Here is a 57671-nt window from a genome sequence, read left to right as displayed (position 1 = left end):
TTCTGCCACTCGCTTACAAGCCGGGGAAGAGTTATCCGAAAGCGATCGCAAAAAAACCAGGATTGTCTCAAAAACTGTGTTGCAGGATGCTCCTCCTAAATGAAAGTTCAATTAATATCGGCACTAAACGATACTAACGTTGACGCGGCTCAATTAAATAACCAACGTCAACTAGCAATTTCCATTTCGTCCGTTGCTGATGAGCTTGATCCCAGTTTACCCCTAAATTTATGCCTGATTCTGGATAAAAGCGGTTCTATGCACGGAGAACCCATGAACATAGTGATTCAGGCAGTCGAACAATTATTGGATCAACTCAAGCCAGGAGACAGGATCTCAATTATTGCTTTTGCGGGTACTGCTGAGGTCATTATCCCCAACCAAATCGTCCAAGACCCGGAAAGCATCAAAACCCAATTGCACAAAAAGCTTAAGGCTGGTGGTGGCACAATCATTGCTGAAGGGTTATCTTTGGGGATTACAGAATTACTCAAAGGAACAAAAGGTGCTGTTTCCCAAGCATTTCTACTGACAGATGGCCATGGTAACGACGGGTTGAAAATTTGGAAGTGGCAAATTGGCCCCAATGACGATAAACGTTGTCTAGAACTGGCACAAAAAGCTACTAGAGTAAATCTGACCCTCAACACTTTCGGTTTTGGCAATGACTGGAATCAGGATTTGCTGGAAAAAATTGCCGATGCTGGTGGTGGTACTCTGGCTTATATTGAACAGCCAAAACAAGCTGTAGAACAATTTAGTCGTTTGTTTAAGCGCATCCAGTCTGTAGGCTTAACCAATGCTCACCTGTTGCTATCTTTAGTTCCTGGTGTGCGGTTAGCAGAACTCAAACCCATTGCCCAAGTAGCCCCAGAAACCATTGAGTTATCGGTGGACACAGAAGCCAGTGGTAGCTTTATTGTCCGGTTGGGAGACTTGATGAAAAATGCAGAACGGGTAGTTTTGGCCAATATTTATCTGGGACAGTTGCCAGAAGGTGAACAAGTCATTGGACATATCCAAATTCGCTATGATGACCCGGCGATTAACCAAGAAGGGTTACTTTCTCCCCTTGTGCCTATTTATGCCAATGTGACTAAAGCTTACCAACCAGCCCTAAACCCACAGGTGATACAGTCAATTTTAGTATTAGCCAAGTATCGCCAAACTCAGGTAGCAGAGGCAAAATTGGAACAGGGCGATCGCACTGGTGCAGTAACTATGCTACAAACTGCTGCCAAAACTGCCTTACAAATTGGTGATACTAATGCAGCAACAGTGCTGCAAACCAATGCTACTCGTCTGCAAGCTGGTGAAGAACTCTCGGAAGCAGACCGCAAAAAAACTAGGATTGTATCAAAGACCATTTTACGAGATTGACCTGTTCCACCAGCAAGCTAACGCGGAAGCAATTATGTTATTAGCCGCCTGATATTTCCTGGAGCGATTAAGTTCAAAGGAAATATTGGGCGATTTTAATATCCAATAATTTTTTGGGAACAATAAATAATATCGTGTCGAGTTTAAAACTGATCATTGAGGCAGCAGGGGGAAATAGAGTAGAAGATTTGTCGCACAGATACGGGAATTATCACTAATTACTCGGACATTATATGACCCATTACCACACCCAATAGATATGATACGTAGAGATATTTTCTATTCACATACTAGAGAACGGGTAAAGCAATGGCTTGGTTTCCTGTTCTGTTTAACTTTCTGTTTGAGTTTAATATTGCATGGTTGCTATGTTATTCCTAACTCCCAACTGCAACCATTAAAAATTGGCATTACCACTTGGCCAGGTTTTGATATTGTTCTTTATGCTCAAGCTACCAACATCTTCAATCGTCGGGGTTTAGATGTAGAGTTGGTTCGGTTTGAAAATCAGCAGGACTCTGCCAGAGCAGTTATGCGGGGTTCACTAGATGCAGCTTTTGTGGCTTTATGGGATGCAGTACAGGTTGATCCAGGAGACGATAAACCTGTGATTGTATTAGTTACCAATATTTCCTCTGGATCTGATGGTATTGTTGCCCAAGCTCCAATTAAAACAGTCAAAGATTTGAAAGGCAAACTAGTGGGAGCGAAATTGGGTACGGTTAACCATTTAATTTTATTGGAAGCTCTAAATCAGCACAAAATATTACCGAGTGATGTACAAATAGAAGATATAGCTAATGAAACAGCAGCTAAATTGATGGTTCAAAAAAAACTTGATGCTGCCGTGATTTGGCAACCACTACTAGGTGAAACCGCTAAGAAAGCACAGGGAAATATTATCTATACAACAAAAGAAGTGGATAGCTTAGTAATTGATACTTTATTAACTAGTAAAAGAAACATCCAATCTAAAAAAGCAGAACTCATCCAGTTTTTATCAGCTTGGTTAGACGTAATGTATGCAGTTGAAACACGACCGACAGAAGTTTATGCCACAGTTGCTCAACAGTTAAATCAATTACCTGAGTCTTTTGCCAGTGATTATAATGGCTTGAAAAAAGGTGACATAGCGATGCAAAAACGGATGTTTCAAGACCAGAGTCGCTTGCAGGAAGCACTTGAGCAAATGAACAAATTACTTCAATCTGATAAAAGAGCAGGACGCTTGCCACGTCAGGATATTGAAATCAATAAAGAATTGATTAATACTGCTATTAAGGAGTGGAAAGCTTGAAGAGTTTTTCCTGGTTACGCAGACGGAGTTTATCGCAGCAACTCCTCCTCAGTTGCGGACTATCTTTAGCTACTGTTGGTTTGGGAACTTTATGGATTAATTATCAACTTATTCGTTCAGACCTAGACAAACAAGTCCGCACTCGCGCCTTATCTATTACCCAATCTATTGAATTTGCTACCGAAGGATTATTAGAAGTAGAACAACGTCACATTTTACGACGAGTTGTCCAGAATTATGCTACCTTACCAACTGTGGTGGAAATTGCGATCGTTAACCCAGATGGAGTTATCTTGGCAGATAGTCATGGTAATAGCTTGAATTTATATAAAGATAAACATCCACAAATGTTACCAGCGATTAAACAAGCGCAAATTACAGGTATTGCTACTGCTCATGAGATGGTATTGTATAACAAACCTGTACTAGTACAAATCCTGCCTTTTAGTAGCGTACTGTTTGGAACTTCAGGAAGAAGGGGTTTAGCGATCGCATTCGTAGACTTGAGACAAATACAGATGGAAGTAGGCAAAACTTTCTTGGCTTCCACTTTGACATTACTGGTGGGAATAGTCATGATTTTGCTGTTGATGGGAATACTAATTCGCAAAAATGTTTTACTGCCTCTAGATAGTTTAAATAGAGCCGTTAGCAATAGTAAAAAAACAGGAAATTTTTCTATGCCAGCAAAAATTCCTGTCAATGAAATTCAATTTTTAGCTACCACATTTCAAACAGTTTTTGAACAACTAGAAGCATATAATCAACTTAAAGCAGAAATTATTCAGCGTCAAAAAGTAGAAGCTACATTGCGAGAAAGTGAAGCCAGAGAACGCAGTAAATCTGAACAACTAGAAAAAACTTTAATAGAATTACAACAAGCACAAATCCAATTAGTGCAAAGTGAAAAGATGTCAAGTTTGGGACAATTAGTGGCTGGGGTTGCCCATGAAATCAACAATCCTGTTAACTTTATTTACGGTAATATTGAACCACTAGAGGAGCATATCCACAATTTGCTGTGGCTAATTTATCTATGTCAAGAACATCTACTCTCTGATGCTGAATTTCAGGCTGGATGTGATGAAATTGATCTCCAATATATTAAAGAAGATTTACCAAAAATCCTCAGTTCTTTAAAAGTTGGTACTCAACGTATCCGTCAGATTGTACTATCATTACGTAATTTCTCACGGATGGATGAAGCCGACTTTAAAACCGTGGATATTCACGAAGGTATGGATAGTACCTTAATGATTTTACAACATCGTCTCAAAGAACAACCTAAACGTCCAGCTATTCAAGTTATTAAAAACTATGGTAAATTACCTTTATTAGAATGCTATGCTGGACAACTCAATCAGGTCTTCATGAATATCCTTAGTAATGCCATTGATGCCTTAGAAGAGAGAATCAGCCAAGAAAACCTCGTTCCGACAATCACTATTAGTACCTCATTTATTAATGAAAAGTGGATAAAAATTGTGATTGCTGACAATGGCTCAGGAATACCCGAGAAAATCCAAAAACAAATTTTTAATCCCTTCTTCACTACTAAACCAGTTGGTAAGGGTTCAGGAATGGGAATGTCAATTAGTTATCAAATTATTAATGAAAAACATGGAGGCAATTTAGAATGTTTTTCTACACAAGGAAAAGGAACTGAGTTTGTGATTAAAGTTCCTCTTCATCAAAATAAATCAAAAGTTAAAAATTGAAAAGTAAATCCTAAAAATATGAAAATATCTGGTGTTCATCATATAGCAATTATTTGCTCTAACTACGAAATTTCTAAAAAATTTTACACAGAAGTTTTAGGTTTTGAGATTATTCACGAAACATTCCGTGCTGCTAGAAATTCTTATAAATTAGATTTACGAGTGGATGCAAATACCCAAATTGAGCTATTTTCTTTTCCGAACCCTCCACAAAGATTTAGTAGTCCTGAAGCTTGTGGTTTAAGACATTTGGCTTTTGCAGTTGAGGATATTGATGAGTGTGTCAGTTATTTACAATCTCATCAAATCGAAGTTGAAAATATTAGAATTGATGAAATTACAGGCAAGAAATTTACCTTTTTTAAAGACCCAGATAATTTACCGTTAGAAATTTACGAAACTTAAAATAGCAGTAATAATTCAGCAGTAATAACCTTTTTCTGCAAGAAGTTGTGATGATAATTTATACTTAAAAACACATGATCAACTGAATAGTGACTACGACGTTTGCTCAATAGATATCTTGTCAGTACTTTACAAAGCTTAATTGTATAAGACTTAAGCAGAAAAACGAAAAATTAAGGGTTTGGACAAAGGGATAAAGTGATATAAAAATCAAGGTCGAGAACAGGAAAACTCCCACACCCTTACACCCTTACACCCTTACACCCAGTCCTGACTAAATACAAAATCGGTGCAGTTTCCTACACCGATTTTCAGGATTAATTCTATTTTCCGCACCATTTCCCTCACGCTAAGGCGGAAGCTTGTGGTTTAGCAAAAATCATTCTACCTGCTGAGGTTTGCAAAGCACTGGTGACAACTACCCGCAGTTCACCACCGACATAGCTGCTTCCTTCCTCAACCACAACCATAGTTCCATCATCAAGATAGCCAACTCCTTGACTTGGTTCTTTACCTTCTTTGAGGATTTTCAAATCTAGATTATCACCAGGTAAATAAGAAGGACGAACTGCATTTACCAAATCATTAACATTCAAAACTGGTACTTTCTGTACACTAGCAACTTTAGATAAATTGTAGTCATTAGTTAACAGAGTAGCGTTGATTTCTTGGGCAAATTTTACCAATTTGGCATCAACTGTAGTCACATCGTCATAATCTACTGGGTTGATCAAAATTCGGTCTGGGTAGGCTTCTCTAATCCGGTTCAGGATTTCTAATCCTCGTCTTCCTCTCACCCGCTTTTGGTCTTTACTGGCATCAGCTACCTGTTGCAGTTCTTGTAAAATAAACTGGGGAACAATAATTACCCCTTCCAAAAACCCAGTTTCTAGTAAAGTTTCAATGCGACCATCAATAATGCAACTAGTATCTAAAACCTTGGTATTGGCTGGTTTAAGAGTTCCTTCCACCACCATTGTTTCTACAGTGTTGGGATTAATTAGGCGTAGCAAACCTCGTCCATGAGTATCTGCTAAATTCATGCCCGTAACAGCAAGTATAATACTACCAACAACTGCCACTAAAGGTTTAATAAATCCAAAATCTGCGGGTATGGGTAGTAAAAATAGCGGGGCTAACATTAAGTTGGCTAGTAACAGCCCAATTACTAAACCAATTGCACGAGTTAAAATAACTTCGAGGGGCATTTCTCGGACTTGTGCTTCTAAGCGACGGTATGTAGTTTGGAAACTTAGCCCAATTGCACCGCCAATGATCGCAGCAAAGACGGCAACGACTAACCGCAATGCGTCTAGGTTTGTTACCCCATCGAGAGTTCCAGGGGGGAGTAGATCGGTGCTGAAGTAACCTATTCCCGATGCTGCCAAAATAAATGAGAGAATGATAATGACATCAAGCATGATAGTGTTGTTTTCCTACAACTGTAGTTACCCGATAGAGTAAGGTATTTTTTATTTCAACGGTTAGATTGATGAAGAAATATGGACTTACGCTAGGGGTTTAGGCAATAAATACAATATATGCAAACATTATAACCAAAGTGTTTTCCCTGCATAATTATTCTTATTTTTGTTATCAAAAGATAAAAACTGGTAAACAAACTACTCATTTTCCTTATTTGTAATTGTCCATTCAATAAATTTAATTCTTAGTCATAATGAGTCCAAAAGATATTGCTACTCCTGTTCCTAGTGCTGCTTACATACATATTCCCTTTTGTCGGCGGCGGTGTTTTTATTGCGATTTTCCAGTTTTTGTGGTGGGCGATCGCTCACGGGGAGAAAACTCTAGTACGATTTCTCAATATGTGGAAGCAATCTGTCACGAAATCAGCATTTCACCAGCCTTTAGTCAACCCCTAGAAACCATTTTCTTTGGTGGTGGTACGCCTTCGCTGTTATCAACAGAACAGTTGCAATGTATATTAACAGCTTTGGAGAACCGTTTTGGCATTGCGGCTGGAGTAGAAATTTCAATGGAAATGGATCCCGGTACTTATGATTCGGCACATATCGCAGGTTATCGCAGTGCAGGTGTGAACCGGGTGAGTTTGGGTGTGCAGACGTTTCAAGCAGAGTTGTTAAAAATTGCTGGGCGATCGCACTCGGTTGAAGATATTTTTGCAGCTATTGATTTAATTCACCAAGTCGAAATACCCGAATTTAGCATAGACCTAATTTCCGGGTTGCCACATCAGTCTTTGGTTCAATGGCAAGATTCCCTAACTAAAGCGGTAGAAATTGCCCCCACGCACATATCTATCTATGATTTAACTATTGAACCAGGGACAGCTTTTAATCGTTATTACAAACCCGGAGATCATCCCCTACCGACAGATGAAACTACTGTTCAAATGTACCAACTAGGGCAAAAAGTCTTAACTGGTGCAGGTTATGAGCATTATGAAATTTCTAACTATGCCAAAAGCGGACATCAATGTAAACATAATCGAGTTTATTGGGAAAATCGCTCTTATTATGGTTTCGGCATGGGTGCGGCCAGTTATGTGCAAGGTAAACGCTTCACCCGTCCCCGCAAAACTCAAGAATATTATCAATGGTTGCAAAATGGCGCAGTAATTGATTGTGAAGTCACACCTTTAGGGGAAGAATTGTTAGAAACTTTAATGTTGGGTTTGCGGTTAGCTGAAGGTTTGAGTTTGAAAGTGTTGGTGGAGAAGTTTGGAACCCAAAAGGTAGAGGAAATTAAACAATATTTGCAACCTTATTTTGCAAAAGGTTGGGTAGAAGTTGTGGAGGAAAGATTGCGTTTAACTGACCCTGATGGGTTTTTGTTTTCTAATGTGGTGTTGGCAGATTTATTTGATAAGTTGGGGGAGTAAATAGCAGTTATTCGGTTATTTTTTTACGTAACTTTTCCGAAAAACTTGCAAGCCGTGATGTAGAAGAAAGAAAACACCGCTTGCCAACAACTATATGCAATTGAGCTTCAAAGCTAAATTATATCAATATAGGAATCATATTTGATTCTTGAAAAACACTCCCTACACTTCCCCTGTTCCCTGTTCCCTGTTCCCTGTTCCCTGTTCCCTGAATCCTTACGTTAATCCTAATCTAATTCATTAGACAAATTAGGAATAGGTATTAAATCTCAGACACTCCATTACAATTATTTCATCAAAACTACAAAAACATCTGCATATAGTTATGGAATTCCTCGCTCTCAAAATAATAAAAGCGTGATTGGAGGAGTTTTCATAGTTCCCGCACAGGAAAAATCCGAAATGACAACTGTAGCGATTGTATGTGAAAGTAATTTATCAGCAAATAAAGAAATAGCTGTACCTATTTATGATCATGAAAATGGTTTAGCTACCTGTGGTGCTGGGACAAAAGAATTGCGTAGATAGCATATTTTAACAAAGGTTGTTTTATGAATTACAAGTTATCCACTAAATGGCTTTCATATTTCTTCAATAACAATGATGATGAAGGAATTACTACTATAGAATGGGTAATTTTTTTAATCATAACAGGAATTTTGGCTGCCTTAGTACTACCATCTTTCCTAGCAGTAGCTCGCAAACCAGACCCATTATCTCAAGTAAAGCAATACACCAGGGCTATCAACCGTCATCAAGAAGCATATTTTTTAGAAAAAAACAAATTTACTAATTCATTAGCAGAATTACAACTTGGTATTGAATCTCAGACTACCAATCACAATTATTCCATCAAAACTAGGCAAACATCTGCATATACCTATGGAATAGCACGTAATCAAAATATTAAAAGTGCAGTTGGTGGAGTTTTCATAATTCCTGCAAAGGAAAAAACTGAAACTACAACCATTAGCATTTTATGTATTAATGATAAACCTGGTATAATTACTCCACCTGAACCCTTGTTTAATAATGGTGTTCCTAGCTGTCCTGTGGGAACTACAACCGTTCAATAAATAAACAAAATTAAGGATTATGCTGCAAAATAATGGCCATAACCTAAATTTTAAACTTATCTCCAGAGTTTTCCTTTGGGGTTTCATCATTAGTGGTATGGTGATGGCTGTGGCGATATATAACCCTGAACTACTTCAGCCATTAATTAAAGCCGGAATACCACTAACTAACTTATCTAGTTTGCCCGTTTTAGGTGATGCAATTCGGGCATCTAATACACCTCAAATTACTGTGCAAGAACTGAAACAATTAATTGACAGACAAGACCCTAAATTTCTATTAATTGATGTGCGTAGTCTTGATGAATATGAAGATGTTCACATTCCAGGAGCAATATTTGTACCACTAACAGATATTGAACAGGGTACGGGAATTAAAAAAATTAAATTGCTTATGCCAGGACATAGATTAATTACATATTGCTCTGTGGGTAAAAGGTCGAATAAAGCTTTGGAATTGCTAAAGGAATCAGGAATTGAAGGTGCAAATGTTCAGGGTGGAATTCATGAATGGAGAGAAAAAATTGATCCAGCAATGTCAGAAGTTTAAGGTTAGATATCAAAATGGAATATAAATCATTATTTATTTTTATCAGCATTGTTTTCTTCGGTGTATTAGAAACTATTTGTCCTTTTTTTCAATATCGTCAAGGTGCAATCAAAATATTTTCTACTAATTTAATCTTAGGGTTAATTAATGCTATAGGAATTAATTTGTTAATAGCATTGATTTTAAAATGGGTATGGAAACAAACTATATGGCTAGGACTGTTTGATGCCATTAATATACCTTGGCTAGAATTTAGTTTATCTTTTTTCTTACTAGATTTATATATGTATGTTTGGCATAGATTGATGCATAGTTCATCTTTAGGATGGAACTTTCATTTAGTCCATCATACAGATAGGTATATAAATATCTCTACTGCTTATCGTTTTCATATAATTGAAGTAATTTTATCTAATTTGCCTAAAATATTTTTAATATATCTATTTGGTATAGAAATAAATAATTTAATTTTTTATGAATCCTTATTTGCAATATCGCTGATTTTTCATCACAGTAATTTAGCTTTAAATTTTCAAATTGATAAATTTGTTAGTTATTTAATAGTGACACCGAATTATCATCGGTTTCATCATTCACAAATGATAGAAGCTACTAATAGTAATTATTCAAGCCTTTTGACTATATGGGATGTAATTTTTCAATCCCGTTATTATCCTCTATTTCCAGAAACTATTAAATTAGGCGTAGCACAAGAAAATAGAGATTTTAATTTCATTCAGTTATTAAAATTGCCATTTATGGCAAGAAACAGGGAATAAAGATTAATTCATTAATGCTGATAGGGGAGCGTGGCGTAAGCCATACTCCTGATAGCGAAGCGTGGCCTAAGCCATACTCCTTGTTTACTAATTAAGGCACAATCAAAACTGGACAAGGAGAAAGGTTAATCACCCGGTTTGTCACACTCTCAGTTAGACCTTCTTCAGTCAGTCCTAACCCGCGACAGCCCATAATAATTAAGTCAGCCCCTATCTCATCAGCAACATCACAGATAGTAAAAGCAGGGTTGCCTTGTTTTTCTATGACTTCAGTGGTAATACCTTGCCCAGAAAATAAGGCTTGGGCATCTTCCAGTAGTTTAGCAACTGCTTCTGGAGACACCATTGGACTGCCAGAGGGCGCGTCTGGGGCTGGTTCTTCTACGACGGAAAGCACTACTAGACGACTGGTACACAGTTGCACAACCTTGGTAACTAGGTCAGCTGCTTCCCGTGCTTCACGACTTTGATCAATTGGAAATAGAACTGTTTTAAACATAATCTCACTGGGACAGCCCGCACTCCGGTAAAATCTTGATGGTCATATTTTGAAAACAATAACAAAAAGGCAATCAGGAGAGTTTGGCTGTGTCTAAAAAAAGTTTAGCAAGTTTATCTGCGGCTGATATATCTGGCAAACGCGCTTTGGTGCGGGTTGATTTTAACGTGCCTGTGGATGATCAAGGCAACATTACCGATGATACCCGGATTCGAGCAGCGTTGCCAACTATCCAAGATTTGACCAAAAAGGGTTCTAAAGTCATTTTAGCAAGTCATTTCGGTCGTCCCAAGGGTGTAGATGAAAAATTACGTCTAACTCCTGTGGCTAAACGTCTTTCTGAGTTGTTAGGACAAGAAGTTGTCAAAACTGATGACTGTATTGGTGATGATGTGGCTGCTAAGGTTGGAGCGTTGCAAAATGGCCAAGTGCTGTTATTAGAAAATGTCCGCTTCTACAAGGAAGAAGAAGGGAACGACCCTGAATTTGCTCAAAAATTGGCTGCCAACGCTGATTTTTATGTAAATGATGCTTTCGGTACTGCACACCGCGCCCATGCTTCTACTGAAGGTGTAACTAAGTATTTAAGTCCTTCCGTAGCTGGTTACTTGGTTGAAAAGGAATTGCAATATTTACAAAGTGCAATTGAACAACCTAAGCGTCCTTTAGCAGCCATTATCGGCGGTTCTAAGGTTTCTAGCAAAATTGGTGTGATTGAAACTCTCTTAGAAAAGTGCGATAAGTTGATCATTGGCGGTGGAATGATCTTTACATTTTACAAAGCCCGTGGTTTGAATGTTGGTAAGTCTTTGGTAGAAGAAGACAAGATGGAATTAGCGCAGACTTTGGAAGCGAAGGCTAAGGAAAAGGGTGTGGCTTTATTGCTACCTACTGATATTGTTGCGGCTGATAAGTTTGCGCCTGATGCTAATGCTACCACTGTGAGCATTGAAAATATCCCTGCTGATGGTATGGGTTTAGATATTGGTCCTGACTCTGTGAAGGTTTTCCAAGAAGCTTTGGCTGATTGTAAGACTGTAATCTGGAATGGTCCTATGGGTGTGTTCGAGTTTGATAAATTTGCTGTGGGTACTGAGGCGATCGCTCGTACTTTAGCAGAAATCGGCAAAACCGGCACAACTACCATTATCGGTGGTGGTGACTCTGTAGCCGCTGTGGAAAAGGTTGGTTTAGCTGATCAAATGAGCCACATTTCTACCGGTGGTGGTGCTAGTTTGGAGTTGTTGGAAGGTAAAGTATTACCTGGTATTGCAGCTTTGGATGAAGCGTAAGTTAGTAAGTTCTGTTAACTAATAACAAATTGAGTAGGGGAGGTAATTTTGCATTCCCTTACTCTTTTTGTTAGCATTCATCTACTAGCATTAGAAAGTTATTCAAAGGTAAAATTATGGAAACTCAAGAATTAAAAGCCTTGATTAAGGAGATGATTAGAGAAGTCTTGAGAGAAGAGAAACTAACACTTTATAACCCCCTGTTATCAGATATAACTAATACAGAAAATGAAGAATGGAAGCAATTTTCACTTGAACAGGCCATGAGGGGTTTAGAAAATGATTATCTCCCAGAATACACAGAAGCGGATCTTATAGAAAAATGGCAATAGCAGGTCAAATTGTATTATTCAAATTTCCCCAAACAGACCTAACAATTGGAAAATTACGCCCAGCACTTCTAATTAAGCCATTAAGGTAAGGGTAAGCATTCAGCCGTTAGCAACAGCCGGAAAACCATCAAGATTAGCCTGTAAATTGCTTTCATTAACATTTTTGGAATTTGACAACACTCTGCACCTCAAGTTCCTCTGTTCCCCATCTATCTACTGTGGTGTCTCTGTTCCAGTCGGTGTAGGTGTGGGTTCTTGTGTCGGTTCTGGAGTTGGTGTTTCCGTAGGTTCTGGTTCTGGGGGATTTTCTACTGTGACTGTAAGCTGATATTGTCCAGGTTTTGATGCTGTGGAAACTATTACAAATTCATAAAATCCTGTTTCTGGTAAAGTTTTGGTAACTGTGCGCTGTTGAGAATCTTCTAAAAATGTGACTGTTCCAGAAGGAGAATAAATTGATAGTAAAATTTGCGAACTTGCTTCTATTTGCACTTCCATATTTTGCTCTTTAGCAAGTCCAGCTATGAATACTTTACCTTCTCCTGGTTGCAGTGTACCACTAACTGTTTTCCCTGTCTCACCTTCAGGAAATACTATTTTTTCAAAGGCGCTATTTGATAGGATAGCGTTGAGTTTATCATTGACAAATCCATGCCAAACTTGTCCAATTGGTTGACTAAGAAAGTCTTTACCTTTTTGTTCAGGAAATTGATGTAAGAAAGCCGCATCACCTAAATCATATAAGGAACGACTACCAACGTTTTTGCGGTTAACTTCTACTTTCCAGCGATCGCGTTCTGCTGAAGTATATGTTCCCAATTGACGACGAGAGTTAGAACTTAGTGCTGATAATTTGTCTAAAACTTTGGCTGCGGTTTGATCCCATTCTGTTCGCAAGCTTGCATCTTCTGTACTATCGCTGAGGGTGCGTCCTTTTAAACTGGGGTTTTGTTCCCAAAAGATTTGATTGACTAAACTCACATAATAGTTATAATCTATACCTAATTGCTGACGGCGATCGCTCAATCTTTGTTTGCGTTCTCTTTCCTCTGGTGAATAATTATTGGCAATTTCTGGGGACTCACTGACGCTAGGAGTAGGACTAGATGTAATTTCTGGATCACTTCCTCCTAGATCCTGTTTCGGGTGATTGAATCCCCACCACAGTAATACCCCACTGGTAATTAAGGCTAAGGTAACAATAAAGATGTTTGTTCCTGTCCAAATACTTGCAGCTTGGGGATTAGGAGTAATTGCAGGTTGAGGTGCTGGGTGTTGGGGGGGAGAAACAGCAACGGTTTCCGACGTGGGAATTTGTGGTGTAGGTGGTTGGGTGGGAGGATAATTAATTGGTTGGGGGTTGAGTGCTGCTAGAACGTGACTAGCTGATTGATAGCGATCGCCAGCCCTTGCAGATAGCATTCTATCTAATATTTGCCCTAATTCGGGACTAACGTTTACTTCCCGTCGCCATTGCCAAGTCAGATTATGAGTATCAATTAATTCTTGGGGCTGTTTACCTGTCAGTAAAACTAACACTGTCACAGCTAAAGCATATAAATCACTATGGGGAAAAACTGCACCTGTCTGCATTTGTTCAGGTGGTGCAAATCCCACTTTTCCTAACAGAGTTCCATTGGTGGGAGATGAACTCATACCAGTTTGATAATATTGAGAAGCGACTGTTGCCGCAACTTGTTTGACACCACCAAAATCAATTAAAACTGGTAATTGATCAGCAGTGCGAAGCATTAAATTATCAGGAGAAATATCACGATGAATTACACCAACAGAGTGAATATATTCCAGCACTGGTAAAATTTGCTTTAATAATTGGTTTACTGCTATTTCTGTAAATTTTAAACCTTGTTGTTTGCGACTATTTAATAAAGAATTATAAGTTTGTCCTTCTATATAATCTTGTACTAAAAACAGAGATTCCTTAGCTTCCAAATTAATGCGTAATAATTCCCGAAACCGAGGAATTTGGGGATGTTGCAACTTATAGAGAACACTGGCTTCTCGTTGAAATAGTTCTTCAGCTTTTTGGACAACGTAAGGAGTTTGTACTTGAGGAGAAAATTCCTTTAACACACAAGCTTCGCGGAAGCGGTTAATATCTTCAGCTAAATAAGTCCGCCCAAAACCTCCTTGTCCGAGTTGACGTACAATTACATAGCGATCGCCTAAAGTTTGACCTGTTTGGATACCATTACTTACAGGCTTTTCTAATATCTTTTCACCACACTGTAGACAAAACTTACTACCAGATGGATTTTGATGTCCTTTAGAACAATAAAGATTAGTCATTAGTGATTAGTCGTTAGTTATTAGTTATTAGCCATTAGTCAAGGACTAGGGAGTTCTTTATTTTGGATTTTGGACTTTGGATTGTTTTGAGCCACTTCAATCTAAAATTTTCTTCCCTGTCACCTCTTATCTATTTCCTACTTGGTCAGATGCGATCGCATACCAAATTTGCAGGAAAGTCTGCTGATTTAGTTTGCCATGTTCTTGACCAGGAAACAATGGGTCAAATTTTTGATATGTGTCTGTTCGCAAATCCTGAAAAGACCTATATTTACCTAATCTCCCTGCTTTAGCTAGTCGATCCCACCTTTGGGAGTCTTGTTGACTATAGGTACCTATCTTTCTGCGTGCTGTTGCACTCAAGTTAGCCTGTTCAATTTTTTTTAACAACTCATCAGCAATATTATTCCATTGTTCACGCAAAGACCTATCTTCTGGGTTATCCGTTAACTCCCTTCCCCGCAAATCTGGCTTTTGAGTATAAAATATTTCATTAACTGTTCTAGTAAAAAATACAGAAGAAATTTCTAGTTCTTGCAAGCGGCTAAATACTTCTTGAATACTGCGTTTACTACTTGTAACACCTCCTGGATTATTAATAGTTGGAACTGGTGGAATTTCAACTTTCGGTAAAGTAATTGATGATATGCTTTTAACCATAAAATTTCCTAGTGTCCACAAACCCGCACCAGTTAAAGTTACACCAGTAGTCAAGATAAAGCTAACAGCAAAAGGGCGCAACCATGCTGGCATCGGTATCTGTTGCACCACAGATTTAGTCTTATTATGAAATCCAGTACCAAGATTGCGGGCGTGTTTTATGCCCGGTGCTGCTACCATTGTTTTTAACTTAGTCAGATAAGAATTAGACTTATTGCTAGTAGGTTGCATAGTATTTACAGTCAAAATAGTATTATCTGTAGAGACAGAAGATGGTGCGGGTAAATCTTTAATAACTTGTTCTGCTGTTTGATAGCGATCGCTTGGTTTATATGCCAACATCTTTTTTAAAACTACCTCCAACTGAGAACTAATCTTAATTTCTTTACCCCAATACCAAGCCCCGTTATAACTATCATAAAGTGTTTGCGGTTCTTTCCCAGTCACTAATACCAAAACCGTCACAGCCAAAGAATATAAATCACTATTTTTATATACTTTTCCTTGAATTAATTGTTCTTCAGGTGCATATCCTTTTTTACCCAATAAAGTACCATTACCAGCTAACTGAGTTTGCCAAAAACCCTGAGAGGCTGGTAACTGTTTCACCCCACCAAAATCAATCAATACTGGCAAATTATCACCATGTCTTAAAATTAAATTATCCGGTGAAATATCCCGATGAATAATATTTAGTTTGTGAATATAACTCAAAACTGGCAGCAGATGATGCAACAGATTCACTACTTCCTGTTCACTAAAAGATTTTCCTTGACTCCGACGCTGTGCTAACAACTCATAATAATTTTCACCGGGAATATAATCTTGTACCAAAAAGAAAAAATCCCTAGTACCTATTTTGGCTTGAATGGAAGCATGAAAACGCGGAATTTGAGGATGTAGAATTTTTTTTAGTACACTTGCTTCTCGTTCAAATAATTCTTTAGCTTTTTGTAAATCTTCCCCTTTCACAACCTGGGGCGCAAATTCCTTTAAAACGCACTTTTCACGCGCTTTTTGTCTGTCAACCGCTAAATAACTACGTCCAAAGCCACCTTGCCCTAATATACGCCCAATTTCATAACGATTATCAATAACTTGCCCAACAGTCAACAGCAAATCCTCACCGCAAAGAGTACAAAAACGATTATTTTTAGTATTAGCGTGCTTTTGACTACAATATATCTGCATAATCACAAAAGATAAATTAGGGCTAATCAAGTTATACAACACAGAAAAGATGATTTACTGATAACTCAGAAAATAACCCTTTAAGTCAGGTTGGTAATTGGAAAAAGCGATTTTCTGTCACCAGTAACCTAGTCTATCTAAGCATTGGCCTAACTAAAGCTAAAGCTTGTTTTAGCAACTCTAAATTTAAAGGTTTACTTAAAAAATCATCCATACCGGCATTTAAACAAATTTGTCTGTCTCTTGTCATGGCATTTGCCGTCATAGCAATAATGCGCGGTTTTTGACTGCCTGATAAATTTTCACAAATCCAACGAGTTGTTTCTAATCCATCCATTTCTGGCATTTGTACATCCATCAAAATCACATCATAATTTTGACGTTGTAAAGCGGCAATTACTTCTAAACCATTAGCTGCTATATCGGCTTGATGTCCTAATTTTTTCAAAATCAACAAAGCAACTTTCTGATTAACAATATTATCTTCAGCCAAAAGAATCCGCAAACTAGGGTGTAAAGAAGTAACAGTATTAACAGTTGTATTAGTCATTACTTGTGAATCTTGATCATCTGCTTCAGCAAAAATTTCCTTTAACATCAAATACAACTGAGATTGTTTAATTGGATTATTTAAAATAGATATTTGCGGATAATGAGTTTTTAGTTTTGCTGTGACATTAGCAAAGTCAGTTAAAATGATTAAAGGCAATTTCTGTAAAGTCAAATTACTAAGATCATTTGTTAAATTCATACCATTCACAGTAAAAATATGCCAATCAATAATAATCAAATTATAATCATCTTTAGATAACATCCTCACAAAACTTTCTGCTCGATCAGTAGTATTAACAATCATTTGATATGCTTGTAATTGTTGCTTTATAATTTTCAAATTAGTATTATTTTTAGCAACTAATAACACTTTTTTTCCAATTAATGACTGGAAATTAATACCCACATCATCACCACCAGACTTTATTTGCGTAACAATAGTAAAGTAAAAAGTTGAACCTCGATGCAAATCGCTTTCTAGCCAGATTCTTCCCCCCATAATTTCTACCAACTGTTTGCAAATAGCCAGACCTAAACCTGTTCCACCATATTTACGAGTAGTAGAAGCATCAACTTGACTAAAAGCGTGAAACAGATAATTTTGCTGTGCTATATCAATACCAATCCCTGTGTCCTGAACAGCAAATTCAATTTCATATTGATTATTTGTGACATTAGCAAGTTTAGCATTAACAGAAACAATAATTTCTCCCTGTTGGGTAAATTTAATTGCATTTCCAATCAAATTAACTAAAACTTGGCGAACTCTGGTGACATCGCCCTGAATATTAATGGGTGTTGCTGGATGCCAAAAATATGCTAAATTTAAATTTTTATCAACTGCTTGATGAGCGAATAAATCAATAGCAGTTTCTAAACATTCCTGTAAATTAAATATTTGATATTCTAAATCTAATTTTCCAGATTCAATTTTAGAAAAATCAAGAATATCATTAATAATTGTCAGTAAAGATTCGCCACTGTTACGAATAGTTTCTACAAAATCAAGTTGTTGGGATGTAAGATCAGTATCAATTAACAAACTAGTCATCCCAATCACACCATTCATGGGAGTACGAATTTCATGACTCATGATTGCCAAAAATTCACTTTTAGCTCGATTAGCTGCATCAGCTTCTTGTCTGGCTTGTTGTAATTCAGCGTTTTTTCGTGCTAGTTTCTCTAAATTTTGTTTTTCCTGTTTTAATAAATTTGCTTGAGCAATAGCTATACCTAATTGAACTGCAACTGCTTCCAATAATTCAATTTCATCCTCAGTCCAATGATGATAATGTTCACAGTGATATAATCCAATTGCTCCATTAATTTCACTTTGATAAAATGTACCAGCTCCTAACAAAGATTTCAGTTGCCTCATCTTTAATCTAGGTTTTAGATCAGCTAAGATAGGGTGAATAGAAACATCATCAACGGGGATAGCTTTTTCTTGACTTATTATAGCCGCCATATAAGTATTACCCATAATAGGAATTTCAGTCCCTAAGAAAGAGGAATAGTTTCCGACAATATATTCAGCAGTACAAATCACTTTAATGCGATTTTCTTCTTCATTCTCGCTGGGATAACAATTGAAAATCAAGGCTTGGTTAATATTAAAAGCTTTGCCAATTTCAATAGCAGCAATTTGAAAAATTTGCTCAGGTTCTAAACTTTGGCGAATTTGATCAGAAATCTTTCTTAAAAGAATTATTTTATTAAATTGATTTTGTAAAATTACTTCTGATTCTTTTCTGGTTGTAATATCTCTGAGAATAACAGTAAGAATAATTTGATTATCAATATTCAACTTAGAAATAGAAGCTTCAGCCGGAAATTCTGTCCCATCTCGACGACGCGCAAATAAAGTCCGGTTTCTATCTCCCATTGGCCGCGCAATATCCCCAGAAATTCTAAATTTTTGAACATGGTGATGGTGTGATTGGACAAATCTTGCTGGTAAAAGAAAATCTAATGTTTGTCCAATTACTTCTTCAGAAGAATAACCAAATGCCTTAACTGCACCTTGGTTAAACATAATGATTCGTTGTTCACCATCAATGGAAATAATTGCATCCTCAGCAACCTGAAGAATTCCTGATAGTTTACTTTGTGTGTTCTGTAATTCTAATTGGATTTGTTGAGAATGCAGCAATTCCTGTTGTAGTTCAGCAGTACGTTGTGCAACTTTAGTTTCTAATTGTTGTTTAGATTCTTGTAATTCTTGAATTAATAAAGCTTGTTGTATAGCAATAGAAAGTTGCACTGATAATTGTTCTAAAAATTCAATTTCTTGATTTTGCCAAAATCGAGGAGAAGTACAATCATGAGCAATTAACAACCCCCAAGGTTGATTATTTACTGTAATTGGTATAGTTAAATAAGCTTTTACTCCATACTGTGCTAAAAAATTATGGCAACATTCCCACAAATTAGCCTGATGAATATCAGCAATAGCTTGACTATGCGGATTAAGAGCACAAGCAAAACAACTTGCTGCTAAACATTCATTAGCAATAATGTGATGAATAATTGATAATTGAGGATGACTCACTGATTCTACAAGACCTTTTTTACTTCCCTCTTCCAACCGATAAATAATTACTCTATCCGTTGCTAATAATTGATGCACTTCCTCAACTGCTGTTTTTAAGATAGTTGGTAATTCTAGAGAAGAACGAATCCGTAAAGCCATATCAGCAAGTAATTTTTCTCTCTTTTCTTGGATTGTTAAAAAGGAGTTTTGTTGTTCAGATTGTGGTTTTAGATTCTGAGTAATTTGCTTTAATAATTGACTTTTTTCTGCTTGTAAAGTAGTCACCTGATGCTGTAAAACAGCAATCAAACTATATAATTCTCTAGGGTCAATAGCTAGTAAAATACTACTTTGGGTCAAAATACCTGCTAATTCTCCCTGATTATTTACTACTACCAAGCGGCGAATGTTATGCTCTTGCATTTTTTGATGTACATTCCACAAACAGTCATCTGTGTGACAGAGAACTAGAGGGGTCGTCATGACTGTTTCTGTGATTAATTTTGATAAATTTAGTCTTAAAGCTTGAAATTTAACAATATCTTTTTCTGTAACAATACCAATGGGAGCAATTACTCCTGTTAGTGTTTTTTTCGTAATTACAACACAACTAACTCGATGATTAATCATCAGTTCTACTAAGTCTAATATTGAGTTTTCAGCCTGACTACAAATCACTTTATTATTCATCACTTCATCAACATAGCGATGTTTTAATAAATCCACAGGTTGCAATATTGAACGCAGCATTTCTGGAGTTATCACACCCACATATTTTTGCTGGGAATTTAAAACAGGTATATGTCTGATGCAATGCTTCTGCATCAAATTAATTAGTTCGATAAAATTGTGAATTTGTGTATCTTGACAGGTGATTAAATTCCGAGTCATTACATCAGCAACAATCACATTTTCTAAAGCTACTTCTTTTGCTGCTAACTTGACTAAATCCCGTTCTGTGATTAAACCAACTAAATGCTCATTTTCTATAACTATAGCGCAACTAACTTTTTGTAATGCTTTTGTTTGAGCTTCTACATTTTTATTAGAAATTACATCACTTGAGTATGCATCCATCATTTTATGAATAACTTCTAAAACAGAATTTGTTGGTGCAACTATGATAGAAGTTGTTTCCATCTGTTGTTTAGCAAATAATTGATAAATATCTTGATTTAGCATCTTATTGATCCATACCCGCACTCAGGTGTTAGTATTTTCACAGTCTTTCTAAGTAGATTTTATATATTACACCTGCTCGTGAATCAATAATTTATATATAGAACTCCTATTTGATTATTGATAGCTTGCGTCGCGTAGCCATACAAAACTCCTTACATCCAACTCCTCTACGAAAAATATGGCTTACGCCACGCTACGCGAACATAAATCAAATCGTATCGCTATATTGATTGTCAAGGGTTTAGGTTGCTGATGTATGACTCTTGTTGATACACATTATTTTACATCAGTTTTTCACTACTTAATTGCTAAGTATTAAATGCTACTAAAATATCAAATCTGCAAGTTGTCAGTTATATCATGTCCAGCTAATTATTGAGAAGAACTGTTTTTCTCTTCCCTATTCCCTGACTCAACAGATATGATAAATAATCAAATTGACATCATATAACTTTATGAAACCTCAATCACAGACCCAAACAGCAATTCAAGAACTTAAAGATTTTGTATCTATACCGATTGCACAAAAACTCACAAAACATCTTCAGACAGACACTACAACAATAGCTATTTCTTTATTTCAAGATATTGTTGCTACTGTACCTGCTTATCAAGATTTTTTAAAACAACAGAAAATCAATCCCCAGGCTATTCAAACTCTAGAACAATTCCAAGCATTACCCACAATTAACAAAGAAAATTATATCTCTCGTTATTCTTTAGCTCAATTGTGTATACACGGTAAATTAGAAAATTGTGATATGATAGCTGCCTCCTCTGGTTCTACAGGTAAACCCACATTTTGGCCGCGCTTTCTCACCGATGAAATGCAAATAGCGACCCGCTTTGAACAAATTTTTCATGATAGTTTTCATGCAGATAGTAAACGCACATTAGCGGTCGTTTGTTTCACCTTAGGAACTTGGGTAGGAGGAATGTTTACTACTAATTGCTGTCGTCATTTAGCCCTGAAAGGATATCCAATTACAGTCATTACACCAGGTAATAACAAAACAGAAATATTGCGAATTGTTCAAGAGATAGGTGATAATTTTGAGCAAATTGTCTTGTTAGGATATCCACCATTTTTGAAAGATGTAATTGACACAGGTATTGCCGATGGTATGCAGTGGAGTCAATATCAAATTAAATTAGTGATGGCAGGAGAAGTATTTAGTGAAGAATGGCGAAATTTAGTAGCTGAACGAATAGGTTCTCAAAACCCCTGTTATGATTTTGCTTCTATGTATGGCACAGCGGACGCAGGAGTTTTAGGGAATGAAACACCTTTGAGTATCTGTATTCGTCGTTTTTTATCTGCAAATCCTACAGCAGCAAAAGCATTATTTGGTGAATCTAGATTACCTACCTTAGTACAGTATGATCCCTGTAGCCGCTTTTTTGAAGAACAGGGCGGAAATTTACTATTTTCTGGTAAAAATGGCATTCCTTTAATTCGTTATAACATCTTAGATCATGGCGGTTTAATTAGCTATGAACAAATGCTAAAATTTTTAGACTCATGGGGTTTTAATCCTCTAACAGAATTACAGTCAAATACAGAAGTTTATCAACTACCATTTGTTTATATTTTCGGACGTTCTAACTTTACAGTTTCCTATTTCGGTGCGAATATTTACCCAGAAAATATCTCAGTTGGCTTAGAACAACCAACAATTAGAGAATGGGTGACAGGTAAATTTGTTTTACAAGTAAAAGAAGATTACGACAAAAACCGTTTTTTATCTGTAGTTGTAGAATTAGCACCGGGAGTAGACAGTAGTGAAGAGAAACAAGCAGAAATAACTGCCTCTATACTTTCTCAATTGTTGCGTCTTAACAGCGAGTTTGCTAATTATGTTCCCTTAGAATATCAAAGTCCACAACTAGAATTAAAACCTACTGGTGATATTGAATATTTCCCTGTGGGTGTGAAACATAGATATACCAGAAAGTAGATTTACCAGAGAATAGGGAATAGGGAATAGGGAATAGGGAATAGGGAATAGGGAATAGTTTTAGTGTAAGCATTCAGCAGTCAGCTAATGCCTAACGGCACGCTACGCTAACAGCATTCAGCTATGTACCTGAAATATGGAAATACAAACAGTGAAAATAAACAGATGCAGATAACATTCCTGAAATTACAATTTCTGAATCTTTGTTATTGCTGCAAAAAGCTGATTACTGATTACTGATAGCTGAATACCAGAAATGTTGAATTTGTATTAGGTGGGCATTGCCCACCATACTATTGGAAAATAGTAATCGAATTAATGGTGTCGTCTATTGCTTCTGTAGTATCGACATCTATAGTATCTACCATGATAGTATCTGTAACGATTCCTACCAGTACAAGTCCGATAACGTCTGACATGAGTAGTCGTATGACGACGATAATGACGACTTGCATCAGCATTTTCAGCAATACCCAACACAGACATAGACGCTATCACTGTAGCGAGGATAACAGAAGTAATTCGTTTCATGAGGATAATTTGAAGAGTTTAGTAATTATTTCTAGAAGCGTAGGAAGTTTACGAAGCGGAGATTCCATCAGACTTTAAATATATTTTATCACTAAAATTTCCAAAGGTCTTCAATATTAAGGTAAGCATTCAGCCGTTTGCAAAAAGTCTAAAGATATGACTTCTTCGCTTTTTTTATACGAGTTTTAATCAAGAGATAGCTATAAGTTAGCTATATCATAGTCATATCTTAACCTCAAAGTGAAATTCTATTGTCTGTGATCTCTGATAGTCAGTAACCCTAAGTTTTCCCAGAGCTATTAAACAAAAAGGGTTAACCAGACCTGATACTAAAATTTTTTAGCTTTTTTCATTACTACTTTGGAACTGATTTATCAGCAAACATGACAATATGAATTGAGGAATTTTATGACTAATACACCATTCAACACAACTGAACCTGCTCAAGTGATGGGTCTAGATGGTTATACAGTTACTCCTATCTATACAGTTGGTGAAACCATTGATGGCTATACTCCTCCAGGCATTCTTGATGGTACAGGTGCGTTTGCACTGAATGACACTACCGTTCGCATCCTCGTCAACCACGAACTAAGTAGCGACTTGGGTTATGAATATACCCTGGAAAGTGGTGCTTCATTGCCTGGTGCAAGAATCAGCTATTTTGATATTGATAAATCCACTCTGCAAATAGTTGATTCAGGTTTAGCTTATGACACCATTTATAACCGTGCTGGTGAAATTGTAGACGAAGCGTCTGACTTAGAATTTGAAGGTATTGACCGCTTTTGCTCCGCTAACTTGATGGAGGCCAACCAGTTTGGCTCCGATATGGGTTTTGCGGATACTATCTACTTTGCTGGTGAAGAAACCGATGGCGGTTCACTATTTGCCTTAGACACCGCTACTAATGAATTGTGGGCTTTACCCTGGTTAGGTCGCGCTGCTTGGGAAAGTGTTACCGAATTAGATACAGGAAATACAGATCAAATAGCTTTATTGATAGGTGACGACCGCGAAGCGGCTCCATTACTTCTTTATGTTGGTGAAAAAAATGCTAATGGTGATGGTAGTTTCTTAGATCGTAATGGACTAGCTGAAGGCAAATTGTATGTCTGGGTTGCCGATGATGCGGCAGATGCGTCAGATGCAATTGAAGCCGATCCTAGAGATTTTAATGGCAGTGGTAGCAGCACAAATGGTAAATTTGTGGAACTTGACTACTACCGCCCCGACTTAGCTGGTACTGAAGGCTACGATGATCAAGGTTTTGCTACCCAAGAGAAACAAGATGCTCTTGCAGAAGCTGCTGGCGCTTTTAAGTTCTCTCGTCCTGAAGACGTAGCCACCAACCCCTTTGATGGAACTGAAGCTGTTTTAGCTTCCACAGGTCGTACTGGTGTCTTCGACGATGCTGATACCTGGGGTACAACTTATAAAGTTGATGTTGACTTTGGCGAAACTGAAATTACAGCTAACCTCAACATCCTCTACGATGGTAACGATGAAGGTAATCAAGACTTCGGTCTGCGTAGTCCTGATAACTTAGATTGGGCAGATGATGGTTTAATCTACATTCAAGAAGACCGCGCCATAGGTGCTGACCTCTTTGGTGCAGAATCTGGAGAAGAAGCTTCTATCTGGACTATTGACCCTTCCGACGCTGATCCCGCTGCTACTGCAACCCGTGTAGCGCAAATGGATCGCTCTGCTGTCCCTTCCGGTCAGACTGATTCTAGCCCCACAGACATTGGTAACTGGGAATCTTCTGGTATCCTCGATGTATCCACACTGTTTGGCAACGATCCTGGCGAACTACTGATTTTTGATGTCCAAGCTCACAGCCTTCGTGATGGCAACATTATCAATGTTCCCGGTGTTGATACCGATGGAGATGGCACAGTTGAAGCTAACGATAACTTGGTGCAAGGTGGTCAGTTGGCATTCCTGATCACTCCCGACGCTACTTTAGTACAAGAGTCTAACTTGGTATTTGGTGACGCTGACGCAGATTTATTAATCGCAGGTGTTGACTTTGATGGTGTCAACGATATAGTTTTCAGCGGTGCTGGTAACGATGAAGTAGATGTTTCCTTAGCTGGTAGCCTAGCTGGTAACAACCGCATCTTTACTGGTGGTGGTGCTGATGTAACCTATGTAGTTGATGGCGATCGCTCATTCGGTGGTAGTGGAGATGATGAACTAGATGCTACAGATGCTACTGACTACCGTCTTGCCGGTGGTGTTGGTAATGATATTTTCTACCTAGGTGCAGATGGTCGTGCTTTAGGTGGTGACGGTGACGATCAATTATTTGTCCAAGAAGGTGGTGGTAACTTACTCTCTGGTGGTATAGGTGCTGACCAATTCTGGATACTCAACGGTGATCTATCTAGTGAGGCTAACACCATCACTGACTTGGAAATTGGTACTGATGTGTTAGGTATTGGTGGTCAAGGTGCAGATTTTGGCTTTGATGACCTGACCTTAAGCGGCAACAGTATTATGGTAGGTACTACAACCATTGCTATTTTGAATGGTATTGATGCCACCAGCTTGACTGCTGATAATTTTGCTTTTGTCTAAATCAGGATGTCTAGGTTTTATATAGCAAAAACAGGATGAGGTACTCATTACGGTCTGTTCTCATCCAACTGACAACAGATATTTAGGAAAAATGGGAGATGAAGGCTTTCCTTATCTCTCCCATTTTTTATTAGTTATTCAGTTATCAGTTCTTTATTTATATCATGTACTATGCAAAATTGGCAAAAATTTGGCAATACAGCAAAAGTCAGGAGTCAGGAGTCAGGAGTCAGGAGTCAGGAGTCAGGAGTCAGGAGTCAGGAGTCAGGAGTCAGGAGTCAGGAGAAAAACTGGCTTGTTGTCCAGCTGGGAATTTAGATTCTGTACCTCATTGATTTGCATTGATCTGCAATCTGCTGTAAGAAACATTCTCTTCAAAGATGATCTTAACCTGCTATTTTACCCAACTTACTTTTATCTTAATCTTTTCATGAAATTATAGTGGCGCTACTTGGATTTTCTCATATCAATTTTGACAGATGTGACTCAAAAATTTTTGGTTTCTAGGCTAAAATCCCAAATCTAAAATTAGCATAGTCACAAAAAATGATTTCTGATTGTCGCCATGATTTCAAAAGAAGTTCAGTAGTAAGTAACAAGCTAAAATCAACAACAGAAATACTAAATATATGGTTTCCCAAGTTAAGTTAATAGGTTTTGCTTCTCTTTTTGCTGACACCTTTGCTGAAGGTCCTGATTCTGGTAATGGTATTTCTGGAAATGGTAGAACTGGTCCGTTTCCAGGACAGCCAATCCAAGGTTTTAGTGGTGTACAATTTGCCGACAGCGATAGTTTATATTTTCTGTCAGATAATGGTTATGGTGCAAAGAATAATAGTGCAGATTATTTACTACGTATCCATCGTGTAGACCCTGATTTTAAGGGAATAGAGAACGGAGATGGTAGTGTTAATACTTTAGATTTCATTCAACTCTCTGATCCTGAACACAAAATTCCTTTCCAAATTATCAATGAAGCAACCAGCGACAGATTATTAACTGGTGCAGATTTTGATATTGAATCTTTTGTAATTGCTAAGGATGGTTCAATCTGGGTTGGTGATGAATTTGGCCCTTATCTTTTACATTTTGATGCCAGTGGAAAACTGTTAGATGCACCCATTCCTACACCTAATACAATCACCCTGAATACATTAACTGGTGAAGCACCAATTGTGATTGGACATCGGGGTGCTAGTGGTGAACTACCGGAACATACTCTGGGTGCATACAAATTAGCAATTGAACGAGGTGCAGATTTCATTGAACCAGACCTAGTTTCTACTAAGGATGGTGTGCTAATTGCCCGTCACGAACCAATGCTAGATAACACTACCAACGTAGCAGAAGTTTTTGGTGAAGATCGCAAATCTACTAAGATGCTGGATGGTGAAGAAGTTACTGCATATTTCGCTTCTGATTTTACTTTGGCAGAAATCAAAACACTAAAGGCAAAAATGCCTCAAAGTTTCCGTCCTCAAGTATTTAATGATTTGTATGAAATTCCTACTTTTGCGGAAATCATCGAATTAGTAAAACAGGTGGAAGCAGATACAGGTCGAAAAATTGGCATCTATCCAGAAACCAAACATCCAACTTTTCACGATGATTTAGGATTGTCTTTAGAAGAACCGCTGTTAGCAACTCTGGAAGCAGCAGAATTCACTGATCCCAGTCGGATCTTTATCCAATCTTTTGAAACTGCTAACCTCAAAGAACTCAATGAAATAACTGATATCCCTCTAGTTCAGTTGTTGGATGCTTATGATGTGGCCCTGGATGGTTCTCTGATTTATGAATCTGTGAATGCCCGACCCTACGATTTTACAGTTAACGGTGACACACGCACCTATGGCGACCTGCAAACATCAGCCGGTTTAGCAGAAATTGCTACCTATGCGGATGGTATTGGCCCCTGGAAACGGATGATTGTTTCTGTTGAGGGTGTGGATGCAAATGGTGATGGTGTAGCAGATGATGTCAATGATGATGGTGTAGTTAACGATGCTGATAAAACTCTGACTACTCCTACTACTTTAATCAAAGATGCCCATGATGCAGGTTTGTTTGTTCATGCCTATACCTTCCGTGACGAAGATCGTTATTTAGCTTCAGATTATAATGGCGACCCAGGAGCAGAATTTAAACAATTCATTAATTTAGGCGTTGATGGATATTTTACTGATTTTCCAGGTACAGGTGATGTAGTCCGTGACCAAATGACCGCAGAGTTTGTGCGATCGCCCCAACACCCTGATGTTCTGGCAGAAACTGAGTTTAATACTCTAGATGGGAATGCACCTTTAGTTATTGGTCATAGAGGTGCAAGTGGTTCACGTCCAGAACATACCTTAGAAAGTTACAAATTAGCGATCGCTGATGGTGCTGATTTTATTGAACCTGATTTGGTAGCCACCAAAGATGGTATTTTAATTGCCCGTCACGAAAACGCCTTAGCAATACTCAATGATGATGGTTCCGTTAACCGCACAGACACCAGCACAGATATTGCAGACCGTCCAGAATTTGCAGACCGTAAAACCACCAAAGTTGTTGATGGTCGCACCATTACAGGTTGGTTTACCGAAGACCTGACTTTAGCAGAAATCAAAACCCTAAAAGCGATCGAACGTCTACCAGACCTGCGGGGAACAGAATACGACAATGATAATTTAGAAGTTCCCACCCTCACAGAAATCATTGAATTAGTCAAGCAGGTAGAAGCAGAAACAGGTCGGAAAATTGGCATCTATCCAGAAACCAAACATCCCACCTATTTTGCAACTGAAGGTACACTCCTGGATGGTACTACCAAAATTAACATCAATTTAGGAGAGTTGCTGGTTGAAACCTTAGTTGCTAACGACTTTACTGATCCAACGCGGATATTTATTCAGTCCTTTGAAGTAGGCAATCTCCAAGAACTTAATGATGTTCTCATGCCAGGGGCAAGTATTGACCTACCACTAATTCAATTATTTGGCGGAGCAACACAAAAGCCCTATGATTTTGTAGTTAGTGGTGACTCTCGCACCTATGGCGATCTGACTACCCCAGCAGAACTAGCTAATATTACCGAGTATGCTGCTGGTATTGGACCTAGCAAGCGTTTAATTGTTCCTTCTAGCACTGTAGATAACAATGGTGATGGTCAAGCAGATGACCTGAATGGTGATGGCACAATTAACGAAGCTGATAGAGTTCTAGGCATTCCCACCACCCTAGTAGAAGATGCCCATGATGCAGGTTTGCTTGTCCATGCCTACACCTTCCGCAATGAAGATGTTTTTCTGGCCTCAGACTACAATGGTGATCCCAAGAGTGAATATGAACAGTTCATCGAACTAGGAATTGATGGTTATTTCACCGACTTTCCCAGTACAGGTGACTTGGTGCGTGATCAATTCGTCGGTGAAACTGTTGTTTCTAATCTTAATCGTTCTCAAGGTTTTGAAGGTATGGCAATTAGTCCCGACCAAAAAACCTTATATCCATTATTAGAAGGAACAGTATTTGGTGATCCGGTTGGTTCACTACGAATCTATAAATTTGATGTAGATTCTCAACAATATCAGGGATTACAGGGATTCTACCAGCTTGAAGATCCCAGTCATGCCATTGGTGATTTCACAGTCATTAATAATAATGAATATCTGGTGATTGAGAGAGATCCTAATCAAGGTGACGCGGCACAATTCAAGAAAATCTACAAAGTTGATTTGTCTAAAACAGATGCTAATGGTTTTGTAGAAAAACAGGAAGTAGTTGACCTCCTGAATATCCAAGACCCCAACGACCTCAATGGAGATGGACAAACCACATTTGATTTTCCATTTGTCACCATTGAAGATGTTTTAGTTGTTGATGAAAATACTATTTTGGTGGCCAATGACAACAACTACCCCTTCTCTGTCGGTCGTGGGCCTGATATCGACAACAACGAAATCATTATGCTTGAATTAGATCAGCCTCTTAACCTAGCACCAGGTTTAGGTCAACCGGATCAGGATTTAGTTATAGGTACACCAGATGCAGATTTGTTGATCGCTGGAATTGATTTTGATGGTGTCAGCGATATAGTTTTCACAGGTGCTGGTAACGATGAAGTAGATGTTCCCTTTGGTGGTAGTTTAGCTGGTAACAACCGCATCTTTACTGGTAGTGGTGCTGATGTTATCTATGTGGCAGATGGCGATCGCTCTTTTGGTAGCAGTGGAGATGATGAACTAGACGCTACAGATGTTACTGACTACCGTCTTTCCGGTGGTGCAGGTAATGATATTTTCTACCTAGGTGCAGATGGTCGTGCTTTAGGTGGTGACGGTGACGATCAATTATTTGTCCAAGAAGGTGGTGGTAACTTACTCTCTGGTGGTATAGGTGCTGACCAATTCTGGATACTCAATGGTGATCTACCTAGTGAGACTAACACCATTACTGACTGGGAAATTGGTACTGATGTCTTAGGTATTGGTGGTCAAGGTGCAGATTTTGGCTTTGATGACCTGACTTTAAGTGGCAACAGTATTATGGTGGGTACTACAACCATTGCTATTTTGAATGGTATTGATGCCACCAGCTTGACTGCTGATCATTTTGCTTTCGTCTGAATCATCTTTACCGAAATAGTGCTGAGTACCGAGTAACGAGTAATGATTGAGATCCCTAATTAGAACTTATCACTCCGGACGGGGAACCTCAAACCCATTTTTTCGGTAAATGTTGGGTTTCGTTCCATTGCTTCGCAACGAAGACAGCGAACAACCCAACCTACGTGATTTCGTTTTTTTTGAGCTTACAGCGATTTTCGGGTAAATGAACCACATTTTCATGTCTCACGCAGAGGCGCTCCAGGCGCAAAGAGGAATCAAGAGTGTGGTCTAAATACATGAAAACTGCTGTAACCGACAAGTATTGCCCAGTCTCCGACTGGGAATGCATTAATCATAGCCACCAAACATAAACAGGGAAATTTGCTCGTCGGTACTGTTCATCAAAGCATGAAGATTACCACCTTTGAGCATAGCCATGTGTCCACTTTTGAGAGTACGGATTTCAAAACAGCGTTCTCGTTCTGGCATTTTGCACCAGTCACCCACCACCATGAAGCCTTGACCTTCCATCATAAAAAAGACTTCTTGGTTATCACGATGACGGTGTAAGCCAATACCACAACTCGGATTGAGTAAGTGTAAATCCATATAATCAACGGCAAAGAAGGGTTCAAAACCGTTACCGTGATTTTTGTTTCTAAAGGCACTAAAGTTCCAAGAATTTAACTGACGGCCTAATTCATTTTTGCCCGTGTATTGTCCATAGTTAGACATTAAGTTGCGATATTCCAAGAAACCAATACCACCGTGAGGGTTAGGACTGATACCAGTTCCCAAGAAGTTATCCCAACCCCGCATGATCATGTTGAACTCGTAGTGATAATTAGCACCGTTTTGCGAATCCCAAACTTTTTCATTAAAGTCTGCCCAGGCTAGTTCCACATGAAGGGGTAAGATTGGGTGCATGGTGTTGGTGGGCGCAACTTGTGTCATGAGCCGGTCATTTAAACCTTCCCGATTGAAGTCAGAAATATTACCATGTACTAAGTCCGTGCGTACTTGAAGTTCACCACGATCTATGGAATTGCGGCCTTTGTCATCGAGTTGACTTCTCAAGTCATTCCCCGGATAACCCCAGAACTCGACTTCATAGCGATCGCTCCGTTCATTGTAGGGAACAGTAATTAGCATTGGTGTAGCTACATCCCCAACCTTGACCCAGAGTTTGATTTTTTCTCCCAATTTGTTACCAGCAGCAACAGAAAGCTGAGAATCTGGGCCGCCTCGATAGGAAATCCGCAAAAATGGCCCTGTCCAATCTCCAACAGTTACCAAACCCCGGACTAGAAAGGTATCGGTACTATAAAAGTCCTTGACGTTTTGCTTTTGGAAATCGGTTTTATTATCCTGCTGCGTGGGGTCGAGAATATTGGCATCAGCACCTTGTGGCCCATAAAACACTAAAGACTGATAGGGAAAAAGATACTGTAATTGGTCAGTTAGATAAAATTCTCTTTCTGCTGCTAATTGCGCTCTTTCTAGAAAGTTCAACAACTTCAGCAAAGGATTACCCCGATTATATTCGGGTGGGGTATTGGGGTCTACTTTGAAAATACTATCAGAATGAACAATAAACATGACAAGTTGGTGAAAATTAGGTGGATGAATTAGTTGGTGTGATACAAGAAAGCAACGAATTTGAGGGGTTTTGTCCCAGGGTTACGAATGCCGTGCATTCCCCCACTCTTGGTAAAAATCACACTCCCTGGTTTCACTGGTAGTTCCTTAAATTCCTTTGTTCCTAACCCGATCACTTGACGTTCAACGGTCGGGTATTTATCTGTAGCGGGATCATCACCAACTCGCATATAGGCAATGCCTTCACCCTCGGTAATGTAATACAGTTCCTCAGTACCGATGTGTTGGTGTGTACCTTCAACTACCCCTGGGGGAACAGTCACTTCATGGAAGAACACCATTGAACCGCCAAGTTCTCGCTGTACAATCCAACGCATATCAATGATGTTGGTATCTGACTTGTCTGGATTGTCACTATCCATCATGGCGTTGCGATATCGAACTGGGGCAATATCTGGTGTTTGTAAGAACCAACCGCGTTGGAAGTTAATCAGATAGTTGAGGTCAGAGATAGTATTTTGGGGTGAACTGGGGTCTTGGGTGCGGGGTTCTTGGTGCGATCTCGAATAGTCGTTATCCCAAACAGCATCATTACTGCTAATTTGATAACCAGATGGTAAATTGCGATCGTTCTCCCGAAACGCCAACTCTATCTTGGTCAAAGACTTGATATCTCCCAATGCTGGAGTAAACGCCTTAACTCGCGTAATTGCCCCATTGCGTCCCATCTGATCCAAAACTTGAAAATCGTGGTAGCTACCAGCAGGAGGTTCTAGGGTTTCCCAAATCTCCACCTCGTAAGCATCAATCCAAGAGCAATAACACAACTTTACCGTTGCTTCTGCCTTCTTACTTTCATCCTCTGGTAATACCCTTACCCAAGCAATCAACTGATCCTTGAGTAAACGTTTTTTCTCCCGTGTCTGTTCCACCAAGCGACCAGAACGATATTCCAAGCGGAGAAAATTACTGAGAAACTTACCATCTAGATATACTTCACCCTTGAGGGCATTGATACCCAAATAGCTACGCACTTCGCGCACATTGTAACGGTAACGGGGGCTGCGGGTAGCGTTGAGATATTCCGCGTGATAAATCCGGTCAGGATAGAAGACTACCTTGAAAATGTCATTCCACGGACTCGTAAAAATGTCGTTAAATGCTGGGTCCATAATACTAAAGCCTCTTGAGTAATTCGTCAGCGACACGGAAAGAATTGGCTTGAATTGTCAAAGTCGGATTAGCACCCCCTGATGTGGGCATAAAAGAGCCATCAGTCACGTAGAGATTATCAAAATCCCAAGTTCGACAATTCACATCTAATACTGAGTCTTTGCGATCAGTGCCGAATCTTGCACCACCGAGAATATGATTAGCAATCCGTGCTAGGGCGTTTTCTGCCATGTATACGCCGCCAGAACCCAAAAATTCATAAGGGAATTTGCGATCGCCTGGGGCATTTTGTCCGTTATCTAAAACCTGTTTGCACATATCCGCCAGGGTATTCATCAGATACCGATCATGGCTGTGCCATTCTTTAATAATGTAGGCAACTGGACGACCCCATTTATCCTTAATTGTCGGATGTAGTTCGATGCGATTTGTTTTCAGGGGTACTTGATTAGCCATAAAGCTGACAGATAGACCTCTACCCATATATTGATCCAGGAAATCTGCCAAACCTTGACCAGCCAAACTGGTGTTATTAATAAAGCCTTTCCAGAGAGTATCTAAATCTTGACTACCCTGGGTGCGTCCTAGGGATATAGGTAAAGCTTGGTCTGAGGTGTTGTTGTAAATTGCACCACCTGCCCAAAGTCCCCGGCTTTTGAGAAAATCATCAGTAGCGCAAGCATCAGTAGCCCAATCAGCATCTAAAGCCTGTGATTTATCACTGCGAGTAGGCATCAAAGCACTAGCACCACCAAAACAGTGAGTTAGAAAATACTTTCCTAAGAGGTCATTTTGATTGATCCGGCGATCGAATTCCGAACTCATTTGTGCAGACAGTTTTAACAACCGAATTGATTCAATTGCTGAACAAGCCACAACGACGATTTTTCCTTGCACAAACCGAGTTTTGCCACTGGGATCACGGTAAACCACTCGGCTAACTTTCGACCCATCACTTTCCAAATGAGTAACTACGCAGTTAGTGCGAATCTCAAAATTTGGTTGGTTAGCAATGGGACTGAGTAAAGATACCCAAGTATTTGATTTCAAACCTAGAGGACAACCAAAACGATTCACATAACTGGTTTTAATCGTTTCTGGATCTTGGGGAGCTTTGCGTCCACTGGGTTCATGGTCACGGGTAATCACCGCTAACGGTGTCCGATAGGGCTTGATAGGGTTGTTATTGTTGAGTTGTTTACCTATCTGCTCCATACCCACCTTCGCATAGATACTAATAGGATTAGGTTCTAAAGGTGGTTGATACTTATCGCCACTAAATGGCTTGAGTTGGTTCTCGACCGTACCATTAAAGCCAACTAAATATTCAGCTTTCAAATAGTATGGCTCTAGTTGTTCATAACTAATCGGCCAATCACGGGCTTCCCGTTGGACATCGCCGTTAGGATCTTCTTTGAGGTCATTACGTCCAGCATTAAAGCTTTGTAGCCGTAAATCGGTAGGTGTAAATCGCAGGGAAACACCACCATAAAGTTGAGTACCGCCCCCGACAACTTGGGCTGTATAACCTTCAATTGTGGCTCGATCTTTACCATCAAAACCACGATAAATATGTGGCTCGTCGTTAATATCTGGTTCAACGTGGCTAGAATAGAAAGCTTCGTTTTCGTTGGCTACTCCAGGAATACGAATCCGCTTTTCTGGTCCATCCGCAAATAGTTCATCTCGTTTAAAATCACTTAACCCATTGGGGTTTTGATATTGAGGTTTAAACAGGGGGCCTTTTTCCAAAATCAATACCGATTTTCCGGCTTTAACTAAGGTGTGAGCAATAGGCGCACCACCAGCACCGCTACCAATAATTACGACATCAAATTGAGTTTCCATTTATCTTCTCCTGATGGATATTGATGAAAGGATAATCATGATTAATAATTTGCCAATTAATCTGTTAATCCTTTAATCTGAAAATCCTGATTCCAATTTGGTATAACAATCCTATTTGATTTATGAACGTAATTTTTAAAACAAACCGCAGAGGCGCAGAGAGCGCAGAGGTAGAGAAAAAGAGGTGTTCATATCTTATTTAGGATTGCTATATTAGCCTCGATAATCGCTATTAATGCCGAGGGGTTTTTCTATAGATCTGCGCCAATTAAACAAAGTTTTTCCTTTGTCATCTGTATATCTTTCAGCCAAATAAGCCCAACCTGTACCGCCGACATTACCGCCATATTTAGGATGGGAAAAAGCACCTGTGTAGGTGTGGCGACGTAATAATTGAAGGAAATAACGAGGTTCTTGATATTGTTGATAATTCCACCCATTAACTTGATTATTTGCCATTTCGTTATACAGGTCAATGTATAACTCTTTGGAAACATCTTGAGGGTTAATGTAAGGATTTCTCTGACGCAGAATTCTGTCAATTTGACCAAGGCAAATTTTGTAATCAATTAGGTGGTGATTTTCTTCCCTTGCTAAAATGTTGTCAATGTAATTAACTGCCCCTACAGATTGATCTAGACGATAAGCAAAGGCATATTGCACTTGTTTATCTTGTTTACCAAGATAATTGTATTGACGGTTCAAGAAGTTCTCGCCTTCAGCCGTGCGGAAGGGTAAAATGTGATCTACTAAGCGAGATAAAATTTCAAATTCCCAATCTTCAAAGCTCAAAGGTTCTGTACAAAGTTGGGTAAAAAATCTTGACCAGAATTGGCCATTATCGAGTTGGGCGCGTTGAGGGTTAATGGGATCAAGAATTGCTTGTCTATCCACAATAAATTTATAAGTGTGAAATTGGGCTTTGGGAACAACAATTGATAAGGCGTAGTATCCTGTTTCTTCGCCTAAAAATTTTACTGGTTTGAGGGGAATTGGTTCAAAGAGATTGGCAAATGTGCCAATAATACTAACGTTTTTTGGTGTTGTATTACCTTGTTGTTGATAGACGAAAGTTACTAAGTTTGAGGAGTAGCTTTTCACAAAGTCTTTACCATCACTGTAACTATCAATAATGGGAAATCGCCAAGCTTCAGCAATGCGTGACCGAGGATCATCATCAGTTAATTGTCCAAAGTTATGCCTAGGATCTGTGTTAGACCTAGCTAAAAATTTTGTGCATTGGTTTAGTACATATTGATCATCGGTGGGGACGATTTCTACTGCCATTGATTTATCTCCTGCTCGATTTAAGCAGCGTTTCGTTTTGTGATTTAAACCAGGTTAATACAGGTTCAGAAAACTTGTTTTTATTGAATACAATTGGTTGAGATTGTTTCCAGAAATTTATGTATAAAAATCTGAAATTATTTCTAGTTTGAAAAATCTTACTTTAGATAGATGCAAAGATAATTTTGCCTTCTGCTATAGAAAGGCAAGAGGCAAGAGTGAAATACTCGGACATTTATCATGTCCTAACCGTCTCAATACTGTTCGGTTAAGGATTTTTGTAGGTTGGGTTGAATAAAGTGAAACCCAATAAACCCTTGTCAATGTTGGGTTTCGTTCCTCAACCCAACCTACGTGATTTCGTGGTTTTGAGCTTAACCGAAAAGTATTGCTAACCGTCTTGGCTATAGCTATAATTCATACCTCTATGAAGGTTGGCAAAATTGGCAAGCAATCTTAACGGTTAAAGCTGTTAAGCACCTAAATTTTATGATCATAAAATGCCTAAATCTTGTGGTGTGGGCATCTTGCCCGCTAAGATTATACAAATTAAAAGCACAACAGCTGATCAAATGAGCAACAGTACAACTGCGAGCCATATTGCTCAGGTTCTTTTTTTTCTAGGCATACTGATATTTTTAAATGGCTGGATCACAAATGTTGTGAGTAGGGCTGTGAGCCTTTGCTGAGTGTAAACCCAATTATTTCAAGGTTTTGAACAATTAAAACTGTCCTAACAGCCTTGGCGGTTGTGATGAGTCTCATTTCTTAACCTTTTGCTAGTTATATCTTAATTTCACTGGGATAGGTTGATATATCTGATGCAGATTTAATCATCATTACTCATGTCCGTTAATTAACGAGCAATTTCTAATTGCATATATAACAATGACAAATACAATTCAACTTAACCACATCGGCACTGTTAGCTTAAGCGGCGCGGAAATTTCTGATTTTGACCCCCAATCTCAACGCTTATTTGTCACTGGAGTATCGGCAGATCAACCGGTTCTGCAAGTAGTTGATGCTGCTGATCCAACTAACCCTACTCAAATTGATCAAATTGACCTCTCTAGCTTAGGTTCAGGAATTCAAAGTGTAGCTGTCAGAAAAGGAACAGGTACTGAAAATAGCATTGTTGCTGTTGCTATTTCTGCTAATAATATTACTGACCCAGGTAAAGTTGTTTTCTTTGATGCTGTTACTCTCACTCAAATTGCAGAAGTGACAGTGGGTGCTTTACCTGATATGATCACTTTCACACCTGATGGTAGCAAATTACTTGTTGCTAATGAAGGAGAACCTAGTGAAGACTATACTATTGATCCTGAAGGCTCAGTTAGTATTATTGATGTTTCTGGAGATATTGCCAGTTTAGATAATAGTCAAGTTACAACTGCGGATTTTACTGCTTTTAATGGACAAGAAGAAACCTTACAAGCAGATGGAGTGAGAATTTTTGGTTTGAATGCTTCAGCTTCTGAAGATTTTGAACCTGAGTATATAGCAGTTAATCCTGATGGTGAAACTGCTTTAATTACTCTTCAAGAAAATAATGCTGTTGCTGTTCTTGATATCGCCAGTGGGACTATTACCGATATTTTACCGCTTGGTTTTAAAGATTATAATTTACCTGGAAATGGTCTAGATGCTAGTGATAGAGATGATGGCATCAATATCCAAAATTGGCCTGTTTTCGGTATGTATTTACCAGATGGTATTAGCTCTTTCCAAGTTGGTGATGAAACCTATTACATTACTGCTAATGAAGGAGATGCACGCATTCGTCCTACGGATGATGGCATTTTACCTGCTCCTAATGACGAGGAAGGTGATATTTTCAATGAAGAAATAAGAGTTAAGGATGTTGTATTAGACCCCACAGCTTTTCCTAATGCGGCTGAATTACAAAGTGATGAAAATATAGGTCGTCTAATTATTACTAATACTCTGGGAGATACAGACGGAGATGGAGATTTTGATCAACTTTACGCTTACGGTGGTCGTTCTTTTACCATTTGGAATGCCGCAGGTGAATTAGTCTATGATAGTGGCGACCAATTTGAGCAAATTTTAGCTCAACAAACTCCCACACTTTTCAATGCTAATGATGGTTCTCCTGATGAAGTTGACACTCGTTCTGATAATAAAGGCCCTGAACCAGAAAGTGTTGTTGTTGGTGTAATTGATGATGTAACTTATGGATTTATTGGGTTAGAACGTGCTGGTGGTGGGGTGATGGTTTATAACCTCAGTGATCCAACTGCACCGGAATTTGTCCAGTATATTAGAACTGAAGGTGATATCAGTCCTGAAGGTTTAAAATTTATCTCTGCTGAAGATAGTTCTAATGGTAAACCGATGCTGGCAGTTTCTCACGAAGTTAGTAATACTGTGAGCTTGTATGAAATACTTCCTAGTGCAACACCTACAGTGGAAACCACGCCAGCACTGTTGGATGATGATAATTTGCCTGAAGACCAAAGGGGTGATGCTGATGATCCAGCTATCTATGTCAATGCGACAAATTCCGCCGACAGTTTAGTATTAACTACAGTAAAAAATGCCGGACTGCGGGTTTATGACTTGTCTGGAAATCTCTTGCAAGAAATAAATCCTGGTGGTATTCGTTACAATAACATTGACCTGCAATATGGTTTTCAACTAGGTAGTGAAACAGTAGATATTGCCGTAGCAAGCGATCGCAATAATGACAAATTAGCAATCTTCACAATTAACCCCAATGCTACCGATAATAATTACCTAGAAGATATCACCGACAGCAGCATTGGTACTCTTTTTCAAGCTGCACCTTTTGAACCTCCCTACGACCCCTCTTCTCGTAGTTCCTATGGACTCGCTCTTTATCGTAGTCCTTTCACCAATGATTACTATGTCTTTACCAGTCGTCGTGAAACCGGAGATGTTGCCCAATTCAAACTTATTGACAAAGGTAATGGCAAAATAGGTGTCGAAAGAGTCCGGGAATTTACTATTCCCACAGACGCAGGAATTGACCCCCAAACTGAGGGTATGGTTGTAGACCAAGAAACTGGTTTTCTTTACATTGGTCAGGAAAATGTCGGTATCTGGAAGTTTGATGCTGAACCTAATGGTGGTACTACTGGAAAATTAATTGATACAGTCAAAGCTTTGGGTGGTGCCAACCTCACAGATGACGTTGAAGGACTGACTATTTATTACGGTGCAAATGGTACAGGTTATTTGCTGGCATCTAGCCAAGGCGATAATACCTTTGCTGTCTACACCCGTGAAGGTAACAACGAATTTTTAGGACGTTTTGGTGTTGGTAACAATGGAGATATCGACAGTGTACAAGAATCTGATGGTGCAGATGTCGTTAATGTACCTTTAGGACCTGACTTCCCCTTTGGTTTATTTGTTACCCAAGATGGTAGTAATGACCCAGCGGTACTGGTTGAGGATGATGGCGAAATAGAAAATATCAGTAGCAACTTTAAATTTGTCCCTTGGGAAAATATTGCTAATGCCTTCTCCGACTCTCTCACAATTGATACCACCAGTTATGACCCTCGTAACCCTGTACTTCAACCCAGATTGACTAATTATGAATTTGAAGATTTACCCAAATTAGGAACTACTTCTGCTGGTCAAGATATCTTTTTGGGTGGTTTTTCTGGTTTGTATTTCCAAGGAATTGCAAATAACGGCAATCTCAAATTTGTTACCCATACAGACAGAGGTCCAAATGGTGAACCCACAGGTCAAAATAGACCGTTTTTATTACCTGATTTTCAACCAGAAATAGTCAGTTTTGAACTGAATCAAACTACAGGTGAAATCACTATTACTCAAAGAACTGGTTTATTCCGTGCAGATGGGACAACACCATTAACGGGACTTCCTAATGTACAAGCTGGAGAAGGTGGAACGGCTTATACTGATGAAGTTGCTGTTGATTTAGAAGGTGAAGTATTACCTAATGATCCTTTTGGTGCAGATTTAGAAGGTATTGTTGTTGCAGAAAATGGAGATTTCTGGATGGTGGATGAATACCGTCCGGCAATTTATCATTTTGATGTCAATGGTAAATTACTCGACCGTTTTATTCCCCAAGGAACAGCCGCAGCAGACGGTGAACCAGTGGGGACTTTTGGGACTGAAGTATTACCAGCAGTTTACGCCCAACGTCGTAATAATCGGGGATTTGAAGCCCTAGCTTTGGAAGGTAACAAGCTTTATGCTTTTATTCAGAGTGCAATTGATAATCCTGATAGTTCTGGAGATACAACTTCTAGAAATTCCCGAAATTTGCGAATTCTAGAATTTGATATAGTTTCTAAACAAGTAACTGGTGAATATCTCTATCTTTTGGATGATGTTACCGGAACTGGGAATGCTAAAACTGACAAAATTGGTGATGCTGTTGCCTTGGGTAATGGTAAATTTGCAGTTGTAGAACGAGATGATAGAAGTGATGAAACTTCTAATAAACTGATTTACCAAATTGATTTAGCCGCAGCAACTAATATCAATAATCCGGCTAATTTTACTTTGCCAGCAGATAAACAAATTGAAGAGTTGAGTCCATCTGAATTAACTGCTGCTGGGATTACTCCTGTGAGTAAGAGTTTAATTGTCAATGCAGCGCAAATAGGTTATACAGGTGTAGAAAAATTAGAAGGTTTAGCCTTAGTTGCACCCAACACTCTGGCTGTAATTAATGATAATGATTTCAATGTGACAGGAACTACAACTCCGGAACAACTAGGCATTATTGAGCTACCCAATAATATTGCAACTGTATTTGATGATGAGCCAGAATTGGTTTTTGGTAGTCCAAATTCGGATACTTTAATTGCAGGTTTGGAAGTTAATGGTGTTGTCCAGTTAGACGGTATTCAAGATATTGTATTTACAGGTGCTGGCAACGATGAAGTAGATATTCCCTTTGGTGGTAGCCTAGCTGGTAATAACCGTGTCTTTAGTGGTAGTGGTGCTGATGTTATCTATGTGGGTGATGGCGATCGCTCTTTTGGTGGTAGTGGAAATGATGAACTAGATGCTACAGATGCTACTGACTACCGTCTTGCCGGTGGTGTTGGTAATGATATTTTCTACCTAGGTGCAGATGGTCGTGCTTTAGGTGGTGACGGTGACGATCAATTATTTGTCCAAGAAGGTGGTGGTAACTTACTCTCTGGTGGTATAGGTGCTGACCAATTCTGGATACTCAACGGTGGTGATCTATCTAGTGAGGCTAACACCATTACTGACTGGGAAATTGGTACTGATGTGTTAGGTATTGGTGGTCAAGGTGCAGATTTTGGCTTTGATGACCTGACCTTAAGCGGTAACAGTATTATGGTGGGTACTACAACCATTGCTATTTTAAATGGTATTGATGCCACCAGCTTGACTGCTGATAATTTTGTTTTTGTCTGAATCAAGATGTTCAGAATTTAAGTAAACTGTAGGGTGGATTTAGCCCTACGTTTTACTTTTTACACTAATAATTAAAAAAATGAAATTAAAATAAAAAAGTCTCTAAAAATGCTATTTTTTCAGGGAAAATTTTTCATCTAACAAAACATCACAAGTATTCAATCGGCAACAATATAAACTAATTATTAATTTTGTGAAAAATGTTAAATATAGCAGCAGACAAAGGGGCTCATCCCAAGAAAAAAAATAAACGCAGCAATACGAAAAACTCTCTTAAATCCTCTTAACTTTGTTTCCTACCCTGCGGGAAGCCGCTCCGCGTCTATGCGTTCTTTGCGGTTGATTCATATCAAGCCTGGGAGCAATTGCCTTTCTTTCCCAAAAATCAACTTACACATTGGGGATGCTCCCGTTATGCTAGACAAAAATAAACAGAAGAATAAGTGATAACAAGTAATTATAGGAATAATATAACATATAGATCTAGTCGAAACATCTAAAATTTTAACCAGAAAATTAACGGCGATTAGAAATATTTTTGTCAAAATTCAAGTTATATTACTTAGCAGATAGCACGGAGATAAAAACATGGCTAATAATGATTTCTTTACAACTACACAGAATACGCCATTAACAAAAACTGTTGCGGAATTAGTTAGTAACGATACTGACCTGTCTGGAGATGCTTTATTTATTTCTAGCATCGACGCTACTTCGGCTCAAGGCGGCACAATAGTTATTGATGACAATGGTACACTGGATAACCCCTTTGATGACCAAGGAACATACACACCAGCAACGGGATTTATAGGTACAGATACTTTCACATATACAGCAGACAATGGTCAGGGAGGAACATTAGATGTAACAGTAACCATTGAAGTTACTGAACCAAACTCTCCCCCAACAGCAGGTGACGATTCCTTTACAATTACACAGGATACATCATTAGTAAAAACCGTTGCAGAGTTAGTTAGTAACGATACTGATGCTAACGGAGATGATTTGTTTATTTCTATTTTCGACACTACTTCAGCGCAAGGAGGTACAATTGTCGCCGATGACAACGGTACACCTGATGACCCCTTTGATGACCAAGGAACATATACACCAGCAGCGGGATTTGTCGGTACAGATACTTTCACATATACGCTTGATGATGGTCAAGGCGGAACATCTGTAGGCACAGTTACTGTAGAGGTTGTAGCAGCGATTATTGGTACTGACGGTGACGATGAATTATATGCCAATAATAACGATACTGTAATAGGTGGTGCTGGTGAAGATAGCTTATATGCTGAAGGAAGTTTAGGCAATAACATCCTTGATGGTGGAGAAGATAATGATTTTCTCTCTGTAGTAGAAGGTAACAATAACTTACTTAAGGGTGGCGCTGGTAATGATTTTCTCTCTGTAGTAGAAGGTAACGATAACACTCTGAATGGTGATGATGGAGACGATGAGCTTTATGTCATAGAGGGTGGTATCAATACATTGGATGGTGGTACTGGCAATGATAAGTTAATAGTTCAGGGTGGAACTGGTGAGAATACCCTCAACGGTGGTGAAGGTAATGATCTTCTGATTGGTTTATTAGCAAGCGATCAGCTATTTGGTGAAGCAGGAGATGATGATCTAATTGCTGGTAAACTAGGTTCTCAAATGACCGGTGGTGAGGGAGCAGACCTTTTTTATCTTAGCAATGGTTCTGTGCCTGAAGTTCCTGGAGAAGTATTAGATTTTACTAAAGGTGATGATAAAGTTATCATTGCTGGCATCCCAGAAGTCAATAGTTTTGACGATATCACCCTAGAGCAAGATGGAGATGATACTCTTGTTAAAGCCACAATAGATGATTCTGAAGTAACCTTGGGCATTTTAAGAAATGTTCAAGCTGATACTCTGACAGCAGATGACTTTGGCTTTATAGTTCCCGTTTTCTCTATCACTGATGCTTCAGCCGTTGAAGGTAATGCTATCACTTTTACCATTACCCGCACAGATGATATTTTTGCTGACCAAACGATAACTGTCACTACATCTATTGCTACAGGTGATACAGCTAGTGTTGGTGATTTTACTGCCAATACTCAAACTCTCACCTTTGCTCAGGGAGAAACCCAAAAAACCTTTACTGTTCAAACCACTGAAGATGCTTTATTTGAAGGTGATGAAACTTTTACTGTCACCTTAAGTAATCCCACTAACGGCTCGATTATTAGTTCTACAAACGGTACAGCCCAAGGAACTATTACCAATGATGATCCTGCACCTGTATTTAGCATTGAAGCTGCTGAAGCAGAAGAAGGAAGCGGTGTTACTTTCACAGTGACTCGCACAGGAGATGCTCAAGCTAACCAAAGTGTCACTGTCACCACATCTATTGCTACTGGAGATACAGGTAGTGCTGGTGACTTTACTGCTAAAACTCAAACTTTGACTTTTGCAGCGGGTGAAACAGAGAAAACCTTTACTGTAGAAACCACTCAAGATGATTTATTTGAGGGTGATGAGACTTTCACTGTCACCTTAAGTAATGCTACAGCTGGGGCAATTATTGATGACACCCAGGATACAGCCCAAGGCACGATCACGAATGATGATCCTGCGCCTGTGTTTAGCATTGCTGCTGCCCAAGCACTAGAAGGAAGTACCATTACTTTCACGGTTACTCGTACAGGAGATGCCCAAGCTGAACAAAGTGTAACTGTCACTACATCTATTGGTACAGGAGATACAGCTAGTGCTTCTGACTTTACTGCCAATACTCAAACTTTCACCTTTGCAGCAGGTGAAACCGAGAAAACCTTTACAGTAGCAACCACTCAAGATGCTGTGGTGGAAGAAAATGAAACTTTCACTGTCACCTTGAGTAATGCTACAGATGGTGCGGTTATTAGTTCCACAAATGGTACAGCCCAAGGAACTATCACTGATGATGATACACCAGCTGCATTTAGCATTGCTGCGGCTCAAGCAACAGAAGGTAATGCTATCACCTTTACTGTGACTCGTTCCAGAGATAACCTAACTCCTCAAAGTGTCACTGTCACCACATCTATTGCTACTGGAGACACAGCTAGTGCTGGTGATTTTACTGCGAAAACTCAAACTCTGACTTTTGCAGCGGGTGAAACTCAGAAAACCTTTACTGTTGAAACCAGTGCAGATACAAATGCAGAAGATGATGAAACTTTCACCGTCGCTTTGAGTAATGCTACAAATGGTGCGGTTATTAGTTCTACAAATGGTACAACCCAAGGAACAATCATTGATGATGATACACCGACCACAAGTGTATTTGCGATCGCAGCGGCATCAGCAACAGAAGGAAATACCGTCAGCTTTACAGTTACACGCACAGGCAATACTTCAGCAAACCAAAGTGTAACCGTCAGCACATCTATTGCCAGCGGAGATACAGCTAGTGCTGGTGACTTTACTACCAAAACTCAAACTCTGACTTTTGCTGAGGATGAAACTGAGAAAACCTTTACAGTAGAAACCACTCAAGATGTCCTGGTGGAAGAAGATGAAACTTTCACTGTCAACTTGAGTAGTGCTACAACCGGTGCAACTATCAGTTCCACAAATGGTACAGCCAAGGGAACTATCAATGATGAAGATATTCCTCTAGCTGTAATTACCAACAACAACATTTTTACCGTCAAAGGATCGGGTGATACTGTCAGACTCAAAGCTACTTTGATCGAAACTAATTCTACTGTTGTTAACGAACTAGGTGTATTTATTGTTGACGATGCCCAAGGTAGAATCAACGGTATTGCGCCAGGGCAGCAAGGTTACAACGAAGCAGCTTTAGAACGAGCTAAAAGCCAAGGTAAAGCAATTTTCTCTGCTATTAGCAATCTTCCAGATAAGTTTGCCACAGAAATTGAAACTAACAGTCTGACACGCTTACTAGGATTTGATTCCGGTAGTAACTTGAAATTCTTTTTAGTCAGAGAAGGTACAATTGACTCTTTCCGCGCTGGCAAAACAGCAAGTACAAACATTATCTTTGCAGATTCTTCCACCCAAAGAATTACAGAAGAAGATGATGGTTATATCATTTCTTGGAAAGAAAGTACCACTGTTACAGAATTCAATTCTTTAGTAGTTAATATTCAGTCTACTGATGAATCCTTAACTACAGGTACAACATTGCAAGGATCAAACCAAGCAGAACTAATTGATTTTCGAGGTATTTCAGGTACGGTGACAGCAGATTTTTCCGTTTATCGAGAAGCTGCATTTAATAACGAAGTCTACTTTTATAAAGTAGATAATGCTCAAGGACAAATTGGCACTGTACAAGCAACATCAGCTAATCGCGCCAATTACCTGCAAGCGGCAATCAATAATCTGATTAAAGATGCAAATACTGGTGCAAACATCAAATTTGCTGTTTCTAACCAAGGTTTATTTACAGACAGTGCGATAATTGCGGGTGGTTCAATATTCGCTCCGATGATTATTATCAATGGAACTTTGTCCCAGTTAACTGATAGTAACACTGGTAATGATCCGCAAGTTTACTTCCCTTACTTGGGAGTTAATGCTGATGGAGTAGATCACATTCGTTTGTTAGGAGATAACACTTTTGGTTTCGAGGATTTACCTGGTGGTGGAGATTTGGATTACAATGATATGATTATTAAATTTGAGTTTTCGATTGTTTAATCTGTTGCATTGTTGAGATAGTTGTTTGGGAAGAAATTCAATTAGGTATTTCCCAAAATCACCTAAATACCTGGGAATTCATTCCCTAATCACAAGATTCGGCTGAAGCAGACTATAGGATGTTTAGTTGTCGATTAATTTGTATAGCGTCTGAAAGAACTGCTTGCCAACAAATTTGCTCATCTGCTGATACTGATAATTGATTGAGAACCACATCTGCATCGAGAACATTAATCTCATTTGCATTTGTGGTTTTTTCATTGGCTAATTCTGTTTTTTAAATTACGATACTTCACCTTCAAGTTTTTCACCTTTTGCCCTATAAACCCTGTAGTAGCTTGCTGTAATTTGCTCAAAGAACTGGGACGTTTAAAATTTTGGGGACGTTGTTCTGGAGATTTTAAATATCTATAGTGTAAAAATACATCGCGGTAAGCAATATCAACATCTTCACCAGCACACAGCCTAGTAAATGCTGAGGCAGATATACTCATATAATGCAGATAAGTTAAACGCCTTCCTTTGTCATAAAGAACGTTATCTATTTCATCAAATCTAGAACTCCAATGATTACCTGTTGTTTGTGCTGATTGATGATAAGCAAAGTTATAAAAAGCAATATCACTCTTTATGACCATGTAATTAAATAAAGATTGGTCTGGCCCAGTTAAAGCCATAACATCTGCTTCACCAGCTTGTAATCTATCTACAAAATCGTCTAAAATTGCCTGGGAAAAAATATTTTTTTTAGCGCCAAACCAACCAGCACAAAATATATGTGATGGTATTTTTTCAGGAGAAAAAACCTGATGTATTAAATCTGATGAACCATCAAACACATATTTCAAATCAGATTTATACTGAAAATCGTTAACTACCCAATCGTAGTCATGCAACTTCTCATATATATAATCTATCGAACCCATTAACAGGGTATCGGCATCAAAATAAATAAATTTTTCAAAATCACCTTCTAAAGCGCACAGTTTACGATGCATGGGTAGACGATAAAGTTCTGACACTTCCCACTCGCGCCATTTTTTTTGCGCCCTGGGATAATTTTTCCATACTTGAGTAGCAAAATTATCCCAGAAAATAATAGCATCAGATTTATCAAATAAGGTGACATTCTTTCGCGTCTCAATTTCTGCCTTGACTTTGTCTAACCTATCGTCATAGGGAATCACACAAACAGGAATTTCTCTACCAGCATTCACTTCAATACTGTTAAGTAAAGCTACCAATTGGTCATAAACTACGTCATTAGCTAGGGTATAAATACCGTTAACCATAGGAATACTCCTCAATATTAAACTTCGGTTACTTAATGAAAGAAAATAAACGATTAGTGACTTGAGAAAGCAATGCAAATTTACCCTGATGTAGATAACGATAGTGCTGCCATAAATGCCAATAAGGGCTACCAGGCTTCATTTTTATCCCTGCCCAATGGAGATATTTTAGTCGTTTTCCTTTGTCATAAAGAACATAATCTTGTTGTTGAAAATTAGGAGAACCACCCCAACTACCAGGACCGCCACCAGGAATTTTGACCAGATTACCGCGTTTAGCAATTAGTTTGAGAACAAGATAATTTAAAATTGGTTGGTCTGTGACTCCTTCTGTAAAATCAAAATATTCCCGGTGGGCTGCACATTCACTTAATGTAGCTGCCATTTGTTCTTGAGTGAAAATCCCCTTGCGTGAAGCCCAAAAGCCACTATTAAATACATCATCTAGTTGTGCTTCTGTAAAAATTTGTTGATCTTGAACTAGAGGAGAAAATATATTTCTGAGTCGGTCTTTAGCATGATGATAATCACAACAGAAGAAGTCAACTTCAGCTAGTTTTTCTAAATTGTCAGCAATTTTTTCAAAGACAACAATATCCGTATCAATATAAATAAACTCATCCAGAGGTCCAAACCATACCACTAATTTACGCATTTTGTTGGGTAAGGCGAGGAAATCTCGATCAAATATTTCTCCTATGCGGTGAGTAAGTTGTTCAATAAGTTCTAAATCAGGGAAAATTTTGACATTGTGCAATTTAGCTAGGGTGTCAGCTACTTTGGTATAGTTATCATTAAATGGAATTAGATAAACTGTTACTTCTTGGTCATAGTAACGAATACTATTGAGTAAGGCAATAGCATTTTCCATTACTTTGTCGTTAGCGACTATATAAATTCCCTTATTCATATAGCTATCCTTTAATTAATTTGAATTTTCTTAATGCTCTAGTTAGTAAATTCGGTGCTGGAGTGTGGGGTGAAAGAGGAGGAGTTGTAAATGATGGGCGTTTGTCTGGTTCATGAAGATAGCGATAGTAGAGAAATAAATCTCGATAGGGAAACTCAATATTATCACCTGTACATACTGCTTGATGAATGCGGGGGTGAATGCCAATATAATGCAGGTAAGTGAGGCGATTACCTTTGTCATATAAAATATGATCTTTGTCTTCAAAATGTTTGGATGTGACGGTGCAACCTGTAACTTTTTCACGGTCTAGGTGGTGAGCTAAGTTGCAAATTCTCAAACCAGACCTCATAAACATATAGTTCAGAACTGGCTGATCACCTGTAGGATAGAGGATTTCTCTTTCACCTGCTTGCAAATAAGATAAAAGTTTGTCTATTTTTGACTGAGCAAATAAACCTTTTTTAGAGGCGTAGAATCCTGAGCAAAATACTTCTTTTTCTAGACGTTCTGGATCAAAGACTTGGAGTAATTTAGAAGATTCAATATTATAAACTTTGTCTGGATGTTTAAATTGAAAATCGTAGACTACACAATCATATTCAGCTAGTTTCTGAAACACTAAATCTAGTGAATCCATAACTAAAGTGTCCGCATCCAGATAAACAAATTCGTCAAATGGAGCATCAAAGGCACAAAATCGTCGATGACCGCCATAAATTCTATATTTGCGGGTCATACTAGCTGGACTAGCCTCTAACATAAATTGATCCCAACGCTGAATAGATTCTTGATCATCGTACAGAAAGACGTTGGGACGTTTGGCTATTTCTTGGGCTATGCGCTGTGTTTGTTCATCAAAGGGATAGATACAAACTGGAATTTCTGACCCTAAAAAAACATCAATACTGTTAAGTAAGGCCACCAGTTGGTCGAAAACATAGTCATTGCCAAGGGTGCAAATACCTTTCATATAGGAATCCGGTTTGGTTTCTGAATTGGTTTGTGTAGGCAGGGAATAGGGAATAGGGAATAGGGAATAGGGAATAGGGAATAGGGAATAGGGTTTTAGAGGAGTTGGATGTACGGAGTTTTGTATGGCTTACGCCGAGCTACGCTATCAATAATCAAATAGGAGTCCTATATATTTATGAGTATTGAGTAACGAAATTTGATAACCAGTTGAGCAGATTTAGTTGGTGCAGGATAATTTGTCTAGCTTCTGCGATCGCATCTTTGGCAGCATACCACGCATCAGGAGTGGCGGTAACTTCCTGAATGTAGGCAATACCTTTGGCATCTAAACTAGGCAACCGTAAAAAACTACCTGGTGGCAATAGTTTATCTGCTGCTGGTCCACCATAGTAAATAGGTAAACACCAAGCTAGTATACTATCCCAAAGTTTTTCACTTACATACCAATTATTATCAGCATAGTTTTCAATAGCTAAATTATAGTAGTATGGTGCCATTCCATACCATTTATTTCCCAGTTCACCAGAAGTTTTTGCCCATTTTTGTAAGCCACGTCCATAAAAATCAATTTGCATATTGCTAGATTCTAAGGACTGCAAAAAATTTAGCCTTTGTCTATGATTAGCTGTACGACTAATACCGGAAGTAATCCAACTACAGGTTGCTACTTTTTCAGGACATGGCATTTCATTTAAATCCTGAAAGGAATTAGAGTGATACCAAATCGCAGGCATATAATCGGGAGTAGGAGCAAAATCATCAGGACCAGAAACATAGCCACAGTAATTTTCAGCTTGTTGATAATTACGTTTATTGATGGCGATAATTTCTTCTAAAGGTGGTTCTCGCAATAAATAAATAATTCTATCTTTGCTGACACCACGTAGTAAATCATGAATGTGTATTTCTGGTGTGGTTTTTTTTCCCTTTAACCTTGCTAATAAAGATGGTGGTGGTGATGGTTGGGGAAAATCAAATTGATACATTAGCAAAAAATCTGGTTTTTCTGCTAATGCTTGGATGTTGATGTTACCCCAAAGGCCAAATGGATATGGTGTTTGTTGCCATAACCAATCGGCTCTTGATTCTAGAGCGCGATAGCTGCTAATCATACCTACAGTTTTCATAATTAATTACTAATTAAAATTTAGTTTAGGTTAGAAGGCAGAAAGGATTCATCTACGTAACTGAGGATTTTAGCGGCGCGATTTTCCCAGGAAAACTGTTTGACAAAATCCAGAATTTCTGGATAGCCATCTATTTTGCGAGGGTGAATTGCTAAAACCTGTCTCAAAGCTGCGGCAAATTTGGCTGGGTTATCTGGTTCACACCAGGCAGTAATGGCTGGAGTATTTTTAAACTCAGTTAATGAGGGAATTTCAGTAGCAACAACGGGATTTCCAGAAGCTAGGTAGTCAAATAGCTTTAAAGGAGATGTAAAAGTTGCTGCTTGTCCGAAACAATGAGGATGAGCCAAAACATCCGCTGCCTGTAGCAATGATATTAACTCATTATGCAAGATATAGCCTAAAAAAGTAATATTTTTTACTTGTTTGTCTGTGGCGAGTTGTTGATAATGCTGAACTTCTGCTGGTGTGCCACCTGCACAGGCAAATTGTACAGTGGGCATTTCTTTAGCGACCTCAATTAAGATGTCAATACCTTTAAACTGTTTTAATGCTCCTGCATAGACTACTAGTTTTTCCCGTCCATCTAGCAATAATTTTTCTCGCCATGCTGAGGAATTTTCTGGTTGTCTTGTCATGAACAGGCTATTGAAACCATTGTGTAGAGTAATCACTTTTTCCGGTGGCATCCCATTTTGAATCATGGTTTCCCGAATTGTGTCTATAACTGTAATAGCAATTTGAAATAGGGGGCTGGTGACAATTTCTGGTTCAAAGATTTTGTCATCATGATGATGGTGTTCATAAATAGCGGCAATACCATTTTTAATAGCAGCTTTGATAAAATTCCAGTTCCGGCTGTGGACTATTTTTGTCTGTGGTAATATATGAAATGGTAAATAATATTTTGTGGCTATAGTATTAGAATTAGTCAATTTACCGCGCCAATGATCAATTGGCCAAGGCATAGGTAAGGGAGCTACTTTTAATTTATCTTGTAAATTATAGTAATTAACAAGTTCTGCTGGTACTTGTCGGGGTTGAAAAGGTCTAGCAATCAGCCAGGGATTCAGGGCTGATATTCCTTTTTGGGGATAAACTAAAACAGTGGAATAGCCTAGATTAGCTGCTCCATTGGCAGCATTGGTAGACTGAACTAAGTGAGCTTCTTGTTTGGGTAACTGTTCGTTGATAAAAAAAACGTAATGTTTATTGAGTAAAGTATTATTCATAAGTTTATACTTTAATGGTGTCCTCAAATTTTTCTAAATTACCGAGCAGATAAATTGCTGATTCATAAGCTTCTACAAGTAATTGATGTTGAAATTCCTGGGTTTCTGTCATATCAGCTAGTGTGCGGAAACAGGCTAAGATCGGATTTAAGCAAGCACGAAATTCATCAAATATATAGCTAAAATTTTGATAATAATTAGTAATATTACTGTGATTTTGTTCGGCTATTGAGACTAATTGACCTTTGATTTGTCGATTCATGACATCATCGAAAATATCAATTGTGTTCAGAATTCTCCATGCTGATTTGTAGGATTGTTCTAGCAATTCTTTACGCTCTTGGTTATCGTCTACGAGATTATCAAGTAATAATTGTATTAATCCAATCATTGAGTTTAGTTGTGTGCGAATTTCGTAAGATATGCGGAGCAAACTTTGATTGCGTTTGCCAGGAGTTTCCGAGTTCTTAGCAAATTGCATGGAGTAAAGATGGGAGTAGTAACCGCTTTTTTGGAGGAGTTCTTCATGGGTGCCTACTTCTACTACTCGGCCTTGATCTAAGACAGCGATTTGATCAGCTTTGCGGACTGTGGATAGACGATGAGCAATTACCAAGGTGGTGCGATCGCGGCTGAGTTGATCAAGTGCAGCTTGTACAAGTCTTTCCGAAACAGTATCTAACGCACTAGTAGCTTCATCTAAAATCAGAATTTCCGGATTTTGTAGCAGTGCGCGTGCGATCGCTAATCTTTGTCTTTGTCCACCAGATAACATGACTCCGCGATCGCCAATCAAAGTATCAAATTGCTGGGGTAATTTAATGATAAATTCATAGGCATTAGCTTGCTGTGCGGCTTTAATAATTTCTGCTTCTGAGGCTTCTGGTTTGGTATAGGCAATATTATTCCGTACTGAATCATTAAACAGAAAAGTATCTTGACTAACAATTCCCATCTGTTTTCGCACAGATGTGATATCAAACTCTCGTAAATCTGTATCATCAAAAATAATGCAGCCACTGTTCGGATCATAAAATCTTGGTAACAGGTCTGCTAATGTCGATTTACCGGCTCCTGAACTACCGACCAATGCTAGAGTTGTACCACGAGGTAAAAACAAATCCACGTCTGTGAGTACCTGTTTATCGTGACCAGGATAGGCAAAAGAAATAGATTTAAAATGCACTCCGTGTTTTAACTTTTTGTAGGTAAGTTTACCATTAGCCATAAATGGCTTATCATCTAGTCTTAAAAATTGAGTGACCATATCTACACTGGTGGCAATGCTGGCAAAGTTGCTACGCAAACTATTCAACTGAGAAACCAGTGGCAACAATCGCAGCAATATTAATAAATATGTGAGCAGTACAGTAGAAACTCCCGTTACTTGATTAGCAAACAACGTTTTACTCAGCAATACAATTATTACCAAACAAGCAATTCCCATTACTTCACTTAGGGGTGCAATTGCTTGTGAATTTACCTGATCTTGAAAATCTGCTTTTTCTCGAATTTTAATTAATTTTTGAATACGTTGATATTCTTTTTCTTCGTTCCCTGTAGACTTAACTAACCTAATTCCATTTAAAACTTCTAACACCGCAATTGAATAATTTCTAGATAAATCACTCAATTGTTTACCAAACTTTTTAGCTCGACTAATAAAATACTGATTTAGGAGAGTGACGAGCAACAGTAAAACCGTCGCTGCAATTGTTAACTGCCAGGAAATTGATAATAATAAAGCCACTAATACAAGAATTGTGATTGATAATGTAATTAATTTAATAGTATTACCTGTCACACTAGATGCACGCCCCATTTCTCCGCCTAAACGGTTAATTAAATCGCCAATTTTCATTTTGGCGTAATAATCAATATCAATTTTTAGTAAAATACTTAGTCCCGCTTCGCGCATATCAGATGTTATCATTCGCGTTAACGAACTCGATGTCAAAGAACTAATATAAGTAGTTAAATTTTTTAAACCAATTATGCCTATAATTGTTCCAGCCATAATGCCATCACGGTAATTTTCTGGAACATTATTAAAGGGTTTCATGAGCATTTGCAGAATACCAGGAGCGCCTTGAAAATCGACTTCTTGCCCTACTATTCTTAAAATTACTGGAACAATCAGAGCCGTACTTACACCGTTAAATAAAGCACCAGAAAATCCTAATAATATTGTTATTAAAATCAACCAGGGATAAGGTTTAGCAAATCTGAGTAGTAGGGTTCTGGTAGACATAGAGTTTGATTAGATGGCTATAAAGTTAAATTAGATGAAATTAAATGAAATTAGATGAAAAAATTGATTTTAATGGATAATGATCATTATTTACAAGTTATTAATAACTGACTCCAGGATAGCAGACATAGAATTGATACTATATTTATCTACACATCTTTCTCTAGCTTTAACTCCATTTTGATTAGCAACATCTAAATCACGAAAAATTAATTTAATTGTTGTGGCAATTTGTTCAGGAGATTCAGGTTCTACTAAATAACCAGTTCCACCTAAAATTTCTGGCATATCTCCCATCCGGGTTGCTAAAATTGGTTTAGCCATTGACATACCATCAGTTAATTTCAATGGGAACTGAGCTAAAGCTGCTGGAGTATTTCTTTGGGGAACAACAACAATGTGTGCTGCTGCAACAATTTTAGGCATTTCTGTAGGTGGATATTTTGGTAGTTTGATAATCCAGCGCCCCCATTTTGCTGATAGTTGAGCATCATAGTCATCATAAGGACTTCCTCCCACAATCACTAGTCTTAAATCTGGTTCATTGAGAAGTTCAAGAGCCATTAATACATCTTCAACACCTTTATATGGTCTTGGTGCGCCAGGAAACATTAAAATTCGATATCCAGATAAGCCGTAGCAGATCCTACTTGCTTCGGAATCATAGTGATGGGGATTAAAAAGTTCTGTATCTTTGCCATTAGGTAAATATATCCCACCAAATCGCTTTTGTAAAAATTTAGTATGAATTGTAATAGCATCAGCTTTTGGAGTCATGCCTTCCATGATTTTTAAATAAAATGGATGATCAGGCTGCCTCAATGCTCCATCTGATTTCAAAATATCCCGATATAGTTGCTTGATAGAGGCTTGATACTGCCATTTTTCACCTCCATACCAACTGAGTTCCCAATCGTCTATATCTAAAATTACTGGTCGATTTGTTTGGAATTTTTTTAGTAATGCTAGACCAAAAGTTGTAGATTTTGGTCTCATCGCATAAATAATATCACCATCCAGTTTTTTTAAAAGTCCAGAAGCTGATATCAGAAATTTTGGATAATTATAGCCGACAAAGTGATTGACCTGAATTTCCGATTGAGGAATTATTGCTGCTGCTTCTCCAAATACAAAGCCTAAAATTTCTACTTGATAATTAAGTTTTTGCAGTGCTTGTGCTAACAGGAAGGAACGAACAGAACCGCCTCCCCATCTTCCTGCACCTGCACTTGATAGATCGCTCACCAGTATAGAAATTTTCAATTTGGATATTTTCTCCTGTCACTACAAAAATTTGGCTATTTTGAGGATGATGCTTCTACTCAGGAATATCTGAATTTAGATGATGATTCATGGCTATAAACAGTTTATTTTTTGCGCCAGGGATTAGTCACCTGATTTGGTAAAAATAATTTAGCTAATTTATCAAAGACTATAGTATAAGGAGTCCGAGTCATATTCTTAGCGTATTGAGGACGGTAAGGAAAGGTGCAGTGCAGAACTTTTATTTGTGTATCAATATTATAAACAGACTGCCATTTACTCATATAATTGTAGGTAGGTGGCAGCACTTTCATGTTTGGTCTTAAGGCGGCTATCGCTGAAGCAAAAGCACCTTGGTCTTTCAGTAATAATTTGTCCTGATTATTTTTAATAATTTCAAAATATTCTTGAAAATGATTGAAAAATATTTGGTTATTTGCTGATTTCTTAAACGCAATCAATCCACTATTATACTGGATGCTATCTGCATTTAGTGGTAAGTCTAAAGATTGGAGAATTGTTAACACATAAGGTAGGAGTTCAGTTTGATTTCCCCTCAATAAATTTGTAGCTTTGGCAATGGAAGGCTGAACATCTTCTGTGAATAACAAATCATAATCATCTAAATCACTAAAGACATCATTTAAATCTGACAATAGACAAGTATCAGAGTCAAGATAAATTGTTTTTTCAAATTCCGACTCTCTATATAAAGCCAGTTTAGCTTCTCTTGATGCTAAAACAGAATTTTCATTAGCTGGTGCTGGTTTGAGGATGATATTTTTAAATGTCGTTAATAAGGGATAGAGAGCTTTAGGAACTCTGTCAGTTAAAATAATTATTGGCTCTTGATGAAACTTTCTGACTGATGCCAAAAAATGCACACAATCTTGAAAAGGATAAAGTCCTGTGAGAATTGTAATAAAGCCTTTAGTTGCTGATACCATAAATTATCTTGTTTAATCAGGTGGCAATGTAGATTCACATTGGGTTAATATGTAACTGTGGGAATGTAACTATAGCTTGTGACAAAGGTGTAAATTCTAAGTAGTCGTGCAAAATAAATTTTCTAGTTAGGAGAGGGAATAGGGAATAGGTAAGGAATACAGACATTTTTGTGTTCAATCAATATGTACAATTAATTTTGCTTGGGTACTTATAAGATTTTCCAGCAGGGAATTGTAACGAGAGAGCTAATGAATTTGAGCTAGTAATTGCACCTAGGTGAATAACAAGGATATCTAGTTAATAATCGCTTTTGCACTCCTGAATTTTAGAAAGCTTAACATAATTAAGATTCTCAAATTTGTCATGGGTAGTTTTGCATAAACACAAAAGTATGATTTGATATGATTTTACCAGGTATTGTTTGATTTTTATAGGCAAAAGTCAGTAATTATTCGCAACTTTGTATAAGACTCGGTAAATCGCCAAAGCATATATTACTTTATCGTGGTAAATATTGACTGAACACAGAGGCAACAAAATGCAGATAATCCGAATAGCTGCACTGACAGACAACTACATATTTTTGCTACATGATAGCAAACAGAACATTGCCGCAGTAGTAGATCCAGCAGATTCTAAACCAGTATTACAGCAATTGGCGCAACTGCAAGCAGAACTAGTAGCAATTTTTAACACACATCATCATCATGATCATGTAGGTGGGAATCAACAGCTGATACAGGAATTTCCGCAGTTAAAGGTTTATGCTGGATTTGAAGACCAAGGAAGAATTCCTGGACAGCAGGTATTTTTGCAGGATGGCGATCGCGTCCAATTTGCTGACCGTACAGCCACAGTGTTCTTTATTCCCGGACATACTCGCGCTCATATCGCTTACTACTTCCCACCAGTAACAGCAGGTGAAACAGGAGAATTATTCTGCGGTGATACTATATTTGCTGGTGGTTGTGGTCGTTTGTTTGAAGGGACACCAGCCCAAATGGTCAACTCCTTAAGCAAACTCCGGGCTTTACCTGACAATACCCGTGTGTGGTGCGCCCACGAATATACCTTAAACAATTTACGCTTTGCCCTAACTGTGGATAGTGCCAACCCAGATTTACAAAAGCGTTATGAACAAGTAACAGCTATGCGTAAGCGTCAAGAACCCACAGTTCCTTCTTTATTAGAAATAGAAAAGCGGACAAATCCCTTTCTACGTTGGGATCAATCTTCATTACAATTAGCTGTAAAAAGTAGTGATCCAGTCCAGACATTTGCCCGAATTCGGGAAATGAAAGATAAATTTTCCTAGCAGGGTGGAATTTTTTAATTGATTTCTCCCCTACACCCCTACACCCTTACACCCC

36 protein-coding genes and 1 pseudogene (1 of these 37 running past the window's edge) are annotated in these 57671 nt (G+C 38.4%); 19 read left to right on the top strand and 18 right to left on the bottom strand.

Annotation, left to right across the window (positions count from 1 at the left end; genetic code table 11):
• From A0J48_RS06800 to gloA2, 5 genes are all read left to right on the top strand, one after another.
• Positions 1-103, top strand: the final stretch of a protein-coding gene (locus A0J48_RS06800; protein ID WP_200321533.1) for a vWA domain-containing protein. The gene continues 1154 nt to the left of window position 1, outside the view; 103 of the gene's 1257 nt are visible here — the last part of the coding sequence; the start codon falls outside the window, past its left edge; its stop codon occupies positions 101-103.
• Complete coding sequence (locus A0J48_RS06795; RefSeq protein ID WP_200321531.1) at positions 100-1380, top strand: vWA domain-containing protein; 1281 nt, start codon at positions 100-102, stop codon at positions 1378-1380. The genes A0J48_RS06800 and A0J48_RS06795 overlap by 4 nt, the downstream gene beginning before the upstream one ends.
• 259 nt (positions 1381-1639) lie before the next feature.
• Complete coding sequence (locus A0J48_RS06790; protein ID WP_200321529.1) at positions 1640-2677, top strand: ABC transporter substrate-binding protein; 1038 nt, start codon at positions 1640-1642, stop codon at positions 2675-2677.
• On the top strand, positions 2674-4395 hold the full coding sequence (locus tag A0J48_RS06785; RefSeq protein WP_234300770.1) for a sensor histidine kinase: 1722 nt from the start codon (positions 2674-2676) through the stop codon (positions 4393-4395). Before A0J48_RS06790 ends, A0J48_RS06785 begins: the two co-directional genes overlap by 4 nt.
• Before the next feature lie 18 nt (positions 4396-4413).
• Positions 4414-4800, top strand: a complete 387-nt coding sequence (gloA2, locus tag A0J48_RS06780; RefSeq protein ID WP_200321527.1) for an SMU1112c/YaeR family gloxylase I-like metalloprotein — start codon at positions 4414-4416, stop codon at positions 4798-4800.
• A 344-nt stretch (positions 4801-5144) separates the two neighbouring features.
• Here the strand turns inward: gloA2 and A0J48_RS06775 are convergent, their stop codons facing one another.
• Positions 5145-6221, bottom strand: coding sequence for a PIN/TRAM domain-containing protein (locus A0J48_RS06775; protein WP_200321525.1), 1077 nt, complete (start codon positions 6219-6221; stop codon positions 5145-5147).
• 257 nt (positions 6222-6478) lie between these two features.
• Between A0J48_RS06775 and hemW the strand changes: the two genes are divergently transcribed.
• The 5 genes and pseudogenes from hemW (at position 6479) to A0J48_RS06750 (ending at position 10068) form a co-directional block, all read left to right on the top strand.
• The gene (hemW, locus tag A0J48_RS06770) at positions 6479-7663 is read left to right on the top strand and encodes a radical SAM family heme chaperone HemW (RefSeq protein ID WP_200321523.1); all 1185 of its coding nucleotides are present in this window, start codon (positions 6479-6481) and stop codon (positions 7661-7663) included.
• A 246-nt stretch (positions 7664-7909) separates the two neighbouring features.
• Positions 7910-8191 (top strand): annotated as a pseudogene (locus A0J48_RS06765) (type IV pilin-like G/H family protein); the annotation flags it as partial.
• A gap of 23 nt (positions 8192-8214) precedes the next feature.
• Positions 8215-8739: a type IV pilin-like G/H family protein gene (locus A0J48_RS06760; protein WP_200321521.1), complete on the top strand. Its 525-nt coding sequence runs from the start codon at positions 8215-8217 to the stop codon at positions 8737-8739.
• A 19-nt stretch (positions 8740-8758) separates the two neighbouring features.
• Entirely contained in the window at positions 8759-9289 is a 531-nt protein-coding gene (locus A0J48_RS06755; RefSeq protein WP_200321519.1) for a rhodanese-like domain-containing protein, read from the top strand.
• A gap of 14 nt (positions 9290-9303) precedes the next feature.
• On the top strand, positions 9304-10068 hold the full coding sequence (locus A0J48_RS06750; RefSeq protein WP_200321517.1) for a sterol desaturase family protein: 765 nt from the start codon (positions 9304-9306) through the stop codon (positions 10066-10068).
• 91 nt (positions 10069-10159) lie between these two features.
• Here A0J48_RS06750 and A0J48_RS06745 read toward each other — a convergent pair whose 3' ends face one another.
• Positions 10160-10567, bottom strand: a complete 408-nt coding sequence (locus A0J48_RS06745) for a universal stress protein (RefSeq protein WP_200321515.1) — start codon at positions 10565-10567, stop codon at positions 10160-10162.
• Between the two features lie 89 nt (positions 10568-10656).
• Here A0J48_RS06745 and A0J48_RS06740 point away from each other — a divergent pair, with 89 nt between their 5' ends.
• Complete coding sequence (locus A0J48_RS06740) at positions 10657-11859, top strand: phosphoglycerate kinase (RefSeq protein ID WP_200321513.1); 1203 nt, start codon at positions 10657-10659, stop codon at positions 11857-11859.
• A gap of 116 nt (positions 11860-11975) precedes the next feature.
• Positions 11976-12191, top strand: coding sequence for a hypothetical protein (locus A0J48_RS06735; protein WP_200321511.1), 216 nt, complete (start codon positions 11976-11978; stop codon positions 12189-12191).
• Positions 12192-12404: 213 nt separating this feature from the next.
• Here the strand turns inward: A0J48_RS06735 and A0J48_RS06730 are convergent, their stop codons facing one another.
• From A0J48_RS06730 to A0J48_RS06720, 3 genes are all read right to left on the bottom strand, one after another.
• Entirely contained in the window at positions 12405-14501 is a 2097-nt protein-coding gene (locus A0J48_RS06730) for a serine/threonine-protein kinase (RefSeq protein ID WP_200321509.1), read from the bottom strand.
• Between the two features lie 126 nt (positions 14502-14627).
• Positions 14628-16352 (bottom strand): serine/threonine-protein kinase, encoded by a 1725-nt coding sequence (locus A0J48_RS06725; protein WP_200321507.1) that lies wholly within the window; start codon positions 16350-16352, stop codon positions 14628-14630.
• A gap of 133 nt (positions 16353-16485) precedes the next feature.
• On the bottom strand, positions 16486-20619 hold the full coding sequence (locus A0J48_RS06720) for a response regulator (protein WP_200321505.1): 4134 nt from the start codon (positions 20617-20619) through the stop codon (positions 16486-16488).
• A gap of 455 nt (positions 20620-21074) precedes the next feature.
• Here A0J48_RS06720 and A0J48_RS06715 point away from each other — a divergent pair, with 455 nt between their 5' ends.
• On the top strand, positions 21075-22577 hold the full coding sequence (locus tag A0J48_RS06715) for a phenylacetate--CoA ligase family protein (protein WP_200321503.1): 1503 nt from the start codon (positions 21075-21077) through the stop codon (positions 22575-22577).
• Between the two features lie 315 nt (positions 22578-22892).
• Here A0J48_RS06715 and A0J48_RS06710 read toward each other — a convergent pair whose 3' ends face one another.
• Positions 22893-23108: a hypothetical protein gene (locus tag A0J48_RS06710; protein ID WP_200321501.1), complete on the bottom strand. Its 216-nt coding sequence runs from the start codon at positions 23106-23108 to the stop codon at positions 22893-22895.
• Positions 23109-23516: 408 nt separating this feature from the next.
• Between A0J48_RS06710 and A0J48_RS06705 the strand changes: the two genes are divergently transcribed.
• From A0J48_RS06705 to A0J48_RS06695, 3 genes are all read left to right on the top strand, one after another.
• A complete protein-coding gene (locus tag A0J48_RS06705; protein WP_200321499.1) occupies positions 23517-25694 on the top strand; it encodes an alkaline phosphatase PhoX in 2178 nt (725 codons plus the stop codon).
• 171 nt (positions 25695-25865) lie between these two features.
• Positions 25866-26012 (top strand): hypothetical protein, encoded by a 147-nt coding sequence (locus tag A0J48_RS06700; protein ID WP_200321497.1) that lies wholly within the window; start codon positions 25866-25868, stop codon positions 26010-26012.
• 287 nt (positions 26013-26299) lie between these two features.
• Positions 26300-30304 carry a glycerophosphodiester phosphodiesterase family protein gene (locus tag A0J48_RS06695; protein WP_325078589.1) on the top strand — a complete coding sequence of 1335 codons (4005 nt, stop codon included), beginning with the start codon at positions 26300-26302 and terminating at the stop codon, positions 30302-30304.
• 330 nt (positions 30305-30634) lie between these two features.
• On the opposite strand, the gene A0J48_RS06690 is transcribed toward A0J48_RS06695, so the two are convergent.
• From A0J48_RS06690 to A0J48_RS06675, 4 genes are all read right to left on the bottom strand, one after another.
• Positions 30635-31885, bottom strand: a complete 1251-nt coding sequence (locus A0J48_RS06690) for a cupin domain-containing protein (RefSeq protein ID WP_200321493.1) — start codon at positions 31883-31885, stop codon at positions 30635-30637.
• Positions 31886-31914: 29 nt separating this feature from the next.
• A complete protein-coding gene (locus tag A0J48_RS06685; protein ID WP_200321491.1) occupies positions 31915-33057 on the bottom strand; it encodes a cupin domain-containing protein in 1143 nt (380 codons plus the stop codon).
• Between the two features lie 4 nt (positions 33058-33061).
• A complete protein-coding gene (locus tag A0J48_RS06680) occupies positions 33062-34906 on the bottom strand; it encodes a GMC oxidoreductase (protein WP_200321489.1) in 1845 nt (614 codons plus the stop codon).
• A 213-nt stretch (positions 34907-35119) separates the two neighbouring features.
• Positions 35120-36193, bottom strand: coding sequence for a gluconate 2-dehydrogenase subunit 3 family protein (locus A0J48_RS06675; RefSeq protein WP_200321487.1), 1074 nt, complete (start codon positions 36191-36193; stop codon positions 35120-35122).
• Between the two features lie 888 nt (positions 36194-37081).
• On the opposite strand from A0J48_RS06675, the gene A0J48_RS06665 reads away from it, so the two are divergent.
• A complete protein-coding gene (locus tag A0J48_RS06665) occupies positions 37082-41620 on the top strand; it encodes a phytase (protein ID WP_234300768.1) in 4539 nt (1512 codons plus the stop codon).
• A 588-nt stretch (positions 41621-42208) separates the two neighbouring features.
• The gene (locus tag A0J48_RS06660; protein ID WP_200321485.1) at positions 42209-46303 is read left to right on the top strand and encodes a Calx-beta domain-containing protein; all 4095 of its coding nucleotides are present in this window, start codon (positions 42209-42211) and stop codon (positions 46301-46303) included.
• 257 nt (positions 46304-46560) lie between these two features.
• Here A0J48_RS06660 and A0J48_RS06655 read toward each other — a convergent pair whose 3' ends face one another.
• The 8 genes from A0J48_RS06655 to A0J48_RS06620 all read right to left on the bottom strand — a co-directional run bounded on the left by A0J48_RS06655 (position 46561) and on the right by A0J48_RS06620 (position 56300).
• Positions 46561-47595 carry an Npun_R2821/Npun_R2822 family protein gene (locus tag A0J48_RS06655; RefSeq protein WP_200321483.1) on the bottom strand — a complete coding sequence of 345 codons (1035 nt, stop codon included), beginning with the start codon at positions 47593-47595 and terminating at the stop codon, positions 46561-46563.
• A gap of 28 nt (positions 47596-47623) precedes the next feature.
• Positions 47624-48505 (bottom strand): Npun_R2821/Npun_R2822 family protein, encoded by an 882-nt coding sequence (locus A0J48_RS06650; protein WP_200321481.1) that lies wholly within the window; start codon positions 48503-48505, stop codon positions 47624-47626.
• 4 nt (positions 48506-48509) lie between these two features.
• Positions 48510-49478, bottom strand: a complete 969-nt coding sequence (locus A0J48_RS06645) for an Npun_R2821/Npun_R2822 family protein (RefSeq protein WP_200321479.1) — start codon at positions 49476-49478, stop codon at positions 48510-48512.
• Positions 49479-49653: 175 nt separating this feature from the next.
• Entirely contained in the window at positions 49654-50607 is a 954-nt protein-coding gene (locus A0J48_RS06640) for a glycosyltransferase family 10 domain-containing protein (protein ID WP_200321477.1), read from the bottom strand.
• A 20-nt stretch (positions 50608-50627) separates the two neighbouring features.
• Positions 50628-51839: a glycosyltransferase family 4 protein gene (locus tag A0J48_RS06635; protein WP_200321475.1), complete on the bottom strand. Its 1212-nt coding sequence runs from the start codon at positions 51837-51839 to the stop codon at positions 50628-50630.
• 4 nt (positions 51840-51843) lie between these two features.
• Positions 51844-54090: an ATP-binding cassette domain-containing protein gene (locus A0J48_RS06630; protein ID WP_200321473.1), complete on the bottom strand. Its 2247-nt coding sequence runs from the start codon at positions 54088-54090 to the stop codon at positions 51844-51846.
• Positions 54091-54180: 90 nt separating this feature from the next.
• Positions 54181-55353 carry a glycosyltransferase family 4 protein gene (locus A0J48_RS06625; RefSeq protein WP_200321471.1) on the bottom strand — a complete coding sequence of 391 codons (1173 nt, stop codon included), beginning with the start codon at positions 55351-55353 and terminating at the stop codon, positions 54181-54183.
• A gap of 104 nt (positions 55354-55457) precedes the next feature.
• On the bottom strand, positions 55458-56300 hold the full coding sequence (locus A0J48_RS06620) for a glycosyltransferase family protein (protein ID WP_200321468.1): 843 nt from the start codon (positions 56298-56300) through the stop codon (positions 55458-55460).
• Between the two features lie 539 nt (positions 56301-56839).
• Between A0J48_RS06620 and gloB the strand changes: the two genes are divergently transcribed.
• Complete coding sequence (gloB, locus tag A0J48_RS06615) at positions 56840-57616, top strand: hydroxyacylglutathione hydrolase (RefSeq protein ID WP_200321466.1); 777 nt, start codon at positions 56840-56842, stop codon at positions 57614-57616.
• Positions 57617-57671: the final 55 nt, after the last annotated feature.

The organism is Sphaerospermopsis aphanizomenoides BCCUSP55 (assembly GCF_001586785.1).
GTDB lineage: Bacteria > Cyanobacteriota > Cyanobacteriia > Cyanobacteriales > Nostocaceae > Sphaerospermopsis_A > Sphaerospermopsis_A aphanizomenoides_A.
The sequence above is the reverse complement of the archived record's forward strand: the minus strand, read 5'-3'. Positions and strand labels throughout refer to the sequence as shown.

What these genes read in the sequence shown, in the direction of transcription:
- A0J48_RS06760 (WP_200321521.1), top strand. Translation starts at nt 8,215, where the DNA reads ATGAATTACAAGTTATCCACTAAATGGCTTTCATATTTCTTCAATAAC.
- A0J48_RS06700 (WP_200321497.1), top strand. Translation starts at nt 25,866, where the DNA reads ATGCAAAATTGGCAAAAATTTGGCAATACAGCAAAAGTCAGGAGTCAG.
- A0J48_RS06650 (WP_200321481.1), bottom strand. Translation starts at nt 48,505, where the DNA reads ATGAATAAGGGAATTTATATAGTCGCTAACGACAAAGTAATGGAAAAT.
- A0J48_RS06795 (WP_200321531.1), top strand. Translation starts at nt 100, where the DNA reads ATGAAAGTTCAATTAATATCGGCACTAAACGATACTAACGTTGACGCG.
- gloA2 (WP_200321527.1), top strand. Translation starts at nt 4,414, where the DNA reads ATGAAAATATCTGGTGTTCATCATATAGCAATTATTTGCTCTAACTAC.
- A0J48_RS06620 (WP_200321468.1), bottom strand. Translation starts at nt 56,300, where the DNA reads ATGGTATCAGCAACTAAAGGCTTTATTACAATTCTCACAGGACTTTAT.
- A0J48_RS06790 (WP_200321529.1), top strand. Translation starts at nt 1,640, where the DNA reads ATGATACGTAGAGATATTTTCTATTCACATACTAGAGAACGGGTAAAG.
- A0J48_RS06655 (WP_200321483.1), bottom strand. Translation starts at nt 47,595, where the DNA reads ATGGTTAACGGTATTTATACCCTAGCTAATGACGTAGTTTATGACCAA.
- A0J48_RS06640 (WP_200321477.1), bottom strand. Translation starts at nt 50,607, where the DNA reads ATGAAAACTGTAGGTATGATTAGCAGCTATCGCGCTCTAGAATCAAGA.
- A0J48_RS06675 (WP_200321487.1), bottom strand. Translation starts at nt 36,193, where the DNA reads ATGGCAGTAGAAATCGTCCCCACCGATGATCAATATGTACTAAACCAA.
- A0J48_RS06635 (WP_200321475.1), bottom strand. Translation starts at nt 51,839, where the DNA reads ATGAATAATACTTTACTCAATAAACATTACGTTTTTTTTATCAACGAA.
- A0J48_RS06660 (WP_200321485.1), top strand. Translation starts at nt 42,209, where the DNA reads ATGGCTAATAATGATTTCTTTACAACTACACAGAATACGCCATTAACA.
- hemW (WP_200321523.1), top strand. Translation starts at nt 6,479, where the DNA reads ATGAGTCCAAAAGATATTGCTACTCCTGTTCCTAGTGCTGCTTACATA.
- A0J48_RS06715 (WP_200321503.1), top strand. Translation starts at nt 21,075, where the DNA reads ATGAAACCTCAATCACAGACCCAAACAGCAATTCAAGAACTTAAAGAT.
- A0J48_RS06750 (WP_200321517.1), top strand. Translation starts at nt 9,304, where the DNA reads ATGGAATATAAATCATTATTTATTTTTATCAGCATTGTTTTCTTCGGT.
- A0J48_RS06775 (WP_200321525.1), bottom strand. Translation starts at nt 6,221, where the DNA reads ATGCTTGATGTCATTATCATTCTCTCATTTATTTTGGCAGCATCGGGA.
- A0J48_RS06755 (WP_200321519.1), top strand. Translation starts at nt 8,759, where the DNA reads ATGCTGCAAAATAATGGCCATAACCTAAATTTTAAACTTATCTCCAGA.
- A0J48_RS06685 (WP_200321491.1), bottom strand. Translation starts at nt 33,057, where the DNA reads ATGGACCCAGCATTTAACGACATTTTTACGAGTCCGTGGAATGACATT.
- A0J48_RS06735 (WP_200321511.1), top strand. Translation starts at nt 11,976, where the DNA reads ATGGAAACTCAAGAATTAAAAGCCTTGATTAAGGAGATGATTAGAGAA.
- A0J48_RS06745 (WP_200321515.1), bottom strand. Translation starts at nt 10,567, where the DNA reads ATGTTTAAAACAGTTCTATTTCCAATTGATCAAAGTCGTGAAGCACGG.
- A0J48_RS06665 (WP_234300768.1), top strand. Translation starts at nt 37,082, where the DNA reads ATGACAAATACAATTCAACTTAACCACATCGGCACTGTTAGCTTAAGC.
- A0J48_RS06645 (WP_200321479.1), bottom strand. Translation starts at nt 49,478, where the DNA reads ATGAAAGGTATTTGCACCCTTGGCAATGACTATGTTTTCGACCAACTG.
- A0J48_RS06730 (WP_200321509.1), bottom strand. Translation starts at nt 14,501, where the DNA reads ATGACTAATCTTTATTGTTCTAAAGGACATCAAAATCCATCTGGTAGT.
- A0J48_RS06725 (WP_200321507.1), bottom strand. Translation starts at nt 16,352, where the DNA reads ATGCAGATATATTGTAGTCAAAAGCACGCTAATACTAAAAATAATCGT.
- A0J48_RS06710 (WP_200321501.1), bottom strand. Translation starts at nt 23,108, where the DNA reads ATGAAACGAATTACTTCTGTTATCCTCGCTACAGTGATAGCGTCTATG.
- gloB (WP_200321466.1), top strand. Translation starts at nt 56,840, where the DNA reads ATGCAGATAATCCGAATAGCTGCACTGACAGACAACTACATATTTTTG.
- A0J48_RS06630 (WP_200321473.1), bottom strand. Translation starts at nt 54,090, where the DNA reads ATGTCTACCAGAACCCTACTACTCAGATTTGCTAAACCTTATCCCTGG.
- A0J48_RS06690 (WP_200321493.1), bottom strand. Translation starts at nt 31,885, where the DNA reads ATGTTTATTGTTCATTCTGATAGTATTTTCAAAGTAGACCCCAATACC.
- A0J48_RS06720 (WP_200321505.1), bottom strand. Translation starts at nt 20,619, where the DNA reads ATGCTAAATCAAGATATTTATCAATTATTTGCTAAACAACAGATGGAA.
- A0J48_RS06680 (WP_200321489.1), bottom strand. Translation starts at nt 34,906, where the DNA reads ATGGAAACTCAATTTGATGTCGTAATTATTGGTAGCGGTGCTGGTGGT.
- A0J48_RS06705 (WP_200321499.1), top strand. Translation starts at nt 23,517, where the DNA reads ATGACTAATACACCATTCAACACAACTGAACCTGCTCAAGTGATGGGT.